General features: G+C 65.1%; 60 protein-coding genes (1 of these 60 only partly in view). 29 read left to right on the top strand and 31 right to left on the bottom strand.

The genetic code is table 11. The annotated features are described in order from the left end of the window. Both ipdA and echA20 read right to left on the bottom strand, forming a co-directional pair. Positions 1-485, bottom strand: the 5' portion of a protein-coding gene (gene ipdA, locus AC5Y36_RS20625; RefSeq protein WP_500042819.1) for a cholesterol ring-cleaving hydrolase subunit IpdA. Its footprint begins 409 nt before the window's first position; the window shows 485 of its 894 coding nt (coding positions 1-485); it begins with the start codon at positions 483-485; its stop codon lies beyond the left edge, outside the window. Further along, positions 482-1,237 carry a (7aS)-7a-methyl-1,5-dioxo-2,3,5,6,7,7a-hexahydro-1H-indene-carboxyl-CoA hydrolase gene (echA20, locus tag AC5Y36_RS20620; RefSeq protein ID WP_500042818.1) on the bottom strand — a complete coding sequence of 252 codons (756 nt, stop codon included), beginning with the start codon at positions 1,235-1,237 and terminating at the stop codon, positions 482-484. The genes ipdA and echA20 overlap by 4 nt, the downstream gene beginning before the upstream one ends. A gap of 71 nt (positions 1,238-1,308) precedes the next feature. On the opposite strand from echA20, the gene AC5Y36_RS20615 reads away from it, so the two are divergent. Together AC5Y36_RS20615 and AC5Y36_RS20610 are read left to right on the top strand one after the other, a co-directional pair. After that, complete coding sequence (locus AC5Y36_RS20615) at positions 1,309-2,073, top strand: SDR family oxidoreductase (RefSeq protein ID WP_500042817.1); 765 nt, start codon at positions 1,309-1,311, stop codon at positions 2,071-2,073. 13 nt (positions 2,074-2,086) lie between these two features. Then, the gene (locus AC5Y36_RS20610) at positions 2,087-2,992 is read left to right on the top strand and encodes an SDR family oxidoreductase (RefSeq protein WP_500042816.1); all 906 of its coding nucleotides are present in this window, start codon (positions 2,087-2,089) and stop codon (positions 2,990-2,992) included. 13 nt (positions 2,993-3,005) lie between these two features. Here the strand turns inward: AC5Y36_RS20610 and AC5Y36_RS20605 are convergent, their stop codons facing one another. Both AC5Y36_RS20605 and AC5Y36_RS20600 read right to left on the bottom strand, forming a co-directional pair. Continuing rightward, on the bottom strand, positions 3,006-4,151 hold the full coding sequence (locus tag AC5Y36_RS20605) for an acyl-CoA dehydrogenase family protein (RefSeq protein ID WP_500042815.1): 1,146 nt from the start codon (positions 4,149-4,151) through the stop codon (positions 3,006-3,008). Next, entirely contained in the window at positions 4,148-5,068 is a 921-nt protein-coding gene (locus AC5Y36_RS20600; protein WP_500042814.1) for an alpha/beta hydrolase, read from the bottom strand. Before AC5Y36_RS20600 ends, AC5Y36_RS20605 begins: the two co-directional genes overlap by 4 nt. Before the next feature lie 525 nt (positions 5,069-5,593). On the opposite strand from AC5Y36_RS20600, the gene AC5Y36_RS20595 reads away from it, so the two are divergent. The 10 genes from AC5Y36_RS20595 to AC5Y36_RS20550 all read left to right on the top strand — a co-directional run bounded on the left by AC5Y36_RS20595 (position 5,594) and on the right by AC5Y36_RS20550 (position 14,922). Beyond that, complete coding sequence (locus AC5Y36_RS20595) at positions 5,594-6,457, top strand: ABC transporter permease (protein ID WP_500042813.1); 864 nt, start codon at positions 5,594-5,596, stop codon at positions 6,455-6,457. After that, entirely contained in the window at positions 6,458-7,321 is an 864-nt protein-coding gene (locus AC5Y36_RS20590) for an MlaE family ABC transporter permease (RefSeq protein WP_500042812.1), read from the top strand. It begins immediately after the preceding gene. A 10-nt stretch (positions 7,322-7,331) separates the two neighbouring features. Next, positions 7,332-8,369: an MlaD family protein gene (locus tag AC5Y36_RS20585; protein WP_500042811.1), complete on the top strand. Its 1,038-nt coding sequence runs from the start codon at positions 7,332-7,334 to the stop codon at positions 8,367-8,369. Further along, a complete protein-coding gene (locus AC5Y36_RS20580) occupies positions 8,369-9,427 on the top strand; it encodes an MlaD family protein (protein ID WP_500042810.1) in 1,059 nt (352 codons plus the stop codon). Before AC5Y36_RS20585 ends, AC5Y36_RS20580 begins: the two co-directional genes overlap by 1 nt. After that, entirely contained in the window at positions 9,424-10,383 is a 960-nt protein-coding gene (locus AC5Y36_RS20575; RefSeq protein WP_500042809.1) for an MlaD family protein, read from the top strand. Before AC5Y36_RS20580 ends, AC5Y36_RS20575 begins: the two co-directional genes overlap by 4 nt. After that, on the top strand, positions 10,383-11,480 hold the full coding sequence (locus tag AC5Y36_RS20570; RefSeq protein WP_500042808.1) for an MlaD family protein: 1,098 nt from the start codon (positions 10,383-10,385) through the stop codon (positions 11,478-11,480). The genes AC5Y36_RS20575 and AC5Y36_RS20570 overlap by 1 nt, the downstream gene beginning before the upstream one ends. Further along, positions 11,477-12,472 (top strand): MlaD family protein, encoded by a 996-nt coding sequence (locus tag AC5Y36_RS20565; protein ID WP_500042807.1) that lies wholly within the window; start codon positions 11,477-11,479, stop codon positions 12,470-12,472. Before AC5Y36_RS20570 ends, AC5Y36_RS20565 begins: the two co-directional genes overlap by 4 nt. Beyond that, a complete protein-coding gene (locus tag AC5Y36_RS20560) occupies positions 12,469-13,422 on the top strand; it encodes an MlaD family protein (RefSeq protein WP_500042806.1) in 954 nt (317 codons plus the stop codon). The genes AC5Y36_RS20565 and AC5Y36_RS20560 overlap by 4 nt, the downstream gene beginning before the upstream one ends. A 56-nt stretch (positions 13,423-13,478) precedes the next feature. Next, positions 13,479-14,171: a hypothetical protein gene (locus tag AC5Y36_RS20555; protein WP_500042805.1), complete on the top strand. Its 693-nt coding sequence runs from the start codon at positions 13,479-13,481 to the stop codon at positions 14,169-14,171. Between the two features lie 121 nt (positions 14,172-14,292). After that, complete coding sequence (locus tag AC5Y36_RS20550) at positions 14,293-14,922, top strand: hypothetical protein (protein WP_500042804.1); 630 nt, start codon at positions 14,293-14,295, stop codon at positions 14,920-14,922. Positions 14,923-14,972: 50 nt separating this feature from the next. Here AC5Y36_RS20550 and AC5Y36_RS20545 read toward each other — a convergent pair whose 3' ends face one another. The 14 genes from AC5Y36_RS20545 to AC5Y36_RS20480 all read right to left on the bottom strand — a co-directional run bounded on the left by AC5Y36_RS20545 (position 14,973) and on the right by AC5Y36_RS20480 (position 25,917). Continuing rightward, positions 14,973-15,404, bottom strand: a complete 432-nt coding sequence (locus tag AC5Y36_RS20545) for a hypothetical protein (RefSeq protein ID WP_500042803.1) — start codon at positions 15,402-15,404, stop codon at positions 14,973-14,975. 9 nt (positions 15,405-15,413) lie between these two features. Continuing rightward, the gene (locus AC5Y36_RS20540) at positions 15,414-15,959 is read right to left on the bottom strand and encodes a hypothetical protein (protein WP_500042802.1); all 546 of its coding nucleotides are present in this window, start codon (positions 15,957-15,959) and stop codon (positions 15,414-15,416) included. Positions 15,960-15,999: 40 nt separating this feature from the next. After that, positions 16,000-16,557 (bottom strand): hypothetical protein, encoded by a 558-nt coding sequence (locus AC5Y36_RS20535; RefSeq protein WP_500042801.1) that lies wholly within the window; start codon positions 16,555-16,557, stop codon positions 16,000-16,002. Between the two features lie 141 nt (positions 16,558-16,698). Continuing rightward, positions 16,699-18,621, bottom strand: a complete 1,923-nt coding sequence (locus AC5Y36_RS20530) for a flavin-containing monooxygenase (RefSeq protein WP_500042800.1) — start codon at positions 18,619-18,621, stop codon at positions 16,699-16,701. A gap of 135 nt (positions 18,622-18,756) precedes the next feature. Continuing rightward, positions 18,757-19,143 (bottom strand): DUF732 domain-containing protein, encoded by a 387-nt coding sequence (locus AC5Y36_RS20525; RefSeq protein ID WP_500042799.1) that lies wholly within the window; start codon positions 19,141-19,143, stop codon positions 18,757-18,759. A gap of 40 nt (positions 19,144-19,183) precedes the next feature. Next, a complete protein-coding gene (locus AC5Y36_RS20520; protein WP_500042798.1) occupies positions 19,184-19,462 on the bottom strand; it encodes a DUF732 domain-containing protein in 279 nt (92 codons plus the stop codon). Between the two features lie 104 nt (positions 19,463-19,566). Continuing rightward, positions 19,567-19,914: a hypothetical protein gene (locus AC5Y36_RS20515; RefSeq protein ID WP_500042797.1), complete on the bottom strand. Its 348-nt coding sequence runs from the start codon at positions 19,912-19,914 to the stop codon at positions 19,567-19,569. Between the two features lie 59 nt (positions 19,915-19,973). Next, positions 19,974-20,402, bottom strand: a complete 429-nt coding sequence (locus tag AC5Y36_RS20510) for an MmpS family transport accessory protein (protein ID WP_500042796.1) — start codon at positions 20,400-20,402, stop codon at positions 19,974-19,976. A gap of 354 nt (positions 20,403-20,756) precedes the next feature. Further along, complete coding sequence (locus AC5Y36_RS20505; protein WP_500042795.1) at positions 20,757-21,413, bottom strand: TetR/AcrR family transcriptional regulator; 657 nt, start codon at positions 21,411-21,413, stop codon at positions 20,757-20,759. 187 nt (positions 21,414-21,600) lie between these two features. Continuing rightward, positions 21,601-22,812: a sodium-dependent bicarbonate transport family permease gene (locus AC5Y36_RS20500; RefSeq protein WP_500042794.1), complete on the bottom strand. Its 1,212-nt coding sequence runs from the start codon at positions 22,810-22,812 to the stop codon at positions 21,601-21,603. Positions 22,813-22,927: 115 nt separating this feature from the next. Beyond that, on the bottom strand, positions 22,928-23,878 hold the full coding sequence (locus tag AC5Y36_RS20495; protein WP_500042793.1) for a histidine phosphatase family protein: 951 nt from the start codon (positions 23,876-23,878) through the stop codon (positions 22,928-22,930). A 12-nt stretch (positions 23,879-23,890) separates the two neighbouring features. Continuing rightward, positions 23,891-24,343 (bottom strand): nitroreductase family deazaflavin-dependent oxidoreductase, encoded by a 453-nt coding sequence (locus AC5Y36_RS20490; RefSeq protein WP_500042792.1) that lies wholly within the window; start codon positions 24,341-24,343, stop codon positions 23,891-23,893. 25 nt (positions 24,344-24,368) lie between these two features. Continuing rightward, entirely contained in the window at positions 24,369-24,746 is a 378-nt protein-coding gene (locus tag AC5Y36_RS20485; RefSeq protein ID WP_500042791.1) for a DUF8021 domain-containing protein, read from the bottom strand. A gap of 7 nt (positions 24,747-24,753) precedes the next feature. After that, the gene (locus tag AC5Y36_RS20480; protein WP_500042790.1) at positions 24,754-25,917 is read right to left on the bottom strand and encodes a steroid 3-ketoacyl-CoA thiolase; all 1,164 of its coding nucleotides are present in this window, start codon (positions 25,915-25,917) and stop codon (positions 24,754-24,756) included. 172 nt (positions 25,918-26,089) lie between these two features. On the opposite strand from AC5Y36_RS20480, the gene AC5Y36_RS20475 reads away from it, so the two are divergent. From AC5Y36_RS20475 to ltp2, 6 genes are read left to right on the top strand one after another with little or no spacing between them, the layout of a single operon-like run. Continuing rightward, complete coding sequence (locus AC5Y36_RS20475; RefSeq protein WP_500042789.1) at positions 26,090-27,337, top strand: cytochrome P450; 1,248 nt, start codon at positions 26,090-26,092, stop codon at positions 27,335-27,337. Positions 27,338-27,364: 27 nt separating this feature from the next. Beyond that, positions 27,365-28,378, top strand: coding sequence for an acyl-CoA dehydrogenase family protein (locus AC5Y36_RS20470; protein ID WP_500042788.1), 1,014 nt, complete (start codon positions 27,365-27,367; stop codon positions 28,376-28,378). Beyond that, complete coding sequence (gene fadE29 / locus AC5Y36_RS20465) at positions 28,363-29,526, top strand: acyl-CoA dehydrogenase FadE29 (RefSeq protein WP_500042787.1); 1,164 nt, start codon at positions 28,363-28,365, stop codon at positions 29,524-29,526. Before AC5Y36_RS20470 ends, fadE29 begins: the two co-directional genes overlap by 16 nt. Beyond that, positions 29,523-30,491, top strand: a complete 969-nt coding sequence (locus AC5Y36_RS20460) for a bifunctional MaoC family dehydratase N-terminal/OB-fold nucleic acid binding domain-containing protein (RefSeq protein WP_500042786.1) — start codon at positions 29,523-29,525, stop codon at positions 30,489-30,491. Before fadE29 ends, AC5Y36_RS20460 begins: the two co-directional genes overlap by 4 nt. After that, positions 30,488-30,889: a MaoC family dehydratase gene (locus AC5Y36_RS20455; RefSeq protein ID WP_500042785.1), complete on the top strand. Its 402-nt coding sequence runs from the start codon at positions 30,488-30,490 to the stop codon at positions 30,887-30,889. Before AC5Y36_RS20460 ends, AC5Y36_RS20455 begins: the two co-directional genes overlap by 4 nt. An 18-nt stretch (positions 30,890-30,907) precedes the next feature. Beyond that, a complete protein-coding gene (ltp2, locus tag AC5Y36_RS20450; protein ID WP_500042831.1) occupies positions 30,908-32,074 on the top strand; it encodes a 17-hydroxy-3-oxo-4-pregnene-20-carboxyl-CoA lyase in 1,167 nt (388 codons plus the stop codon). A gap of 90 nt (positions 32,075-32,164) precedes the next feature. Here ltp2 and AC5Y36_RS20445 read toward each other — a convergent pair whose 3' ends face one another. The 3 genes from AC5Y36_RS20445 to kstD form a co-directional block, all read right to left on the bottom strand. Further along, on the bottom strand, positions 32,165-32,485 hold the full coding sequence (locus AC5Y36_RS20445) for a DUF732 domain-containing protein (RefSeq protein WP_500042784.1): 321 nt from the start codon (positions 32,483-32,485) through the stop codon (positions 32,165-32,167). A gap of 97 nt (positions 32,486-32,582) precedes the next feature. Then, positions 32,583-33,452 (bottom strand): enoyl-CoA hydratase ChsH3, encoded by an 870-nt coding sequence (gene chsH3 / locus AC5Y36_RS20440; protein ID WP_500042783.1) that lies wholly within the window; start codon positions 33,450-33,452, stop codon positions 32,583-32,585. Between the two features lie 2 nt (positions 33,453-33,454). After that, complete coding sequence (kstD, locus tag AC5Y36_RS20435) at positions 33,455-35,149, bottom strand: 3-oxosteroid 1-dehydrogenase (RefSeq protein WP_500042782.1); 1,695 nt, start codon at positions 35,147-35,149, stop codon at positions 33,455-33,457. A 73-nt stretch (positions 35,150-35,222) separates the two neighbouring features. On the opposite strand from kstD, the gene AC5Y36_RS20430 reads away from it, so the two are divergent. From AC5Y36_RS20430 to AC5Y36_RS20415, 4 genes are all read left to right on the top strand, one after another. Continuing rightward, positions 35,223-36,008, top strand: a complete 786-nt coding sequence (locus tag AC5Y36_RS20430) for a 2-keto-4-pentenoate hydratase (protein WP_500042781.1) — start codon at positions 35,223-35,225, stop codon at positions 36,006-36,008. A gap of 12 nt (positions 36,009-36,020) precedes the next feature. Beyond that, the gene (locus AC5Y36_RS20425) at positions 36,021-36,953 is read left to right on the top strand and encodes an acetaldehyde dehydrogenase (acetylating) (protein ID WP_500042780.1); all 933 of its coding nucleotides are present in this window, start codon (positions 36,021-36,023) and stop codon (positions 36,951-36,953) included. Next, positions 36,950-37,978 carry a 4-hydroxy-2-oxovalerate aldolase gene (dmpG, locus tag AC5Y36_RS20420; RefSeq protein WP_500042779.1) on the top strand — a complete coding sequence of 343 codons (1,029 nt, stop codon included), beginning with the start codon at positions 36,950-36,952 and terminating at the stop codon, positions 37,976-37,978. Before AC5Y36_RS20425 ends, dmpG begins: the two co-directional genes overlap by 4 nt. A gap of 117 nt (positions 37,979-38,095) precedes the next feature. After that, the gene (locus tag AC5Y36_RS20415) at positions 38,096-38,356 is read left to right on the top strand and encodes a hypothetical protein (protein ID WP_500042778.1); all 261 of its coding nucleotides are present in this window, start codon (positions 38,096-38,098) and stop codon (positions 38,354-38,356) included. Positions 38,357-38,366: 10 nt separating this feature from the next. On the opposite strand, the gene AC5Y36_RS20410 is transcribed toward AC5Y36_RS20415, so the two are convergent. The 4 genes from AC5Y36_RS20410 to AC5Y36_RS20395 form a co-directional block, all read right to left on the bottom strand. Further along, on the bottom strand, positions 38,367-38,819 hold the full coding sequence (locus AC5Y36_RS20410) for a nuclear transport factor 2 family protein (RefSeq protein WP_500042777.1): 453 nt from the start codon (positions 38,817-38,819) through the stop codon (positions 38,367-38,369). 104 nt (positions 38,820-38,923) lie between these two features. Next, positions 38,924-39,619, bottom strand: a complete 696-nt coding sequence (locus AC5Y36_RS20405; protein ID WP_500042776.1) for an EthD domain-containing protein — start codon at positions 39,617-39,619, stop codon at positions 38,924-38,926. A gap of 10 nt (positions 39,620-39,629) precedes the next feature. Further along, entirely contained in the window at positions 39,630-40,574 is a 945-nt protein-coding gene (locus tag AC5Y36_RS20400; RefSeq protein ID WP_500042775.1) for a TIGR03619 family F420-dependent LLM class oxidoreductase, read from the bottom strand. A gap of 8 nt (positions 40,575-40,582) precedes the next feature. Further along, on the bottom strand, positions 40,583-41,488 hold the full coding sequence (locus AC5Y36_RS20395; protein WP_500042774.1) for an IclR family transcriptional regulator: 906 nt from the start codon (positions 41,486-41,488) through the stop codon (positions 40,583-40,585). 151 nt (positions 41,489-41,639) lie between these two features. Here AC5Y36_RS20395 and AC5Y36_RS20390 point away from each other — a divergent pair, with 151 nt between their 5' ends. Genes AC5Y36_RS20390 through AC5Y36_RS20380 form a run of 3 tightly spaced genes read left to right on the top strand, consistent with a single transcriptional unit; the run spans position 41,640 to position 44,697 of the window. After that, complete coding sequence (locus AC5Y36_RS20390; protein ID WP_500042773.1) at positions 41,640-42,767, top strand: hypothetical protein; 1,128 nt, start codon at positions 41,640-41,642, stop codon at positions 42,765-42,767. 2 nt (positions 42,768-42,769) lie between these two features. Next, positions 42,770-43,552: an SDR family oxidoreductase gene (locus tag AC5Y36_RS20385; protein WP_500042772.1), complete on the top strand. Its 783-nt coding sequence runs from the start codon at positions 42,770-42,772 to the stop codon at positions 43,550-43,552. Beyond that, positions 43,552-44,697, top strand: coding sequence for a sulfotransferase family protein (locus AC5Y36_RS20380; protein ID WP_500042771.1), 1,146 nt, complete (start codon positions 43,552-43,554; stop codon positions 44,695-44,697). The genes AC5Y36_RS20385 and AC5Y36_RS20380 overlap by 1 nt, the downstream gene beginning before the upstream one ends. 77 nt (positions 44,698-44,774) lie before the next feature. Here the strand turns inward: AC5Y36_RS20380 and AC5Y36_RS20375 are convergent, their stop codons facing one another. Both AC5Y36_RS20375 and AC5Y36_RS20370 read right to left on the bottom strand, forming a co-directional pair. Beyond that, complete coding sequence (locus AC5Y36_RS20375; protein ID WP_500042770.1) at positions 44,775-45,233, bottom strand: hypothetical protein; 459 nt, start codon at positions 45,231-45,233, stop codon at positions 44,775-44,777. Beyond that, entirely contained in the window at positions 45,233-46,378 is a 1,146-nt protein-coding gene (locus AC5Y36_RS20370) for a 3-ketosteroid-9-alpha-monooxygenase, oxygenase component (RefSeq protein ID WP_500042769.1), read from the bottom strand. Before AC5Y36_RS20370 ends, AC5Y36_RS20375 begins: the two co-directional genes overlap by 1 nt. 117 nt (positions 46,379-46,495) lie before the next feature. On the opposite strand from AC5Y36_RS20370, the gene AC5Y36_RS20365 reads away from it, so the two are divergent. Then, entirely contained in the window at positions 46,496-47,023 is a 528-nt protein-coding gene (locus AC5Y36_RS20365; RefSeq protein ID WP_500042768.1) for a gamma carbonic anhydrase family protein, read from the top strand. A 14-nt stretch (positions 47,024-47,037) separates the two neighbouring features. Here the strand turns inward: AC5Y36_RS20365 and AC5Y36_RS20360 are convergent, their stop codons facing one another. From AC5Y36_RS20360 to AC5Y36_RS20345, 4 genes are read right to left on the bottom strand one after another with little or no spacing between them, the layout of a single operon-like run. Next, positions 47,038-47,448 carry a nuclear transport factor 2 family protein gene (locus AC5Y36_RS20360; RefSeq protein WP_500042767.1) on the bottom strand — a complete coding sequence of 137 codons (411 nt, stop codon included), beginning with the start codon at positions 47,446-47,448 and terminating at the stop codon, positions 47,038-47,040. A gap of 41 nt (positions 47,449-47,489) precedes the next feature. Next, positions 47,490-48,662: a thiolase family protein gene (locus AC5Y36_RS20355; protein ID WP_500042766.1), complete on the bottom strand. Its 1,173-nt coding sequence runs from the start codon at positions 48,660-48,662 to the stop codon at positions 47,490-47,492. Beyond that, positions 48,662-49,729, bottom strand: a complete 1,068-nt coding sequence (locus AC5Y36_RS20350; RefSeq protein ID WP_500042765.1) for a thiolase family protein — start codon at positions 49,727-49,729, stop codon at positions 48,662-48,664. The genes AC5Y36_RS20355 and AC5Y36_RS20350 overlap by 1 nt, the downstream gene beginning before the upstream one ends. Before the next feature lie 8 nt (positions 49,730-49,737). Then, positions 49,738-50,736 carry a Zn-ribbon domain-containing OB-fold protein gene (locus AC5Y36_RS20345; protein ID WP_500042764.1) on the bottom strand — a complete coding sequence of 333 codons (999 nt, stop codon included), beginning with the start codon at positions 50,734-50,736 and terminating at the stop codon, positions 49,738-49,740. 58 nt (positions 50,737-50,794) lie between these two features. Here AC5Y36_RS20345 and AC5Y36_RS20340 point away from each other — a divergent pair, with 58 nt between their 5' ends. The 3 genes from AC5Y36_RS20340 to AC5Y36_RS20330 are packed head-to-tail and all read left to right on the top strand — an operon-like array spanning position 50,795 to position 53,825. Beyond that, positions 50,795-51,826, top strand: a complete 1,032-nt coding sequence (locus tag AC5Y36_RS20340; protein WP_500042763.1) for an LLM class F420-dependent oxidoreductase — start codon at positions 50,795-50,797, stop codon at positions 51,824-51,826. Positions 51,827-51,870: 44 nt separating this feature from the next. Then, positions 51,871-52,605: an acetoacetate decarboxylase family protein gene (locus AC5Y36_RS20335; RefSeq protein WP_500042762.1), complete on the top strand. Its 735-nt coding sequence runs from the start codon at positions 51,871-51,873 to the stop codon at positions 52,603-52,605. A gap of 20 nt (positions 52,606-52,625) precedes the next feature. Beyond that, positions 52,626-53,825 carry a cytochrome P450 gene (locus AC5Y36_RS20330; protein WP_500042761.1) on the top strand — a complete coding sequence of 400 codons (1,200 nt, stop codon included), beginning with the start codon at positions 52,626-52,628 and terminating at the stop codon, positions 53,823-53,825. Positions 53,826-54,021: the final 196 nt, after the last annotated feature.

Raw genomic sequence — 54,021 nt, 5'->3', positions numbered from 1 at the left:
GCCGGCATCGCGACCAGGGTCTCGTGGCCACCCCCGTCTGCAGCCGAGACCGGATACGGGGAGGTGACGGTCTTGAGTTCACCCTCCCAGAAGTCGATCACCGAGCTGCCCAGCCCGGCACGGATCGGCAGGAACGGCAGCCGCTGGGCGGCGGCCTGCAGCCCGCAGCGCAGCATGCCCTCGTCCATCTCGCGGGCCTCGATGGCGCCGGCGGTGCGGGCCTTGGCGAACCACGGGTCGTAGAACGGCGCGGAGTCCAGCGAGACGAAGCCGTAGTAGGCCCGGCGCACCTTGCCCGCCGAGCACAGCAGGCCCAGGTCGGGTCCGCCGTAGGTGACCACGGTCAGGTCCTTGACGTCGGTGCGCAGGATGGCGCGGACGAACGCCATCGGCTTGCGCCGGGACCCCCAGCCGCCGATCCCGATCGTCATCCCGTCGCGCAGCTCGGCGACGGCGTCGTCGAGAGTCGTTACCTTGCTGGTCACTTCTTCCCCTTCTCGGTTCCGGCGAACTCGTCGCGGTGCTCGTCGGCGACACCGGAGAGGTTGAGCTCGAAGGTGAAGCCCTGCTCCATCCGGTAGCTGGAGTGCACCTTCTGCACATCGATCAAGTTCAGGGCTTCTTTCGCGGCCCGGATCACCCGGGTGTCCTTGGACGCGATGTCGCGGGCCACCCGCAGCGCGGCCTCGTCGAGCTCGGCGCGCGGCACCACCTCGTGCACCGACCCGTAGTTGGCCAGGGTGGCGGCATCCACGGTGGCGGCGGTGTAGAACAGCCGCCGCATCATGTGTTGCGGCACCAGCCGGGACAGGTGGGTGGCCGCACCCAGGGCGCCGCGCTCCACCTCGGGCAGGCCGAACTTGGCGTCCTCGGAGGCCACGATCACGTCGGCGTTGCCGACCAGGCCGATGCCGCCGCCCACGCAGAAGCCGTTGACGGCCGCGATCACCGGCACCGCGCACTCGTAGACCGCCTTGAACGCCGCGAAGCAGCCGCGGTTGGCGTCGATCAGGGCGGTGAAGCCCTCGGTGGCCTGCATCTCCTTGATGTCCACGCCGGCGTTGAAGCCGCGGCCCTCGGCGCGCAGGATCACCGCGTGGGTGGACATGTCGTTGCCGGCGGCGGTGATGACCTCGCCGAGCTCGAACCAGGCCCGCGACGGGAGGGCGTTGACCGGGGGATAGTCGACGGTGACCGCGACGATCCCCGGTTCGACGGTTTCTTTAGAGATGGGCATCTGAAAACCCTGCACTTCCCTGTACGTGTGGTGGGTTACCTGAGCAAGCACTTGCTTGGTACGCTAGCACAATGTCTGACCCCATCAACCTCGGATTGACCGGCAAAGTCGTCCTGGTGACCGGCGGCGTCCGCGGCGTCGGTGCCGGTGTCAGCGCCGTCTTCGCCGAGCAGGGCGCGACGGTCGTCACCTGCGCCCGGCGTCCGGTGGACGGCCTGCCGTATGAGTTCCATTCCTGCGATGTGCGCGACGATGACGCGGTCAAGGCCATGATCGAGGCCATCGCGGCCCGCCATGGCCGAATCGATGCGGTGGTCAACAACGCCGGTGGGTCCCCATTCGCACTGGCCGCCGACGCGTCGGCCAACTTCACTCGCAAGATCATCGACCTGAACCTGCTCAGCGCCCTGTGGGTGTCCACGCACGCCAACGCCGTCATGCAAACCCAGGACTCCGGCGGCACGATCGTCAACATCACCAGCGTCAGCGGCCGGCGGCCGTCGCCGGGCACCGCGGCCTACGGCGCGGCCAAGGCCGGGATGGACAGCCTGACCGCATCGCTGGCCGTCGAATGGGCGCCCAAGGTGCGGGTGAACTCGATCGTGGTGGGCATGGTCGAGACCGAGCAGTCCGAACTGTTCTACGGTGACGCCGAATCGGTGGCCGCCGTCGGCGCCACCGTGCCGCTGGGCCGGCTCGCCAAGCCTTCCGACATCGGTTGGGCAGCAGCATTTTTGAGTTCCGATCTGGCATCCTATGCCAGCGGCGGCAGCCTGACCCTGCATGGCGGCGGCGAGAACCCCGCCTACCTCGACGCATCCAGCGCGAACAAATAAGGAGACAAAAAACATGGGACTTCTTGACGGCCGCGTGGTCATCGTCACCGGAGCCGGGGGCGGAATCGGGCGGGCGCATGCGCTGGCCTTCGCCGACGAAGGCGCCCGGGTCGTGGTCAACGACATCGGTGTCGGGCTGGACGGATCACCGGCCGGTGGCGGCAGCGCCGCGCAGAACGTGGTCGACGAGATCGTCGACGCCGGTGGGGAAGCCGTCGCCAACGGCTCGAACGTCGCCGACTGGGGCCAGGCCGAGGCGCTGATCAAGCAGGCTGTCGACACCTACGGCACGCTCGACGTGCTGGTGAACAACGCCGGCATCGTGCGCGACCGGATGTTCGCCAACGCCACCGAAGAGGAATTCGACGCCGTCACCGCGGTGCACCTCAAGGGCCACTTCGCCACCATGAAGCACGCTGCCGCGTACTGGCGGGCCAAGTCGAAGGCCGGCGAAACCGTTGACGCCCGCATCATCAACACCAGCTCCGGCGCCGGCCTGCAGGGCAGCGTCGGGCAGGCCACCTACAGCGCCTCCAAGGCCGGCATCGCCGCGCTGACCCTGGTCGCCGCCGCCGAGATGGGCCGCTACGGCGTCACCGTCAACGCGATCGCCCCGTCGGCGCGCACCCGGATGACCGAGACCGTCTTCGCCGACATGATGGCCACCCAGGGCGAGGCCTTCGACGCGATGGCGCCAGAGAATGTGTCGCCGCTGGTGGTGTGGCTGGGCAGTGTGGAGTCCCGCGACGTGACCGGCAAGGTCTTCGAGGTCGAGGGCGGCAAGATCCGCGTCGCCGAGGGCTGGGCGCACGGCCCGCAGCTCGACAAGGGCGCCCGCTGGGACCCGGCCGAACTGGGCCCGGTCGTCGCCGACCTGCTGGCCCAGTCCCGGCCGCCGGTTCCGGTGTACGGGGCGTAGGGGACGGATCAGTTCAGGAGAATGCGCTGACGCCGGTCAGCGCGCGGCCGATGAGCAGGCGCTGAATCTGACTGGTGCCTTCGTACAGGGTGGTCACCCGGGCGTCCCGCAGGTATTTGCCGACGGGGTACTCGTCGATGTAGCCGTATCCGCCAAAGACCTGGATGGCGCTGTTGGCGGCTTTGACGGCGGCTTCGCTGGCGAACAGTTTGGCCATCGACGCCTCGGTGGCGAACGGTTCCCCGGCGTCGATCAACTCCGCGCATCGCCACACCAACAACCGTGCCGCGTCGGTGTCGACGGCCATGTCGGCCAACAGCTCTTGGATCAGTTGGAAACCCGCAATGGGCCGGCCGAACTGTTCGCGGTCGGCGGCGTGGCTGAGGCTGGCCTCCAGGCAGGCGCGCGCCAAGCCTACGCATCCGGCGGCCACCGACACACGCCCTTTGTTCAACGCGGTCATCGCGATCTTGAAACCCGCGCCCTCGTCCGCAATCCTCAGGGTGTCGGGTACCCGGACCTCATCGAGAAACAGCTCTGCGGTGGCCTGGCCGCGCAGTCCGAGCTTGCCGTGGATCTCGCGGCTGGTGAAACCGGGCAAGCCGGTGGGGACGAGGAAGGCGGTGATGCCTTTCGGTCCGGGCCCGCCGGTGCGGGCAAACACCAGGGCGACATCGGCCCAGGTGCCGTTGGTGATGAACACCTTTGAACCGGTGAGGATCCAATCGTCACCGTCGCGGACCGCCGCGGTGCGCAGCGAGGCGGCGTCGGATCCGCTGCCCGGTTCGGTCAGGGCGAAGCAGGCAAGCTTGGTCCCAGAGCACAAGTCGCGCAGATAGGTTGCCTTGATGTCCTCAGAGCCGTGCGTTGCAAGGGCGTTGGCGACCAGCCCCAGTGAGACCGACACGATGCCGCGAATCGCGGTGTCGCCGCGGCCAAGTTCTTCCATCATCAGGCAGTAGCTCAAGGTGTCCCCGCCGGAACCGCCGTAGGCCTCGTCGATACCCATGCCCAGGAACCCGACCTCGCCGAGCTTGCCGACGATGCCGCGATCCATGCGTTCGGTTCGGTCCCACTCGGTGGCATGGGGGACAACCTCACGGTCAACCCAGGATCGGGCCAGTTCCCGCAGGTCCGTCTGCTGGTCCGTCAACGTCACTTCGTGGACTCCCTCTCGGTTTGTGTCCGCGCGATCAGATCGGAGAGTTGGGCGCCGAACAGGGCCACGGCGTCGTCGGCGTCGGCGAGGAACCCCACCTGCAGGTGAAAGTCGTGCCACCGCTTGGTGAATCGGCGGTGGATCAGCAGCCCCCCGCACCGCTGGCGGGCCAGCGCGCGTTCGAGCTTGTCCGCGTCGGCGGCCAGTGGATCATCGCCGGCCGAATGCATGACGATCGGCGGCAGGGATACGAGATTCCCATAGACGGGGGAGATACCGGGTTCGCGGGCGTCGTGCGTCCCCACATACAACGTGCACCATTCCGTGATCAGCGACGGGATGATCAGCGGGTCCCTCGCGGGTGGCCGTGTCGCGGCTTGGTCTAGCGCCAGGTCCAGCCACGGACAGATCAACCCGAGCGCGGCCGGCGCCGGCAGCGACATGTCCCGAATGCGCTGGGCCAGGGCGAGGGTCAGGCCGCCGCCGGCGGAGTCGCCGGCCACCGCGATCGTCGCACCCTGGTCCAGCAGCGCGCGATAGACGTCCAGTGCGTCGTCCAATGCGGCCGGGAACGGATGCTCGGGTGCCCGGCGGTAGTCCGCGACCACAACCCGCATGCCTGTCGAGACCGCAAGTGCGCCCGCCAGGCCCCGGTAGCCGCGTGCGCTGCCCGAGGCGTAGCCGCCGCCGTGTAGGAACAGGATTACCCCATCTGACCGTGGGGAGCGCGGCACTATTCGCTCGACGGGCACCGCCCCGAGCGAATCGGTCTCGGAACCCACCCCAACCGGCAACTTCGAGGCGCCCGCAATGAAGTCAACCGCCCGCCGCTTGGTAGCCATCGACAACCGCTGCGATGTGAACACCGGGCGCAGGGCCCGGAGCCCGAGCCGAATGACCTTCGCCGGTGCTCTCACGGACCTCACTCCTCCGAAGTAGACGACAATAAGTAAGTACTTGCTACGATAGATTATCCGGGTCATGTATGGCAACGGGTCGGGCGATGAGTGATGAGCGCCGAGGCGCGCGGCGACCGTCATGCGGTCGAGGTGCTGATCCTGTTGCGCCCCGTGCGGTTCCCGCCGTGGGTTCGCCGTTCGGGTCCGATGCGGCTGACACGTGGCGGCGGCACCCGCGCTGACGCGATTACAGCATCGAAGTAAGCACTTGCTCTCAATCGGCGACTCGGCTACCTTTGCAAGCTAGGTCACAACTCAGAAGCAGCGACCGGCCAGGTCACATATTTCATCCCAACGACCCACCACGAACTGGGCCACGGCTAGGGGAAGTGACGCCAGCACAGGGAGGTATTGCATGCAACGTGCACCGCTGGGGGGTGCCGCGTTCCCTCTCACCATCCCCGTCACGGTCTTCGGTATCAGCGTTTGTCGCGACTCGCCGGCAACGCGGGCACCTGTGTTGGGACCGCCGGGGGGGCGAGCATGACCACTCGCGTCAGCGTCGGACCGCAGGAAGCTGCGGCTCGCGCCTACAACGCGGTGCGCCGGGGGGCGTTGCGGGTCGCCACAACTCCGGCGCGGAGCGCCGCCACCACCGGCCGCGCCGTAGGGCTGTTCGTGAACGTGCTGCGTTACGCCGTCACCGATGCACTCTCTTTTCGGCTTCCGGTTGGTGAGCTCCTCACGCAGGCGTGGACGCTGCTGAAAGTGACGGCGATGCCGGGCCTGCTGATGGCGATTCCGTTCGGCGCGATGGTGACGGTGGTGACCTCGGGACTGGTCAACCAGGTCGGGGCAACATCGATACTCGGTGCGGCCAGCGGCGTCGGGGTTGTTCGGCAAGGAGCGCCGATGACGGCCGGCCTGTTGATGGGCGGCGCGGCGGCCTCGGCCATCTCTTCGGACTTCGGAGCGCGCGCAATCCGCGAAGAACTCGAAGCCATGAGGGTAATGGGGGTCGATCCCATCCGGCGCCTGGTCGTTCCACGCTTTCTGGCGCTACTGCTGTTAGCGCCTATTCTGTGCATCCTCATTGTCGCCGCCGGGACGGCGGCCGCTTTTGTCTTGGCCGTGTCGGTCAGTGACATGTCACCTGGAAGTTTCTGGCAGTCGTTCGGGACCTTCGCAAAGGTCATCGACGTCTGGTACGCGATGGCCAAAACCGTGGTCTTCGCGATGATCGTCGCGATCATTTCCTCGCTGCGCGGCATGGAGGCCAAAGGTGGGCCACGCGGCGTTGCTGATGCAGTCAATTCATCCGTGGTGCTGAACGTCATCTGCATCGTCTTCGCCAACCTTGCCATCACCCAAGTGCAGAGCATGTTCTCTCCCATGGAAGTGGCGTAAATGCATTCGCCCACTGCGTCGGCGCCGGCGAAGCACTCCCTAACTTCGCGACTTCCGGTCCGATCCCTCGGCGAACCCTTCCGGCGGCTCGGGGAGTTGACGACGTTCATCGCCAAGACGTTTCTCCTGTTACCGGTAACAATTAGGCGATATCGCGGCGAAACTCTGCGGCAAATGAACAGCCTCGCTTGGGGGCGAGGCTCGCTGATCGTGGATGGTGGTGTGGTTAGCGTACTGCTTATCCTCGGTGTCGCCCTTGGAGCTTCGCTAGCGATTGAAGCCTTCTCGGTCTTGAACATCGTTGGGTTCGGTTCTCTTTCAGGAATCGTTGGTGGAGTCGGGGCCGTTCGCGTGCTCGGGCCTCTTGTGGGGGGTATCGCATTCGCCGTCCAGACCGGGTGCCGGATGACCGCCGAGATCGGGTCCATGCGCATCGCCGAGGAAATCGACGCGTTGGAATCGATGGCGTTGAGGCCGATACCATTCGTGGTCGGCACCCGGATGATCGGCGGGTTGATATCTGTGATTCCGGGATATCTCGTCACGCTGGTAACGATCTTTTTCGTCATGGATACCGTCATCTCGTTGTTTCACGGCGTGCCTGGTGGCACGTATACCCACTATTTTGTCGAGTTCGTTACTCCACGGGATCTTCTGTACTCAACGGTCAAAGTCGCGGTCTATTGTGTCGCGGTGACGCTGGTCCACTGTTATTACGGGTTCTTCGTCACCGGTGGTCCGGCCGGGGTGGGGAATGCTTCAGGCCGCGCGGTGCGAGCCAGTCTGGTGACAATCATGACCCTGGACTTTCTCACCACGGTGGCGTTGTGGGGTGTCAAGCCAGTGTTCGTATTCACGGGGTAGGTGCGGGGCGATGGCAGAAACTACGGAAGCTCACCAGAGGCGGCTGACCCTCGTCGGCCTCGCTGTCGTCGTATGTGTCGGCGTAGCAGGAATGCTCATCGCAATCAATCCGTTTGCCGGCCGCTCGCCAAGGGCGACATCGATAACGATCGACACGCCATACATCGGCCAGGGAGTTATCGAAGGTACCGACGTTGTCATGCACGGGGTTGCGGTCGGAGAAGTCACGGCCGTGTCCATTTTACGGGGCGGCGATGTGCGCCTGAAGCTCGATCTTCAGAGAGATCCCGTCGCTGAATTAACCGATGCGATGCAGGTCGATTTCCGGCCCACCAACTACTTCGGCGTCACGGGTGTGAACTTGATTCCACGCGCAGGCGGGCACGCGCTCAGCGACGGGATGGTGATAACCACTGTGCCGAAGGGGAATTTCACGATTCAAGCGTTACTGTATCGGCTTGGTGAGGTGTCCACGGGAACGCTGACGCAACGGCTTGTCGACGTGATCGACCGGGCCACCCGCTACACCGACGCGCTCGACCCGCTCATCGAAACCGTCTTGGTCTCCGCCGACGCTGTCGCCCAGGTGCAGACAGTGAGCACTGAGCGGTTGCTGGCGAACGCGACAGGATTAAGTGTCGTCTTCCCGTCGGCCGTCGACGCGTTGATGGACACCGGCTGGAGTTTCATTCACGATGACACAAATTGGGTGCATAAGGCGCACGCGGACTACACCGACGACGAATGGCAGAATCTGTTCATCGCGACCGACGACGAGGCGTCTGGCGCACTATTCGCCACCATCGGCAAACTCGAGTCCAGCGATGCCTACGATCTCCGGCCATTGATCGACGCGTTCAATTCGGTGTTCGCTGTCGTACCGCCGCTAATCCGGCCCGAAGGCTTCGCGCAGATGCTGAAGGAATTGCGAACACGTTTTGAAAAGATGTACGGCGGTAGCCCCGACCAGCGTGCGCTTCAGGTTCAACTTATCCTCGATAACCTGCCCGGTGTGGCTGCGCCGGTTAATGCGATGGGGGGTCCGTAATGAGGGCAGGGGGAGCGCTGTGGAAACTCGTACTGAGCGCGGTCGTAGCGGTTCTCTTGTACGTGTTGGTGGCCAACGCCATTGAGCAACCGGTCGCGATGGATACGCGGAAATATGCGGCCGAGTTCACCGATGCGTCGGGCCTGCACCTAGACGCCGACGTCCGCGTTCGCGGGGTTCGCGTAGGAAAGGTCGACGCCATCCATCTCGAACGCCGCCGCGGCCAAAGCGTGGCCACGGTGGGCTTCACGCTCGACAAGCGGTATGGGATTGTGTCCAGCAGTCGCCTTGCGATCAAGTTCCAATCGCTTACCGGCTTGCGTTACCTAGACGTGAATAACCCCGCCGAGGGGTTTGCGCCCGCTGATCTGGTGGCACGGGTGCCGATTGAGATGACCGAACCGTCCTTCGATATCACGGCGCTGTTCAATGGGCTGGAACCGGTGATCGCGACGCTGAGCCCCGCGGACATCAACACGTTCACAACCAATGCGATTGCATATCTGTCCGGGGATGGTGGTGGTTTATCCCCGATGTTGGAGAGTATCCATAAGCTGACGAAGTTCGTGTCGGACCGTCAGCAGGTCGTCGCAACCCTGATGCGAAACCTCTCGAACGTCGCGGAGTCTATTGGCGGGAATTCCAACGAATTCATTCAGATTCTGGACTGGGTGAACCGGCCATTGGACGGAGCCTTGAACGCGTTGGACGAGTTCCGCAAATCTCAGCTGTACGGGCTCGAATTCACGGACACGGTGACCCAGCTGCTCACTAACATAGGATTCCCCCCAATCCCCGGAGCGGCCATCCACTGGCGGCTCGGCCCCGACGCGGGACCGAAGATGCTCCCCAACGATGTTGATCTTGCTCTGGATCGCGCGTTCAGCAACCTCGACGACTATCTGGATGCATTTAAATACCTTCCGGTGTTCTACGAAAACATTCCGGAACCCCCGGATGATGGTGCGCCCCTGGCATGCTCACGCGGCCGGTTCCAACTCCCGGTCCCGATGGATGTATTGCTGAACGGGCAGAAGGTGGTGTTATGCAACCAATGAGAACCCTGCATAACCCCGCGGTGTGGGGCGGTGTGGCGTTGGTCCTCGCGGCGGTTGTGGCTTTGGTGGTGTCGCTGCTGTATGTCAATCCGCCGAACCGAATCGTGGTGACATTTTTTACCCAGGATGCGGTGTCGGTTCGTCCTGGAGACCAGGTACGCATCGCCGGCATCACCGTTGGCAAGGTGAAGGACTTGGTGCTCGAGCGCGACCAAGTACGGGTGCGAGCACTGGTTGAGGATGACGCGTTTGTCGGAGATCAGTCGCAGATCGACGTGCGAATGCTCACCGCGGTCGGCGGCTACTACGTCAATATCACGTCTCTTGGCGAGGCGCCCCTGGGCGCCAATCCCATTCCGGCTGAACGGGTAACCATGCCGTACAACTTGATGCGAGTCCTCGCGGATACGCCGAAAATCACCGAAGAGATCAACCCGGCCCCGATCAATGAGTCACTGACGCAACTACAGAATGCGCTCACGGACGGTAACCTGGATTCCCTGACCGCCATCGTTGACGCCGGCGACGCCCTCGTCTCCACGATAGAGAAACAACGTGGTCAGATCACGCAGATCCTGGATCTGTCCGATGAGTACATCCGTTCGTTTACCGGGTTCAGCGACGGACTGAGGGGGCTTGTCCGCAAGGCCGCGTTGACTGAACAGACCCTGACCCTCTACGGGCAAGAATTTGGCGACGCCATGCAGGGTATTGCCGACGTATTCGATGCTCTGGCGCCGCTTGGCGACTATTACTTCAATCACCGCGCGGATTTTCTCCAGAAGATACGACACTATCAAGAGACCTCACGATACTGGATGGAGCGGTACGGCGTGATCGTGCGGGCGATCCGCCTCCTACGCCGCAAGGTCGAACGGGTGCTGGATGCGGAGACGGCCGCACCCGAGTTACTGGCCACCGACATTTGCATGCCGGTGCCGGGGATGGCGTGCTGATGGGCACCCGGGGTCTGCGGCGCGTCCGGCGCGGTGCCACTGTCGCCGTTGTCGCGGGGTTGATTGCGGTACTTATCGGTTCGTGTTCGTCGCGTTCGGGCGGTGAGGCCGACAAGTACTGCGCGATCATGCCAGATAGCGTGGGACTGTATGTCGACAACCCGGTCACTCAGATGGGCTACCAGATCGGCAAGGTAGACACTCTCACTCCTCGCGCACGTGATGTCCGCGTCGACTTCACGGTGACCGAGCATCGCCGATTTCCCGGCGATGTCAAGGCCATCATCAGGTCGCCGTCCATCCTCGCTGACCGGTCGTTGGAACTCGTCGGGAATTACGAGTCGGGACCCCAGTTGACCGCCGAGGAATGCATTCCACTCGAGCGGTCCTCGACGCCGAAGAGTCTGTCCGAAGTGATCGGCTCGGCAACCGAATTCGTCAACCACATCAACCCGGACGGTTCGACGAATATCGGCGATGTGGTGCGCGGGATCGATGATGTGATGCAGGGCAACGGGGCCGGCATCAACGGGTTGCTCACCAGGACGTCGGCCTTACTGGACAGCCCCGACCACGCGATCAGCGACATTGCGTCGATCATCACCAACCTCGGTCAGCTGACGTCGCTGATCAAAGAGCTCAGGGGCCCGCTGAAGCAGACATTGCAGGATGCCGTCGTCACCCTCAAAGACATTCAGGCTGCCTCGATCGGAGGGCGGCGAATCGTCGAAGGTGTCCTGTGGGTGACACCGCTGGTCGAGGACTTGGAAGTGAACCTCGGGCAGGAGACCCAATTCACCCTCGACGCGACCAAAGTCTTCCTGAGAAAACTGGCCGAGCACGCCCCCCGTACGGCAAACCTGCTGAACTTCGTTCCGTGGTGGATCAACACCGCAGCCAACCACTTCAACAATCGACCCCTGAGAAACCTCCGATATCGACCACCCATGTACCGAATCCACACCCCCGACGGAGTTGCGCAGTGCAACATCATGAACGGATTCATGCCGGGTAGCTGCGCGAACGTGCAGGGCCAGCCTTACGCAGCCGACGTCGCGCTGCTGCAGTACGTCCTCAACCTGGCGGCGAGCCGATGAACCGCCGTAGCTGGCAAGTGGCCGTAGTCATCGCGGCGGCTCTCGTCGTGTCGTCGTGTGCGGCGATCAACGTCAGCGCGTTGCCGCAACCAGGGAAGTCCTACCGCGACGGGTATGACATCATTCTCGAATTCGACAGCGCGCTGAACCTGCCCCATCGGGCGAAGGTAACGCTGGACGGCGCAGCGGTCGGGGTGGTCACCGGGGTGGCGCTGGCCAATAACCGCGTCGATGTGACCTCACGTATCGCGCCGGGCGTCGCGGTGCCGTCGAACGTCCACGCCACCTTGGAACAGGCGACCGTGCTGGGCGATATCTATGTCGCGCTCAGCCGATCTGAGACCGACCACCCCGCGGCGCCGGCGCTACTCCCGGGGAGCAGAGTCCCGCTGGCGCAAACCACAGCTCCGCCGCAGGTGGAAGACACCATCGCGAGCCTGGCGAATTTCGTGTCGAGCGGGTCCATCCAACGGGTACAGAACACGATCATCGGCATCAATCGAGTGACGCCGCAAGGAGATGAGGCGCGCAGAATCGCAGCTCAAGTTGCCGCGGATCTCACCGACCTGTCGAAGGGCATCGATACCGTTGACCAGTGGCTGGACGGCGTGTCCCGTACCGGCGACGCCCTCAACTCCCGGATCCCGACATTCGAAGACTTCTTTTCGGAGTGGGGAATGAAGGGCTTCGACCGGGTGTCGATCAACGCGGGTTATGTCGGTCGCCTCCTTCCCTCGGTTGGCAGTATCTACTCCAACGGCTACTGGCTGGTGCCACTCTTGCAGACGGTGGTTGAGGCCACCGGGGCGATGCAACGTGACAAGCAAGCATTCGAAGCGGAGGTGCCCGCGTGGAAGCGGCTGTTTTACGAGAACTTCCTGCCACAGGATAGGTATCCGGCCATGAACATCACGTCTATAGTCGGTCCCGATGGCCGCGAGCTGTCCGGCGACGTGCAAGACATACTGCGAATACTCGGAGCGGCGCCATGAGAATTCGAGACATCATGTCGTTTATCGCATTCGGTGTGTTGATCGCCGTCGCGGTCGGCTACATCAGCGCACTCGGCGTCCGGGTCGGCCTGCCGCCGAATCGCACCGACCTCTCCATGCAGGTGGCTGATATCAGTGGCCTGGAAGTAGGGTCGAAAGTTCTGCTGCGGGGCGTGCAAGTCGGCAGGATCAGCGGCATCAAATCAGCGGTCGACGCCGCAACCGTCGATTTCTACATCGGCGACCGCTTCCATGTTCCCGTCGACACCGACGTCCGTCTCGAGAACCTGTCCGCGCTCGGCGAGTCATACCTAAACCTGGTGCCGCGAACCGAAAGCGGACCCATGTTGCGAAACGGTCAGCGCGTGGCAACCGAATCGGTCATTCAGCCGGCCTCGGTATCGGAGCTGGCCACGAGCGTCGTCCGGGTCCTCAACCAGCTGGATCCCGACGCGTTGGATCGCATCATCGGGGAGGCCGATGCCGCCCTGCCGCCCCCAACCTCGGTGTTACCCAACCTGGCGCGCACCAGCAGACTGCTGCGAAACACCGCGGCCGATATGCACGGTCGCGGCCGCGACCTGCTCGACAACTTTCAGACGCTGCTGGCCAACGCCGACTGGCTTGGCCCACTGATCGCAGACCTGAGCGGTCAGCTCTACGGCTACAACCCACACCTTCGAGATCTGTTCGCCACCTTCCCGCCGCTCATCGAGACAGGTCACCCCGAGCCCATGTATAAATTCGATGCGTTTCTGGGCCGAATCCAAGGACTTTTGGACACCAGCGGCGTGGACTTCAAGGTGATCGGCGACAGATTCAAGCCGCACCTCGTGGCTATCGCTGGCTCGATGCTGAACTTCGACACCGCCCAGATCTTCGCGAACATGCTCGAGACGATTCCCGAAGATGGAGCGGTGAAGCTCCACGTTGACCTTGCGGGGAATTGAATGATGACCCAACTATGGATACGGGACGACACGTGATGACTGGTGAGGATTCAGACATGCAGGAACCAGGTTCGATCGAGAACACGTCAGCCACGTCCGACGGTGGTGGGGCTGCGGACGAGAGTGCTGCGGCCAAGACGGAGGGGCCTGACGCCTCCGCGACCACGGAGGTCCAGGAGGTCGCGCCCGACAGCCGGACCTCGGAGAAGAAGGGACGGCGAGAGCTGCGCTTGGCGATATCGCTGCGCGGGTTGGTGTTTGCCGCGGTGATCGCAACGTTGGTTGCCGCAATTGGGGTTCTGGGCTGGCTATATGTCGGGGCGCGCCACGAACTGAATGATCAGGCTCGCAAATCCGAAAACCATGCTCGGGTCGAGAAAATCGCTTCGGACTACGCGGTCCGCGCAGCCGAGATGAACTTCAAAGATGTTGCCGCGTGGAAGACCAAGCTCGTCGAGGGTACCAGCGCGGAACTGAAGGAGAAGCTGTCCAACGCGGCAGATCAGATGGAGCAGATCCTCGTTCCCCTTCAGTGGACGTCCACCGCACGACCCCTGGCCGCGAAGGTTCGGTCAGAAACCGGGGAGATATACACCGTCGACAGCTTCGTCAGCGTTCAAACGCAGACCGTTCAGAGCAAAGATCAACCGCTGCAATCCACGGCGACGTACAGCATCGTGATCGACGGGAATCAAAACTGGCAGATCACCGACGTCGGCGGTATCGGAGCCGCGCTAGAGCAGAAGTAGGGCGCGGGGGCGTAAGTTCAAGGAGGTGGTGATGTCCTCGACCACATGGCTAGGGGCCTGCACGACGAGATGCCAGGTGGGTGTAAAGCATCCACGCGTGATCAGAATAATCGGTGCCGGGGTGGCGCTGGCACTGTCTGCCGTGCCGATCATGAACGGGCCCAGGTCACATGCCGATCCTCACGAGGATCAAACTATCGGTTCCTTACCGACCGACGAAGACGTCATCGTGCCGCTTCCCGTTGTGACACCGACACCGTCGAATTGGCGGCCGAAATTCAATTTTCCCTACCAGCAGACCGCCAGCGCTGTGAGCGACACCGATATCGTCGCGATGGGGGAGATGTGTCAGTGGTTCAACGCCCAGTACGACGCGTTGCGGCGCCAGATAGACAGAGTGCAGCTCAACCGAATTACCCCGAACGGTCCAGGCGTCATCACCGGGGCCGGCAGCGACTGGGACTACAGCGCGAACGGGGTACAGGAGCAGATCGATATCGTCACCGCAAACATCGATCAGACGGTGGAGTTCCTTACGCCCCGTGTCGATGCGCTGACGCGAAGCCAGGACTACGCTGGCGACGTCTATTTCCCGATCTACGAAGGGAAGAGTTTTTTCCTGATCTGGCAGGACCTGTCTAATGCGAGCGCGGGCCTCAAGGCCCATAACCCCGCGTGGTTCACTGGTGCGCCGATCCTGCAGTTTAAGCGGTACGGAAGCAGGATCGCCCGGTCACACGTCTGCGATTAGGCGGACTGCGCGATATGTGGCGTCGCGCAGCCGGATTTCCGCACCGCCACTCACGACTTGAACGATGTGCTGCCGTAACATGCCGCATTGCCAACGTCGAGCGTATTCTGGCATCTCAGGGTCTCGCCAATATAGACCCGAACGGTCACCCACTTCTCTGTCTGCCACGTCACCCGGCCGGCGATGCTGGAACGCCAGTCGGCGCGGACGTCAGCGCCGTCCATTCCCAAGCTACGCGGGTTGGCCATCGCCACGGTGGTTCGCCATGGCAACGGCACGTTCTGTAGCAGCTGCCGCACGGACCCGTCAAAGTACTCGATATCTAACGCTTCGACGTCCTCAGAGACGACCTCGTAGGTCACGCTCTCGTCTTCTGCGCCCGCGACAGGCGCCAGCACCATCGTTGCGGCGCCGGCAGAGACCACCGCTGTGCCGAGCCGGTGCCGCCAGCACCGCGCCGGGATGACCGCTGCCGTAACCACACCTACCCCCTAGTGTTTGGCCAACACGACTGCAGCGACGTAAAAACCGGTGCGCTGACTTCGACGCAAGCTCGTCCCGAATTCGGTGAACGAGCAATCCTCGATGATGTGCCATGCCTGGCCTTCGAGCAATGCGCCCTTGATCGCGCGCCCCTCAGAGTGATGGGCGCCCTGAAGTAAGGATCCCCCAGTAGCGTTGTACCCCAGCGTTTTCAGTCCGGGTACCGGGTCAACATGGTCGCCCGGGGCGGTTTCGCCTCCGGGTACTCGTAGTCCGGTGTGATCCAGATAATCCTCGGTCATCCGGTTGTAGACGTCGGCCGCATGCTCGACGACTGGGTTGGACTGCAATGGGCTGCACGTCGTTTCATTTCGAGCTGACGTAATCGCGGCGGCCAGCCCGGTGGAGGGGTCGGCCAACGCGGCCGGCGTGGACCAGAGCTGAGCGCAACAAACCAAAAAGGTCATCAGGGCAGCGGTTGGGCACTGATGGTACTTGCCGCGAATGCAGGGCGCGACGACACTCCTTAAGGTGACGGCAGACCGTCTCAGCATCCGGCTCTCCTTGTATTCGTGGACCACATCAGCGCTGGAATCATCCGGGTGGCACGCACGACCCGTAGGCGTTGCAGGTCTGAGATTGCCTGTCCTGCCATGCTTTGAACCATGTGCCCTGGGGCGTTATCAAGAACCTGTTCGCCCCGTGCTGGCAATAGGTGTTGCCTTCGACTGTCGTCGCACAGGTGGTTTCCTCGAACGTCACATAGCTCAGCGGTGGTAGTGGCCGTTCCGCTTGCCCGGGGGGGTACTGGATGGCCGCAGTCCAGTCGTGGTGCACGGCTCGATTCCCGTTGAACCATGCGATGTGTGTGTCACCGGGCGGTAAACCCGGGATGTCACCGCTGCATCCGAAGCTTCCCCAAATCCACATCCCGCAGTTGAGGCCATCGGGTGACAGGAACCAGACGCCGGGATGATCAGGAATGAAGAAATCGCCTGGATCCAACCGGGTGTACCACGTCTCGATGTCCATTTGGTCAGGGAACGGTGGCGTCTTCTCGGCGGACGGATCGGCTTGGCTCGGCACCGCAGTGCCGAAAGCCAACCCGGCTGCTGCGCCGATTGTCGCTAGCCACCGCCAACCGATGGACATGCTTGCGATCCTAATCTCGAAATCCCTGCTAGGAGTTGGAACCAGAGTCTTCCGGCTCTCCGGCGGCGGGTGCCACCGGAAGTGCTCTCCTTGGGACACCAGCCGAAGCGGATCCGGGGGCTGTGAGCGTGCGACACCGGATCATTTCCCAGCCTCGGGTGTGGTTCCTCGGGAAAACTCAACGCCGTCGTAGGCGTTCGAATCCCGCCATTCATCCATGAGCTTGAAAAAGGCCATAATGCCTTGGGGGTAACCAACTTGGAGCCGGTCTTTTCGGTCAGGCTCGCGGCCCTCGTTGTTGTAGTACCCCGGTGTGCACTCCGTCGATCCGACCGGACGGCCGTACTCAAGAAGCATGTCCACCCATGCGCCCTCCGCCGACTTGGTGGCTTCTACTTCGGCGAAGCCGCCGTCGACCGCATGGTTGATCATCTGGGCGATTGTCTTGGACACGTCGACGAAGGTGTGCGGGATGTTAGCCCCGATGAAGGCGCCCTGGAAAAGCTGCAGCAGGAACATGTTCGGGAAGCCGTGGACGTGGATGCTGTGCAAGGTGCGCATCCCGTCGGCCCAATGCTCGGAGAGCTTTACGCCGTTGCGGCCAACCGGATCGAAGCCGCAGCGGCTAGTGAAGTCGCTACCGTAGAACTCGAAGCCGGTTGCGTAGACGATCAGGTCAACCTCGTAGGTCTTGCCGCCGGCGACCACGCCGGATTCAGTGATCTGCTCGACACCCTTGCCGTCGGTGTCGATCAGGTGCGTGTTCGGGCGGTTGAAGGATTGAAGATACTCGTCGTGGAAGCACGGGCGCTTGCACAGTTGCTGGTACCACGCCTTGAGCTTGTCGGCGGTCTCGGGGTCGGTGACCACGTCGTCGGCGCGTGCCCGCACCTTGTCCATATGCACGTGGTCGGCGTCCTCGAGGGCCAGCATGATGGCCTCAAGTGTGCGTCCTTGTTCGGGCACCGCGGCTACGGCTGCCCCCATGCGCTTGGCAAGAGCGGTCCAGCCATCTTGCACCAGGTCCTCGGTGTCGTCGTCCAGGTTCCCAAGATCGCTCAAGACGCCATCCCAGATGGTGGCGAAATTGTCGATCCACCTTTGCTGCCAGCCTGGGGAGGCATTCTGGGCGAACCACTCTGGGTCGATCGGGTGATTGCCCCGCACGGCGACGGCCGAGGGCGTGCGTTGGAAGACGTAGAGTTCCTTCGCGTATTTGGCCAGTTCGGGGACGCACTGGATGGCGGTCGCGCCGGTGCCGATGACGGCCACTCGCCGGTCGGCGAGGCCATCCATCGGGGCCCCACAGTCGTCACCGCCGGTGTAGGTGTAGTCCCACTGAGTGGTGTGGAACCAACGGCCCCGGAAGGTGTCGATGCCGGGGATCCCGGGGAGCTGGGCGACGTGTAACGGCCCGGTACCCATCGTCACGAACTGGGCGGTGAACCGGTCGCCGCGGTTGGTGCAGATCAGCCAGCGTGATTGGTCCTCCTGCCACACCAACTCGGTGACCTCGGTGTGGAACAACACGTCATCGTAGAGACCGTACTGTTTGGCGATTCGTTGGCAGTGGTGGCGGATTTCCGGGCCGTGCGCGTATTTCTCGGAGGGCATGTAGCCGGTCTCTTCTAGTAGCGGCATATACACCATCGAAGCGGTGTCGCACATCGCGCCGGGGTAGCGGTTCCAATACCAGACGCCGCCGAAATCGCCGGCTTTGTCGATGATCCGCACGCCGTCGACGCCGGCCGTTCGCAGCCGTGCCCCGGTCAGGAGGCCGGCCATGCCGCCGCCGATCACCGCCACCGTGACGTGATCGGTTTTCGATGCGCGCGGGATGACCGGCATGTGGTGATCGCCCGGGTGCCCCTCGGCCAGGCGGGTGTACTGATTGACGGTGTCCGGCCGGAGTCGCTTGTTGCGTTCCTCCGCGTACTTGTGACGCAGTGTGTCCCTGTTGATCTGACTGGTTGGCACTGAAGGTTCTCCGATCGTGGTGCGGCAACAGACACCGAAATCTGGTAAGTAGTTACTTACTAGCGAGGATAGATCCGTCAGGCGCATGTGTCAACAATCACATGACTGGCCGGCGCGACCGGCTGTCAATCTCGCGGGGCTCGCCCCGTTTCCGGGCGGTCGCAGGATCGGCCACACTCCGGACCGCCGGGCCGGGGCGACAGACTGGGGTGCGAGGATCGCCTAATCGAGGGTGTCGGGGCAGAGATGTGACTGGGCTGCGGCGACCATCGGAGGCAAGGTTCCTTTTGGGAAGTATCGTTCCGCGTGTTCGCCCGGTGAGACGCTACGGCGCAGCTGAAGACAGATTAGGTGTCCGCCCTGGATCAAGGCTCCTGCCGTCGATGGCGTGGCGATGCCCTGCCCGCGCAACTCCATCAGGTAGTTGTACTCGCGTTCGGTCATATAGCCGTTGCGCACCCAACCGTCCTCATCTGCGTATGCCGGTGCTGCCGGCAGCAGAACGATGCTCGCCGCGGCAACGACGACGGCCCGACCGCACCAGCTCGTGCCCGTCATGCCCATTCCCTTCGCTGTGGCCCGGTAGGTTGCCAGCCCGCTGACGGACATCGGCATATCGTTTCGGTCGCTTCTGCGCCAGCCGCCATCACTAGTTCCCGCCGTGAACAAGGGTGTCGCGACACAAGTGGCGTTGTGCAGCCGCGACGATTGCCGGGGCGAACGGTCGATTGAACAGGCCAACTTTGCTGATGACGTCGCCCGGGTCCATGCCGTGGCGCAAGTTGTCGCACACCACGTAGCCACCACGTACGGCGGTGTACCTCTCGACACCCCGCACACCCGAGTGCTCCAACTCATCGAGATACTGCTGATCCTGATCCGCATGTGCCGCAGGGGCGAACACTACCGCCGCCGGCAGCACAACCATTGCGATTGTTCGTCTCACTAAACGCTTCTCCTCGCGCGGTAGCCGACGTCGAGCCGCCAGAAATGAGGCCGCCTTCCCCACGTTGTAGACCGATACGGTTCGGTTCACCACTGGCCTGTCGGGCCAGGCGCCGGGGGTGGCCCGGGTCTGTCACGGGCGGAAGCGTTGCCCGGGCAATACCGCGCGATGGATTTATTCATCGTGGTGGTGAGTTCGGCGTCGGACAGGAAAGGCCACCAGCGTGACATGGCGTCATGAACGTCAGCCAGACCGACCACCGTAGGGTTGACGTCGATAGCTTGGCAGATGTGTTTACCGTAGTGCTGGGTCAACATGTCGGTGTATACCGAAGGGTCGCGATAATCGGGGTCCGCATGGGCGGCAGGAGCCAAAGCCACGCTGGCGGCCACTGCACCGACGACGAGTGCGGTTTTACGGGGGAGGGCATGCATGGTCCTGTCCTGTCTCCTGCGGGCTACCGTGGCTGGCTACCCGGTTCGACGACGACTCGTCATCCGCTGTTTCTGAGCCGGGGCGGGCACGGCTCGTCGGTCTCACAGGCCACCTTCGGTGGATTGCCGGTCGCGGTGTTCTGATTGACCACGCGTCCATCGACTTTGATGACACAGGTGATCGATCCTGGCGCAGCGCCTTCAGCGCGAACGAAGTGCCGGGCGCTTATGGTGTCCGCCCAGTCGGAGAATTCGTCAGAAAACGGCAGGTCGACGTCCCACTTGTGCTGCACCTGACGGGTGGTCTGGTAGGTGACGTAGGCCGCGGCGCCGGTCCCGGAAACTTCGTAGCTGATGGGCACCATCGGTAGTAGCGGCTCAGCGTTGGCGACCTGAGCACTCCACACGGATGCGGACCCAAGGAGCGTGCCGGACAGTATCGACACCGTCGCGCGGAGTGCACGCGTAGGGGTCATCTGGCTGATCATCGCATCACGACCTTCTCGGAATTGGCTGCTCCGGTGACGGTTTCAACTCCATGAAGCCTGCTGCTGTCATGTGTGAGCTGGCCGCGTGTCTGTTCGCCGTGGTCGTTGTCATCGAAAATGTCCGATCGCGTGCAAGAACTCAATTTGATAAGTATGTGATTACTAGAAGGCTGTGTCAAGCATCACATCGCCCGCAGGTCCTTGAACACCTGCACATGAGCCCCAGTCGAGAGGCCTTGCCGTCCGCTCGAATGAGCAGTGCTCGGGGCGGATCGTTCGTTAGGTCGGCCGCGGCATTACGTGTCGCATCCGAACTGGCCTGGTCGAAAAGGTTGAGTTCGCACGGCGTCTGGTTCAGGTGCCCGGGTTGGCGCCCACGCCCACCAGGATCATCGAGGTGATCGCTCCCGCCGTTGCGGCTCGATCCCGCTTGCGCCCACACAGCCGGTCCGCGGTACCGAGAAACCACGTCATGCCAACGACCGATTGGACCAGCACGCTGACATCGAAATCCTTGTGCCGCCACGCCGGAAGGTTCGCCTCGACGACATGCTCGACTTCTCTCAGGGAGGGGTCGATACGATTGCGGAAATACTCCCCGGCGCGGTCTGCTTGACCGAATAGCATGACCCCCAGGAGCGGCCCGATGTCCTCCATGACACCCAGCAAGTCGTAGATGAACTGATAGGTGCGTTGGTGCATGACGGCACCAGTGTCATCGAACACCTCCGGGGGGTCGCCCGACAGCTCGACCAGTTTGCTGACCGCTTCTTCCAGAGGGCCCGCAACCGCCGCTTCGAACAACTCTTCCTTTGAGTCGAAATGGCGGTACAGCAAGGCCTCGTTCACGCCGGCCGCTGCGGCAAGGTCCCGGGTGCGGGCGCCGTCGAAACCTGACTGTTCAAAGACCGCGCGCGCAGAATCGATGATCTGTTCTCGACGCTCATCTGCTGAGAGGCGTGGCTGGGGATTCGAATTCGGAGCGCGGCCCCGTGGTGATTTCGGTTCCATCAGACATTCAACATGGTAAGTGAATACTTCACTTCTTGAGCATACATCCGGCACCGACGACCCTGGCCAGCAGACAACTCCCCGGATCACGGCCATCGCGTATGCGGTGGGTGACCAGCCTTCACTGTGCCGGCGAGCGCTCCGAGGTGGTCCTCCGCGCCGCCCGGACCGTGTCCGGCTCGGCGGCTCAGGTGGCCGGGAACTGCCCGGTGATGAGCCGGGCGACCTCGATGTACACCGGGATCCCGATCGTGACGTTGTAGGAGAACGTCAAGCCCAGCGACGCCGCCAACGGCAGGCTGGGGCTCGCCTCGGGGATCGCCAGCCGTTGCACCGCCGGGACGGCAATGTAGGACGCCGCGCCGCACAGCACCGCGAACAGCACGTAACTACCGGGCTGGAACTGAGTGTGGGTGAGCTGGGAGTAGGTGTGGGCGACGGTGATACCGAGCACCGCGAACACGTTCGGTGCCAGCAGACCGAAGAAGATGAAGCCGCGGCCCGCTGACTTCAGGTCCCGCAATTTACGGGAGGCGGTCATACCCATCTCGAGCAGAAACAGGCTGAGCACCCCCTGGAAAGCCGTGATGAAGAAGGTGTTGTCGTCATGCACCACCTTCTCGCCCTGCAGCCCGCTGATGAAGCCGACCGCGATGCCGCCGAACAGCAGGTACAGGCCGGGGTTGAGGAGCACCTCGCGGATCAACGCCGGGGAGGCGGTCGGCGTCGGATTCGGTGGAACCTCGCGCCAGTCGGTGTGCTCACGCTTCTCCAGCGCGATCTCGACTTCCATCTCGATGGCCTCTTCGAGGGGCGTCTCGGGGTCGTGCAACGGGGCGACCACCGCCGGCTCCAGGGTGGCGTGCGGGTCGTAGCCGGGCTCGTCGGGCATCACGCCGGTCGGTGACATCCCGCGCCGGCGCAACCGCGCCACCAGGTACAGCGCCACCAGGCAGCCCGGTGTCTCCATGATCGCCAGCATCACCGGCATATAACCGTCGAATGCCAGACCCATGGCGGTCAGCACACCCACACAGGTGGCGAATGTCCCGGCTGAATCCGAGCCGTAATAGCCGGCGACGGTCGCGGTATCGACCCGCCGCATTGACGTCATCCGCCGCAGCAGCCAGTACGCGGCGAACCCGATCACCGTGTTGGTGAAGAAGCCCAGCACCATGAAGCCGATCACTCGCCCGATGCTCGACGCGTCGATCGCGGCGAGTTCCTCACCGCCGTGCCAGCCGATGGCCAGCAGCAGATACAGCGTCAGTCCCTGATAGATCACATAGGGAAATTCGAACTCCACCTTGAGCAGCGGGATCAGGAACCCGAGGTAGAAGAACAGCAGCAACGGCTTGAAGAGGTTGTGCAGGAAGTTCTCCAAGAACTCGTGCAGCATTCAGGTCTCCCTCAGGGCGAGCGATTGAGGCCAGGCGACGCTATGCCCGACGCGTGAACAGCATGACAACGCAGGTTGAACTCCGACGATCGGGACGCTGCCAGTCAGCTTCGAATTAATACGGTGCGCCCAGCAGATCTTCGAACACCGCGAGCGGGAATTGCATCGTTGCCGCTGCGACGTTGTCGACGCCGGTCTGAACCGCGTCGATGATCGTCGTCGGATCGCCGCTGAGCAGGGCTTCGGCGATGTGATAGATCGCCATCTGCGGTGCGGTGATGAAGTCACGCAGGTCGACGAAAAGCTCGGTGAGCAGGCCGGGATCCTGCGGTACCGGCTGGCCGTCCCAGCTGACCAAGGTCCAGCCGTCCTCCGGGTTGCCCCGGATCTCGACGATGCCGGTGTAGGGCAGCAGCTCGCCGGTGGTCAGCGCCTCGTTCAAAATGAGACCGAAGTCGGGGTTGTCGACGTTCATCAACGCCCAGATCGCGATCGACCCTTCGTGGGAGAACACCGCGTCGGTGACCTCATCACCGCCGCCGGCCCCGGCGTAGATCGTTGCAATTGCGTCGCTGAAGCGGTCCTCGAACACCATCCCGTTGCTGTCGGCCGAGCCCAGCTGCGGGACGAAATACAAGCCGAGCGTCCACAACATCGGAGCCGCCGCATACAGGGCCGCCCCCAGCGGCAGGCCCGCCACGTTCAGCGGCAGCCCGGCGAAGATACCGGCGTCGATCTCGTTGAGGCTGGGGACCTCGTGCACCGGCAAGCCGAGCAGGGTCGCCAACGGGTCCGCGGTCTCCTGCGCCCGGGTCATCGCAGAGGCATAGATGCCGTCGATGCCGTAACCCTGCAGCAGGTGCGCCACGTCGTACGCCTGTCGCCAACCGTCGGCGGTGAGCGGCGGTCCCGGCACCTCGTTGTTGATCACCAGGTTGTCGCCGGCTTCCCCGTGCCGCACCAGGTCCAGGGTGATCGCCTCCGCGGCCCATGCCGCCGGGGCGGTGAACACGACGACCGCGGGCAGCGCGGCAGCGCCGCAGCGGAGTCGCCGCGGGGTGGGCATCGCAGGCCGGCCCTACGGCTCGCAGATCACCACCGGGATCACCCGGTCGGTCCAGGACTGGTAGTCGTCGAACGAGGAGTACATCGCGACCAGCTCCGGCCAGTAGCGGTCCCGCTCGGCCTGGGTGGCGTCGCGCGCGGTCAGTGTCAGCACCTCTTTTTTGATCTGCACCGACACCGCCGGGTTGGCCTTGAGATTGAGGTACCACATCGGGTTGTTGGTGCGGCCGCCCTGCGAGGCCACCAGCACCACCCGGTCACCGTCACGCAGAAACAGCAGCGGACTGACCCGCGGCTGCCCGGTCTTGCGACCGGTGGTGGTCAACAGCGCGACCGGCGCTCCCTGCAGGAAGCTACCGCCGAGCCTGCCGCCCGTCGCCTTATAGGCCCAGGCGTTGATCCGTGACATCCATTTGATGAAGACACCGGTGCCGGCGGCGTTCAGTGCGCGTGGCGCGTCGGCCATCGGGGCTCCCTACTCGTGCTGCTCGCTAGTCCTGCTTGATGAACGGACGCATGGTGGCCCGGATGTGGTGGATCCTGCCATCGGAGGCCGGAATCACAAAGGTCTCGTCGACGTGCGTGCAGACCCGGCGGCCGGCCAGCGACGGCTTGGTGATCACGTCGAACTTCGCCCGCACCTCGTCGCCGACGACGCTGAACTCCGGTGTGGACACCGCGCCGATCAGCCGGAACTGCGGCCCGCGGTTCAGGCTGCGGCGCAGGTGATCTCCGGAGAAGCCGGTTTTCAGCCCGGCCTCGATGCGGACACATTCCGGGGCGAACGGAACGTCGTCGGCCTGATGGCTGACCAGCGCGTTGATATAGGCCAGGGCGGCCGCGATGCGGTCCGCATCGGAAAACGCCATGGACGGCTCAGATCCGCTCGATGATGGTGCCGGTCGACAGCGCCCCGCCGGCGCACATGGTGATCAGCGCGGTGGACTGGTCGGTGCGCTCCAGCTCGTGCAGGGCGGTGGTGATCAGCCGGCTGCCGGTGCTGCCCACCGGGTGGCCCAGCGCGATCGCACCACCGTTGACGTTGACCCGGTCCATGTCGGCGTTGTGCACGCGCGCCCAGGACAACACCACCGAGGCGAAGGCCTCGTTGATCTCGACCAGGTCGATATCGCCCATCTTCATGCCGGCCTTTTCCAGCACCTTCGCGGTCGACTGCACCGGGCCGTCCAGGTGGTAGTAGGGCTCGGCGCCCACGTTGGCCTGCGCGATGATCCGGGCCCTGGGAACGAAGCCTTGCGCTCGTGCCACGGACTCATCCATCCACAGCACCGCGGCGGCACCATCGGAGATCTGCGACGACGTGCCGGCGGTGTGGATGCCGCCCTCCATCACCGGCTTGAGCTGGCTCAAGCCCTCCAGGGTGGTGTCCCGCAGACCCTGGTCGCGGGTCACCGGCGCCAACTCGGCGGTCGGCTGCTTGTTCTCGTCGAGCACCGGTGCGGTGATCGGGGAAATCTCGCGGTCGAACCGGCCCTCGGCCCAGGCCTGCTTGGCCTTGCGCTGGGAGTCGAAGCCGAGCTGGTCGATGTCGGCGCGGGTGATGCCCCGGCGCTGCGCGATCCGCTCGGCGGCCTCGAACTGGTTGGGCATGTCGATGTCCCACGACGCGGCCCGGATGGCGGCGCGGTCGGGGCCGGCGTTCGCGCCCAGCCCGACCCGGCTCATCGCCTCGATCCCGCAGGCGATGCCGACGTCGATGGCGCCCACCGAGATCAGCCCGGCGATCAGGTGGTTGGCCTGCTGAGCGCTGCCGCACTGGCAGTCGATGGTGGTGGCGCCCACGTGGTCGGGTAGACCCGCGGTCAGCCAGGCCACCCGGCTGATGTTGTTGGACTGCTCGGCGAACTGCGTCACGCAGCCGCCGATGACCTGTTCGACCTCGCCGGGGTTGATACCGGCCTTCTCGACCAGCGCCTTCTGGACCGCGCCCAGCAGTTCGGTGGCATGCAGACCTGAGAGCCACCCGTTCCGCTTGCCGATCGGGCTGCGGGTGGCTTCGACGATGACAGGATTACCCATGCGGCCAGGCTAGAACACGTTTCATTACTCTGACAAGCGAGGATCGTCTCGCGCCTTTTGTCTGCGGTGGAGGCATGTTTTACTGGCACTAGAACACGTCGTCCAGTGGTGCGATGAGTTCCAGTGGTTCTATGAGAGTTCCGCAGCGATACAAACGAGCAGGAGTCCCGTCATGTCCAGCCTTCCCCAAGGATTCGACTTCCTCAACCCCGACGTCATCGTTGAGGGCGTGCCGGACGAGGAGTTCGCCCTGCTCCGCAAGACGGCGCCGGTGACGTGGGTCGAGCAAGCCCCTGGCAAAGGCGGCGGATTCCACGACGGCGGCTACTGGGCGATCACCAAGCACGCCGACGTCAAGGAGGTGTCGCTGCGCAGCGACGTCTTCTCCAGCTACGAGAACGGCGTGATCCCGCGCTTCCCCGACGACATGCAGCGGGAGAACATCGAGGTTCAGCGGTTCGTGATGCTCAACATGGACGCGCCGCACCACACCCGGCTGCGCCGGATCATCTCCCGCGGGTTCACCCCGCGGGCCATCAACCGGCTGCGCGACGAGCTGCACGAGCGCGCCCAGGCGATCGTCAAGGAAGCGGCCGCCGCCGGCTCCGGCGACTTCGTCGAACAGGTGTCGTGCGAGCTGCCGCTGCAGGCGATCGCCGGGCTGCTCGGGGTGCCGCAGGAGGACCGCGACAAGCTGTTCCAGTGGTCCAACGAGATGACCAGCAGCGAGGACCCCGAATACGCCGACATCGACCCGCAGGCCTCCTCGGTCGAGCTGATCACCTACGCGATGCAGTTGGCCGCCGCCAAAGCGGAGAACCCGGGCGAGGACATCGTCACCACGCTGATCAACGCGGACATCGACGGCGAGAAGCTCTCCGACGACGAGTTCGGCTTCTTCGTGGTGATGCTGGCGGTGGCCGGCAACGAGACCACCCGCAACTCGATCACCCACGGCATGATCGCGTTCGCCGAACACCCCGAGCAGTGGGAACTGTTCAAGAAGGAGCGCCCGCAGACCGCCGCCGACGAGATCGTCCGCTGGGCTTCCCCGGTGATCTGCTTCCAGCGCACCGCGCTGGAGGACTACGAGCTGTCCGGGGCGCAGATCAAGAAGGGCCAGCGGGTGGTGATGTTCTACCGCTCGGCGAACTTCGACGACGAGGTCTTCGAGAACCCGTTCAACTTCAACATCCTGCGCGACCCCAACCCGCACGTCGGATTCGGCGGTACCGGCGCGCACTACTGCATCGGGACACACCTGGCGCGGTTGACCATCGACCTGATCTTCAATGCGGTCGCCGACCATGTTCCGGACCTGGCGCCGCTGGCCCAGCCGGAGCGGCTGCGCTCGGGCTGGCTCAACGCGATCAAGCACTGGCCGATGGACTACACCGGCAAATGCCCGGTGGCCCACTAGGTTTCTCACTACGTTAAGGAGATTTGGGTGGATTTCACTCCAGATCCGACACAGCAGGCTGTCGCCGACGTGGTCACGTCGGTGCTGGATCGGGACAACAGCTGGGACGCGCTGGTCGCCGGCGGTGTGACCGCACTGCCGGTGCCGGAACGTCTTGGCGGTGACGGCGTCGGCTTGGCCGAGGTAGCGACCGCGCTCACCGAGATCGGCCGGCACGGCACGATCAGCCCGGCGCTGGCGACTCTTGGTCTGGGTGTGCTGCCGCTGCTGGACCTGGCCTCCGACGAGCAGCAGGACCGCTACCTGGCCGGTGTGGCCAAGGGCGCGGTGCTGACCGCCGCGCTCAACGAGCAGGGCACTGCCCTGCCGGAGCGCCCGGGCGTGACGCTGGCCGGGAATCGACTGTCGGGCACCAAGGTCGGTGTTCCCTACGCCGACCAGGCCGAGTGGATTCTGGTGACCGCCGACAGCGGTGTCGCGGTGGTGTCGGCCCGCGCCGACGGCGTCGCGGTGACCAAGACGCCGACGTCCAACGGATCCGACGAGTACGTGGTGGTATTCACCGACGCCGAGGTCGACGCCGTGCTCGACGGCGCTTCCGCGCCTCGGGTCAATCAGCTGGCGCTGGCCATGATCGGTGCCTTCGCCGCCGGCCTGGTCGCGGGGGCGCTGCGGCTGACCGCCGACTATGTCGGTGGCCGTGAGCAATTCGGCAAGCCGCTGTCCACCTTCCAAACCGTCGCCGCCCAGCTCGCCGAGGTCTACATCGCCTCGCGGACGCTGACCCTGGCCGCGACGTCGGTGGTGTGGCGGCTTTCCGAGGGCCTTGACTCCGATGACGACCTGGCTGTGCTCGGTTACTGGATCACGTCGCAGGCCCCGCCGGTGATGCAGATCTGCCATCATCTGCACGGCGGCATGGGTATGGACGTCGACTACCCGATGGATCGCTACTTCTCCTCGATCAAGGACCTGACCCGCGTCCTGGGTGGGCCCTCGTATCGTCTTGATTTGGTAGGAGCGCAATGTTCGTCGATCTGACACCTGAGCAGCGCAAGCTGCAAGCCGAACTGCGGGAGTACTTCGCCAACCTGATCTCGTCCGACGAGGCCAAGGCGATGCAATCCGACCGGCACAATGCGGCCTACCGGACGGTCATCAAGCGGATGGGCTCCGACGGCAAGCTCGGTGTGGGCTGGCCCAAGGAGTTCGGTGGACTGGGCTTCGGCCCGATCGAACAGCAGATCTTCGTCAACGAAGCTCACCGGGCCGAGGTGCCGCTGCCTGCCGTCACGCTGCAGACCGTCGGACCTACCCTGCAGGTGTTCGGCAGCGAAGCGCAGAAGAAGAAGTTCCTGCCGGCGATCCTGGCCGGGGAGGTGCACTTCGCGATCGGCTACACCGAACCGGAGGCGGGCACCGACCTCGCGTCGTTGCGCAGCACCGCTGTTCGGCATGGCGACGAATACATCGTCAACGGGCAGAAGGTGTTCACCACCGGCGCCCACGATGCCGACTACATCTGGATGGCCTGCCGGACCGATCCGACCGCGGTGAAGCACAAGGGAATCTCGATCCTGATCGTCGACACCAAGGATCCCGGCTACTCGTGGACGCCGATGATCCTGTCCGACGGGGCGCATCACACCAACGCCACCTACTACAACGACGTCCGCGTCCCGGCCGATATGCTGGTCGGCGAGGAGAACGGCGGCTGGCGGCTGATCACCACTCAGCTCAACAACGAGCGGGTGATGCTCGGACCGGCCGGCCGATTCGCCGGCATCTACGACCGGGTGCGCGACTGGGCGGCACGGCCCGGCGGCGACGGCGTCACACCGATCGAGCACGACGACGTCAAGCGGGCCCTCGGCGAACTCCACGCCACCTGGCGGATCAACGAACTGCTGAACTGGCAGGTTGCCGCGGCGGGCGAAACCATCGACATCGCCGATGCCGCGGCGACGAAAGTGTTCGGTACCGAACGCATTCAGCGGGCCGGCCGGCTGGCCGAGGAGATCGTCGGCAAGTACGGCAACCCGGCGGATCCCGACACCGCCGAACTCCTCAGCTGGCTGGACAGTCAGACCAAACGCAACCTGGTGATCACATTCGGAGGGGGAGTGAACGAGGTGATGCGCGAGATGATCGCCGCTTCCGGTCTCAAGGTGCCGAGGGTGCCCCGATGAGCTCCCCAGACCTGCAGGTCGAGATCGACAAGGTCAAGGCGGCCGGAAGCAGCAAGCCACGAGTCGGCCGTGATCCGGTGAATCAGCCGATGATCCATCACTGGGTCGACGCGATCGGTGACAAGAACCCGATCTACGTCGACGAGGCGGCCGCCGTGGCCGCTGGTCACCCCGGCATCGTCGCCCCACCGGCGATGATCCAGGTGTGGACCATGATGGGTCTGGGCGGCGTGCGGCCCGACGACGACCCGCTCGGCAAGATCCTCGAATTGTTCGACAGCGCCGGCTATGTCGGGGTGGTCGCCACCAACTGTGAACAGACCTACCATCGCTACCTGCGACCCGGCGAGGAGGTCAGCGTTACCGCCGAGCTGACCGATGTCGTCGGTCCCAAGCAAACCGCTTTGGGCGAGGGCTATTTCATCACCCAGCGCATCGCTTGGCAGGTCGGTGACGAGGACGTCGCCGAAATGATGTGGCGCATGATGAAATTCGTGCCCCGCGACGCCGCCGCTAACGACACGTCCGTCGTCGCGGTGCCCGAGGATCTCGACCCCGACAAGCTGATGCGGCCGGCGACGTCCCGCGACTCCAAGTTCTTCTGGGACGGCGTCAACGCGCACGAGCTGCGCATCCAGCGCCGACCGGACGGCAGCCTGCAGCATCCCCCGGTGCCCGCCGTCTGGCTCGACAAGACCGAGCAGACCGACTACGTGGTGGCCGCCGGGACCGGCACGGTGTTCAGCTTCGTGGTGCACCACGCCCCGAAGGTGCCCGGCCGCACCCTGCCCTTCGTGATCGCCCTGGTCGAACTCGACGAGGGTGTGCGGATGCTCGGCGAGCTCCGCGACGTCGACCCCGCCACTGTGGAGATCGGAATGCCGGTTAGCGCAACCTTTATCGACTTCCCCGCCAGCGACACCGGGCCCGCCTGGACGTTGTACGCCTGGGAGCCGCGAGCATGAGCGCGCCTACTGTCGAGGTTGGCGCCAAGCTGCCCGAACTCAAGCTGTACGGCGACCCGACATTCATCGTTTCGACGGCGATCGCCACCCGCGACTACCAGGATGTGCACCACGACCGGGACAAGGCGCAGGCCAAGGGATCCAAAGACATCTTCGTCAACATCCTCACCGACACCGGCCTGGTGCAGCGCTACATCACCGATTGGGCGGGCCCGCAAGCGCGGATCCGTTCGATCGGACTGCGCCTGGGTGTGCCGTGGTACGCCTACGACACGGTGACCTTCGCCGGCGAGGTGACGGCGGTCGAGAACGGGCTGATCACTCTGAAAGTGGTGGGCAGCAACAGCCTTGGCGACCATGTCATCGCCAACGCGACCTTGACGATCGGAGATGCGTAGATGTCGGCGACGTCAGGGATGTCCCGCGAGCTGTCCGGAAAAGCCGCGATCGCCGGTATCGGTGCCACCGACTTCTCCAAGGACTCCGGGCGCAGCGAGCTGCGGTTGGCTGCCGAGGCGGTGCTGGACGCGCTCGACGACGCGGGCCTGACCCCGGCCGACGTCGACGGCATGGTCACGTTCACGATGGACTCCAACCTGGAGACCGCCGTTGCCCGCTCCACCGGGATCGGGGAGCTGACGTTCTTCTCCCAGATCGGTTACGGCGGCGGTGCGGCCGCGGCAACCGTGCAGCAGGCGGCGCTGGCGGTGGCCACCGGCGTGGCCGAAGTGGTGGTGGCTTACCGAGCTTTCAATGAGCGCTCGGAGTTCCGGTTCGGCCAGGTGATGACCGGCCTCACCGTCAACGCCGATTCCCGGGGTGTGGAGTACAGCTGGTGCTACCCGCACGGTTTGAGTACTCCGGCTGCGTCGGTGGCGATGATCGCTCAACGCTACATGCACGAATATGGCGCGACCAGCGCGGATTTCGGGGCGGTGTCGGTAGCCGATCGCAAGCACGCCGCGACCAACCCCAAGGCGCATTTCTACGGTAAGCCGATCACCATCGAGGACCACCAGAATTCCCGGTGGATCGCCGAGCCGCTGCGACTGCTGGACTGCTGTCAGGAGACCGACGGCGGGGTGGCGATCGTCGTCACCACCCCGGAACGGGCCAAGGACCTCAAGCATCGGCCGGCGGTCATCGAGGCCGCGGCCCAGGGTTCCGGCGAGGACCAGTTCACCATGTACTCCTACTACCGCGACGAACTCGGGCTGCCCGAGATGGGTCTGGTCGGTCGCCAGCTGTGGGCACAATCGGGTCTGTCGCCCGCCGACATCCAAACCGCGATCCTCTACGACCATTTCACCCCGTACACACTGCTGCAGCTCGAAGAGCTCGGCTTCTGCGGCCGCGGCGAGGCGAAGGACTTCATCGCCGGCGGCGCCATCGAACTCGGTGGCCGGTTGCCGATCAATACCCACGGCGGACAGCTCGGTGAGGCCTACATCCACGGCATGAACGGCATCGCCGAAGGGGTCCGGCAGCTGCGCGGCACCTCGGTCAACCAGGTCGACGGCGTCGAGCATGTGCTGGTCACCGCCGGCACCGGCGTCCCGACGTCGGGTTTGATCCTGGGCTGATTTCTTCGCCGATTTCTTCGCCGAGCAGACGCAAATGTGCCCTTAATAAGGCGTCTAACGGCACATTTGCGTCTGCTCGCGCGAGCGGCGTCAGTCGCCGGAATCGCTGTGCACCATTTGGTCGGGGCAGTAGGACCGCACCGCGATCCCGACGAACTTTTCCGCCAGCTCCGGCGTCAGCTCGGGGTTGCGGGCCCGCAAGATCATGACGACCTGTGGCGCCGACTGGTTGCCGGTGATCAGGCGGCACACCGTCATGGCGGTGACCACCACCTCATTGGGATCTTGGTAGGTGATACCCGCCGCCGTCAGGGACTCCCGGAACTGCGCGTCGATGTCGGGATCGGCGTGCGCGGGTCCGGCCACACCGATCAGAACGGATACGCCAACCAACGCCAGTCGCAGTTTCACCGATCCTCCCGGCCTTACAGCGTGGAAAACCCAGGATATCTGCTGTCGGTTGGTCGAGTGTGAAGTTGCGCTCACGCTCGGCGACAAGGAGAGAGAACTAGGCGTACACCAACTCCACGTCGTTGAGGACGGCGGCGTTGTCGCGCGACGGTGCAACAACATTAGCCACCAGCCGGTCATCCTGGCGCCAGATCGCCGCCCGCAAGGTCTCGCCGGGGAACACCACGCCGGCGAACCGGGCGCCGAAGGAGCGCACCGCGCCGGCGTCGCCGTCCAGCACCGTATCGACGATGGCCTTGCAGGTCATGCCGTAGGTGCACAGGCCGTGCAGGATCGGCCGGTCGAAACCGTTGGCGGCAGCGAACTTCGGGTCCGAATGCAGGGGGTTGCGGTCACCGCAGAGCCGGTACAGCAGCGCCTGCTGCGGCAGGGTCGGGATGTCGACCTCGAAGTCCGGGGCCCGGTCCGTGTGGGCGGTGGCCGCGGAATTTCCAGCCGGCCCACGCTCGCCGCCGAATCCGCCCTCGCCGCGGGCGAAGATGGACCGGTTCTGGGTCCACAATAGGGTGCCGTCGGTGCTGGTCACCGACGTTTCCAGATCAACCACCGCGGCCTTGCCCTTGTCCCAGACCCCCACGATGCGGCTGATCGCGCGGGCGCTGCCCGACGGCGGCAGCGGCGCGGGAACGGTCACCTTCTCCGAGGCGTGCAGCACTTTGCCCAGATCGATCTCGACGCCCGGCCAGCTGACCTTGGGCGGATCCACCTCGTTGAACGACGCGGCCACACAACCGAACGTCGGCAACACCTGCGGGGTGCGATCCACCACGTAGCTCAGTTCCCGGACGTCCATCGGATCGCTACCGGCGCCCAGCCCCAGGTTGTAGAGCTGCACGTTGGTGGCGGTCCAGGAAAACTCGACCGCGCCGAACTCGGCGCCGATCGCTACATCGAGATCGATAGGCATAACTAGGCCCTCTCGGATTGTGAGCCGGCGATGTGCAGCGCCGCCAGGTAACCGAATGTCATCGCCGGTCCGATCGTGCCACCCGGACCCGGGTAGGTGTGGCCCATCACCGGGGAGCTGACGTTGCCGGCGGCGTAGAGACCCGCGATGACGCTGTCGTCGTCACGCAGCGCCCGGCCGTTGATGTCGGTGCGGATGCCGCCCTTGGTGCCCAGGTCGCCGGGAACCATCTTGGCCGCGTAATACGGTCCGTGGTTGATCTCGCCGAGGTTGGGGTTCGGTTTGTTGGTCGGGTCCCCGTAGTAGCGGTCATAGGCGCTCTCGCCGCGGTGGTAGTCCTCGTCGACGCCGGAACGAGCGAAGCCGTTGAAGCGCTGAACGGTTTCAACGAAGGCTTCGGCAGGCAGCCCGGTCTTGGCGGCCAGCTCTTCGAGGGTGTCGGCCGAGACGATCACCCCGGACTCCGACCACTTCTTCGGAATCCGCTGCCCCGGCTGCAATCCGGCGAAGATGTAACGGTTGCGGTAGCGCTGGTCGAAGACCAGCCAGGCCGGGACGTTCTCGCCGGGACCGGGGCCCTGCCCGTACTGGCCGCCGTACATGTGATGGCACGCCTCGACGTACGGCATCGACTCGTTCATGAACCGCTTGCCGGCCATATTGACGATGATCGACCCCGGGGAGTTGCGCTCCGACAAGGCGAACCACGGCGCGCCCGGCAGCGGAACGGTCGGCCCCCACCAGGCGTCCTCCATGATCTCCAGTGCCGCACCGAGCTTCTCGCCGGCCAGGATGCCCTCGCCGGTGTTGGCCTTGGCACCGACGGTCCACTCGGTGGTGATCGGGGCGCGCTGGTATTTGGTCCGCATCTGCTCGTTGTGTTCGAACCCGCCGCTGGCCAGGATGACACCCCGCCGCGCCCGGATCAGCTGCGGCTCATCGGATGCCGGCGCACTGGTGTCGCGGACATACACGCCGCGCACCACACCGTCCTCGACGTACAGGTCGGTCAGTGCGGTGTTCAGCTGCACCGGGACCCCGGCCTTCTGCAGGCCGATACGCAGCGGTGCGATCAGGGCACGGCCCATGCCGACCAGGTTCTTGCCGGTCGCCTGCGCCCACATGGTGCGCGCACCCACCTTGAGGCTGCGCAGCACGCCGCGCGGGTGGCGCTTGAGTTGATTGAGCCGCACGTAGTCCTGCTGCATCACCACCACATTGAGCGGCACCTTGCCGTACGCCGGCTCCAGACCCGGCAGGTCGGCGCCGAGCTTGCGGGCATTGAACGGCTTGGGCTCGATGGAACGGCCGGTGGGCTTGCCGCCGGGGGTTTCCGGGTAGTAGTCCGCGTAACCCGGAACCCAGCACATCTTCAGCGGCGAGTTCTTGAGCACGAACGACAGCATCTCCGGCCCGCGCTGCAGATAGGTGTCGATCTTCTCGACGGGAACGACGTCGCCGATGATCGCGTGCAGGTACTGACGTGCCGCCTCGGGCGTGTCCTTGACCCCATAACGCTTGAGGACCTGGTTGTTGGGAATCCACACTCCGCCACCGGAACGGGCGGTGGAGCCGCCGTAGTGCGGCGCCTTCTCGACGACTACTGTTGAGAGTCCCTGGTGAGCGGCGGTCAGCGCAGCAACCATGCCCGCGCCACCACTGCCGACCACGACGACGTCGTACTCCTGACTTGTCATGTAGAACACGTTATAGAATTGCCTCGGTCGAGCGCTACTTGCCCGGTCACAACGATGAGAGGACTTTGCGAAAATGCTCAGCGACCAGATCCGCGACCAGCTCGCCGCCGACCTGGCGCAGGCCGAACGCAGCAGGGTCCCGATCTCGCCGCTGACCGCCGCATATCCCGACATCGACGTCGTCGACGCCTACGAGATTCAGCTGATCAACATCCGCCAGCGGGTCGCCGAGGGCGCCCGCGTGGTGGGCCACAAAGTCGGTCTGTCGTCGCTGGCCATGCAGCAGATGATGGGCGTCGACGAACCCGACTACGGGCACCTGCTCGACGAGATGCAGGTTTTCGAAAGCACCCCGGTCAAGGCGTCGAACTACCTGTATCCGCGGGTCGAGGTCGAGGTGGCGTTCATCCTGGCCGCCGACCTGCCGGGTGCCGGCTGCACCGAAGAGGACGTGCTCGCGGCCACCGCGGCCCTCGCCCCGGCGATCGAGCTGATCGACACCCGGATCACCGACTGGAAGATCAAGCTGTGCGACACCATCGCCGACAACGCGTCCTCGGCCGGCTGGGTGCTCGGCGAGCAGCGGGTGTCGCCGGGCGACCTCGACGTCAAGTCCATCGGCGCGACGCTGACCCGCAACGGTGAGCTGGTCGCCGAAGGTCGCAGCGACGCGGTGCTGGGCAACCCGGCCACCGCGGTGGCATGGCTGGCACGCAAGGTGGAGAGCTTCGGCGTGCGGTTGAAGGCGGACGACGTCGTCCTGCCCGGCACCGCCACCCGGGCTTTCGACGTCCACGCCGGCGACGATGTCGTCGCCGATTTCGCCGGACTGGGTTCGGTCCGGCTGAGTTTCGAATAGAGGAGAGCGTCCATGGCTACAAAGGCGTCGGTTGCGATTGTTGGGTCGGGGAATATCAGTACTGATCTGTTGTACAAGTTGTTGCGGTCGCAGTGGTTGGAGCCGCGGTGGATGATTGGTATTGATCCGGAGTCGGAGGGTTTGGCGCGGGCGCGCAAGTTGGGGTTGGAGACTTCGGCGCAGGGTGCGGATTGGTTGTTGGCGTTGGAGGAGAAGCCGGATTTTGTGTTTGAGGCGACTAGCGCCTATGTGCATAGGGCGTATGCGCCCAGGTATGAGGCGGCCGGGATCCGGGCCATCGACCTGACGCCGGCGGCGGTGGGTCCGGCGGTGATTCCGCCGGCGAATCTGCACGAACACGTGGATGCACCGAACGTGAACATGATCACCTGTGGGGGGCAGGCGACGATTCCGATTGTGTATGCGGTGTCGCGGGCGGTCACCGAGCAGGGCGGGGTGGTGCCGTATGCGGAGATCGTGGCCAGTGTGGCCAGTGTGTCGGCGGGGCCGGGGACGCGCGCCAACATCGATGAGTTCACCAAGACCACCTCGGCGGGTGTGCAGACCATCGGTGGTGCGCAGCGCGGTAAGGCGATCATTATTTTGAATCCGGCGGATCCGCCGATGATCATGCGCGACACCATTTTCTGCGCGATCCCCGAGGACGCCGACCGGGACGCGATCACCGCGTCGATCAAAGAGGTGGTCGCCCAGGTGCAGACGTATGTGCCGGGCTACCGGCTGCTCAACGAGCCGCAGTTCGACGAGCCGTCGGTGGTCAACGGCGGCAACCACGTCGTTACGACGTTCGTCGAGGTGGAGGGGGCGGGGGATTATCTGCCGCCGTATGCGGGGAATCTGGACATCATGACCGCGGCCGCCACCAAGGTCGGCGAAGAAATCGCCAAGGAGATGGCTTCGGCTACCACAGGAGGACGGTCATGACATCGATCTGGGATGTGCGGATCACCGACACCAGCCTGCGCGACGGGTCGCATCACAAACGTCACCAGTTCAGCACCGAGGAGGTCGCCGCGATCGTGGCGGCGATCGATGCGGCCGGGGTGCCGGTCATCGAGGTGACCCACGGTGATGGGTTGGGCGGGTCGAGCTTCAATTACGGGTTCTCCAAGACCCCCGAGCAAGAGCTGATCAAGCTGGCGGCGCAAACCGCCCGCGACGCCAGGATCGCGTTTTTGATGCTGCCCGGCGTGGGCACCAAAGAGGACATCAAAGCTGCGCAGGACAATGGCGGCTCGATCTGCCGGATCGCGACGCACTGCACCGAGGCCGACGTCTCCATCCAGCACTTCGGTCTGGCCCGGGAACTGGGTCTGGAGACGGTCGGGTTTTTGATGATGGCGCACACCGTCACCCCGGAGAAGCTCGCCGGCCAGGCGCGGATCATGGCTGATGCGGGCTGTCAGTGTGTGTATGTGGTGGATTCGGCGGGTGCGCTGGTGCTCGAAGGGGTGCGGGACCGGGTTCAGGCGTTGGTCGCCGAGCTCGGTGAGGACGCCCAAGTCGGGTTCCACGGGCACGAGAACCTCGGGCTCGGCGTCGCCAACTCGTTGGAGGCGGTGCGGGCCGGGGCCAGACAGATCGACGGGTCGGTGCGCCGGTTCGGGGCGGGTGCGGGTAACGCGCCGGTGGAGGCGTTGATCGGGGTGTTCGACAAGGTCGGTGTCAAGACCGGCATCGATTTCTTCGATATCGCCGATGCGGCCGAGGAGGTGGTGCGCCCGGCGATGCCGGCCGAATGCGTGTTGGACCGCAACGCCCTGATCATGGGCTATTCGGGGGTGTATTCCAGCTTCCTCAAACACGCCGTGCGCCAGGGCGAACGCTACGGGGTACCCGCCCACGAACTGCTACACCGGGCCGGGCAACGCAAACTCATCGGCGGCCAAGAAGACCAACTCATCGACATCGCCCTCGAAATCCAACGCGAACAAGCCGCCGCCAAGTAGCGGTTTCGGCGTCGGCCGCCCCGGGTGCTGCCATTCGCGCCGGCCAGCCACAGCTGAAAGGTCGACCGGGATCGCGGGTACCGTTGGTTGGTGATGGCCAACGGAAGGAGCTTCGCGATGAAGACCAAGGCTGTCGTCGCCGCGATGGCACTGATATTGGCTGGTGCGCCGCTGGCCAACGCCGCACCACCGCAGTGCGACCAGACCGTCGGCGATTCCGTCGACGCCTACCTGACCCGACACCCGGACATCAAGAAGGACTTGGCCGAACGGGGCCAGCAGGAGTCACCGGGTTCGCCCAACCCGGTGCTGGACTATCTCGAGCGGCACCCCGACGTGCGGCAGGCGCTGATCACGCTGTCCCAACAGTGCGTGTGACGGGCCCGGCTCAGACCCGCACCTGACGGGCGGGGCGAACCTCGATCGCGTCAATCGACAACGCGCGCCGCGCAATCCGCCACCCGGCATCGGTGCGGTGATACTCGTCGTCGTAGTGCAGGTACCAGACCAGGTCGGTGTAGCTGCCATCGCGTTGTGTCCAGTGGTGCGCGACCCCGGTGATGGCGCCGGTCGCACCCGAATTGGCCTCGGCATAGACCTCGCCGAGGATACCGTGATGAGTACGCAGCACGCCGCCCACCGCCGCCATCGCCGATCGCACCCCGACCAGTCCGACGTGGCGGATCTGGGGACCCAGATGTTCGGGTGGATCGGGCACCACCAGTTCCGCTGTGCCGGTGAACAACTGGGCCACCTCATCGAACCGTCTCGCATCGGTGCAGGCCGCGTAGCGGTGCACCAGATCCGACAATTCAAGGCGATCGGCGACCGTCAGCGTCATGGCATCGACCCTACGGCCCTTCGACGGCGAGCAGACACAAACTCGCACGTTCAAGCGGCGAATCGTGCGAGTTTGCGTCTGCTCGCCGGGGAAGGCGCGCGCCGCTAGAACGGTGAACGGAACAGGTACCGGCTGGTCGGCACCGTGTCGAGATTCCGGTCGGCCCCGAATGCCGACACACTTGCCAGCATCTGCGTCATCCGATCCTGCAGGTCGGCATCGTCGCGGGCGCCGTACCAGACATGCGGATCGGTCACCGCGGCGTCGGGGAAGAGTTCCTCGACGATTCCGTCGATGACGGGCGCATCGTGCGTCAGCGCCCGCACGACCACATTCTGGGTGTACCCGAAGGTCCCCTGGGTGGCGATCGCCACCGGAGTGTGGTTGATGTGCCAGGTGTGCAACCAGCTGCTCTGGTCCATCTCGGCCGGCCGGCGCAGCAACGCCACATTGGCCAAGCCCGGTGTGCGTTGCCCGTCGCCGGTATCCGGTGGCGGCATCGGCGCCGACTCGGTGACCAGGTAGGCGTCCGCCGCCTCGGCCTCGGCCGCCAGCAACGAAAGCGCCGACTGCGTCTGCGGACCGTAATACTGCTGGGTCCACAGGCTGATCACCGCGGCCGCAGGCGGATTCAGCGTCGTCAACACGATCAGGCTGTCCCGCACGGGTTCGTCGCGGACGTTCACTGCCAGCCCCGGCAGGCCCAGGTCGAGCAACTCCTGCGCGACGGGGCCGCGGATGCGCTGGCACCACTGCTCGTCGGACTCTGCTGTCCGCAGGATCACCACCACTTTTTCCACTGATCCGCTCCTATCGTGTTGCCGCGCGAAATGCCGCGACGAGTTCGCTCAGAAAGTCGGTTGCCGCGGTGATGTCACGGGGAATCGAGCACGTGACCCGTACGTCGGTCACGCCGGACGCGATGAGCGGCAGGGCCGACGCGACGGTTGCCGCGACGTCGACCGACCGGTCCGGCCGCTTGGCGGTGGTCGCATGGCCGAGCACCTGCAGCTCGCCCGGGTCGCCACCGAGTTCGGCGATCTTGGCCTTCATCGTCGCGATCGCCCCGGCCGGGTCGGCCACCGCCGGACCCCAGGGAATCCAGCCCCGCCCGAATCGGCTCAGCCGGCGGGCCACCGCATCGTTGACGGTGCCGCTCACCCAGATCGGAACCCCGCCGGCCTGAACCGGTTTGGGCATCTGATGGATTCCCTCGAACGACAACTCGGGAGACGCGTAAGCCCCGCGCTGCTGAGTCCACAGCACCTGGCACACCTCCAGGGTGTGGTCGAGCAACCGTCCGCGGCGTTCGAACGGCAAGCCGGCAGCCTCGTATTCCTCACGCTGCCAGCCCACCCCCACCCCCAAATCGAGTCGGCCGCCGGACAACACGTCCAAGGTCGATACCTGCTTGGCCAGTACCGCCGGGCGGCGCAGCGCGGCCAGCAGCACCGCGGTACCGAGCCGGATGCGGGTGGTTACCGCGGCCAACGCGGTAAGCACCGTCAACGGCTCCAACCATTGGCCGTCCACGCCGGTCGGCTGGCGGCCACCGGATGTCCCGCCCAGCGCGGGATTGGCGTAGGCATCCGGGTTCTCGCCGAACACGACATGATCGCTGACGACGACGCGGTCCACTCCCGCGGTGTCCATCGCCTGTCCCAGCGCCAGCATCGAACGCCAGTCGTGGTCGGGATCGTCGGTGAAGGTCCGCAGCTGCAGCGAAAGCTGCGGGGGCGCGACAGTGCGTGTCATGGTTCTCCTCACCCGAAATCGGGTTTCGTGCCGCCCAATTGGGCGGTCAGTGTATCGGCGGTTGTGGTCACCGCGCGCGCCCACTTGGTGATCTCACCGTCGGTCAGCGCCCGGCCGACCTGCAGCGACAGCACCATCACCTGGCGCCGATGATGGTCGAAGACGGGGGCGGCGATGACGCTGACATCCTGTCGGCGCCGTCCGGCCGGCTCATCGCGCAGATACACGCGTTCGCCGATGTCGGCAACGAGTTCACCCAGCAACGCCTGCAACTCGGTGGGCAGTGTCGCCGACACCCCAGCCATCAGCGCGTAAAGCCGTCGCCCGCCGGGCGTCAGACGTTCCACCAGATAGCCCGCCGACCGGCACTCGGCCACGACACGGTCAAGCCGGTCACTATCGGTCCGCAACGGAATGGTCGGTTCGCGGGCCAGCCAGCCGCGCAGCGCCTCGTCATCCCACAGTACGAACATCAACCCGACCGGAGGGGCGAACGGATAGCTCTGCCCGACGCGGACCGTCGGCTTGTCTCCCGGCGGCGCCACCAGCTCCAGCACCGTGATCCGGTCGTCCACCACCGCCGACAACGCGGCCGTCGTGGCGAAGGTGGTCGAGATCAACCGCAACTGCTCCCGCGCCGCCGGATTCACCCGCAGCGACTCCTGTGCGCTATGGCCGAGCCCGATCAACGCCGGCCCTAGGCCGTAGGTCTTGTCCCGCGCATCGCGGAGCAGGTAGCCCGCATCGGTCAACGCGGTCACGATGCCCAAACAGGTCGGCTTGCTCAGATCCAGCCGTCGGGCCAGCTCGGACAGCCCGAACCGGTCGTGCGGATGCTGCGCCAGGAAGTCCAGAATCGCCACCACCCGGGTGGTCGGCGGAGAAATCCGGCCGGACGAGTCGCCTGCGGGCATTCCAAAATCGTACCTGCAAAGTCCAGATATGTACCCGCTGGGATCGCGCTCGCCGTTGACTTGAGATTGGAACCCGTTCTAGTCTTCATTCGGAATCCCTACCGAGTCGGTTCAATAATGAACCAATACCCGAACTAGCTAAGGATGGGTCATGTACTCCCACCCGCTCACCGAGGCGATCGCCGAGGCCGAGAGGCTGGTCGCCGAGGCCCCGTTCATCGAGTCCGAGGCCGACCTGCTCGAAGGACTGCAGTACCTGGCCGGCGGAATATCCGCCTGCACGCATCTGGCCTTCGACTACGACCGCGACCACCCGTTCCTGCAATCGGGAACCGGTCCGTTCACCAAGATGGGCTTGGACAATCCCGACACGCTGTACTTCGGCACCCGGGTGTCGGCCGGGCACGAATATGTGGTGACCGGGCGGCGCGGCAGCACCACCGATCTGAGCTTCCAGCTGCTGGGCGGTGAATACACCGACGACAACGTGCCGGCCAGCCAGGCCGCCTTCGATGACCGCGAGCTCGACATCGCCGCCGACGGCAGCTTCCAGTGGCGAGTGGTTCCGACCAGCCCCGGCCAGTTGGTGATCCGCGAGGTGTACAACGACTGGGCGGCCCAGCGCGGCACGTTGGCGATCAGCCGCACCGACACCGCCGGTACCGCGCCGCCTGCGCTGACCCGTGAGCTCGTCGAAAGGCGTTATGCGGTAGCCGGAAAGCAGCTGATTCAGCGGGTGAAGACCTGGCTGGCGTTCCCGCAGTGGTTCTACCTCGACATCCCTGTCAACACGCTGGTGGCGCCGCGGCTGACTCCGGGCGGGCTAGCCACCCAGTATTCGTCGGTCGGTCACTTCGACCTCGCCCCCGAGCAGGCCCTGATCATCACGCTGCCGGTCACCGACGCGCCGTACCTTGGCTTCCAGCTGGGTAGCCTGTGGTACATCTCGCTGGACTACATCAACCACCAGACCTCGCTGAACGGCACTCAGGCGCAAGCCGATCCGGATGGCAAGATCCGTATCGTGGTCTCCGATATCAACCCGGGAGTGACCAACTGGGTCGAGACCCTGGGGCATCGTCGCGGCTTCCTGCAGTTCCGCTGGCAGCGGCTGTCGCGTGCGCTGACCGAAGCGGACGGCCCCACAGCGGAACTGGTCGACGTCGCGGCGGTGCCGGACAAGCTGCCGTACTACGCACACAACACGATTTCCGACGAAGACTGGCGGGCCCGGATCGCCGAGCGGCAGATCCACGTTGCGAACAGGATGCTGGGGTAGACATGGCTGGAATGCTTGACGGCAAGGTTGTGGTGATCAGCGGGGTCGGACCGGCCCTGGGCACCACGCTGGCGCTCCGATGCGCGGGGGAGGGCGCCGATCTGGTGCTGGCCGCCCGCACCGCCGAACGCCTCGACGAGGTGGCCAAACAGATCGCCGACACCGGCCGGCGCGCGGTGGCGGTCGGGACGGACATCACCGATGACGCCCAAGTCGCGAACCTGGTCGAGTCGTCCCTGGCGGCCTACGGCAAGATCGATGTGCTGATCAACAACGCGTTCCGGGTGCCGTCGATGAAGCCGTTCGCGGGCACCACATTCCAGCATATTCGCGATGCGATCGAACTCAGCGTGCTGGGTTCGCTGCGTCTCACCCAGGGTTTCACGCCGGCGCTGGCCGATGCCAAAGGCGCCGTCGTCAATGTGAACTCCATGGTGATCCGGCATTCCCAGCCGAAGTACGGCGCCTACAAGTTGACCAAGTCCGCGCTGCTGGCCATGTCGCAGACCCTGGCGTCCGAACTCGGCGAGCAAGGCATCCGGGTGAACTCCGTTGCCCCCGGCTACATCTGGGGTGACACCCTGAAGGGCTACTTCAACCATCAGGCCGGCAAGTACGGCACCACCGTCGAGCAGATCTACGCCGCCACCGCAGCCAACTCGGATCTCAAGCGGCTGCCGACCGAGGACGAAGTCGCCTCGGCGATCCTGTTCCTGGCCAGCGACTACGCCAGCGGCATCACCGGCCAGACCCTCGATGTCAACTGTGGGGAGTACAAGGCCTGATGAGCCAACGCACCAATGTCGCCACCGTCGAGGAGTTGCACGCCTCGGCTGCCAAGATGGTCGGCCTCGACGACTTCGGCGTCGACGACGACAACTACCGCGAAGCGCTGGGGATCCTGTTGGAGTCCTACCAGCGTGAGGCCAACCTGACCGAACTCGGCAGCAAGATGAACCGGTTCTTTCTGCGTGGCGCGCTGGTGGCCCGGTTGCTGTCGGAGGCGGGCTGGAAGCAGCACCCCGAGCATGCCGGCATCGCCATTGAGCGACCCATCTTCGTCACCGGGTTGCCGCGTACCGGAACTACCGCGTTGCACCGGTTACTCGGGGCGGACCCCGCGCATCAGGGTCTGCAGATGTGGCTGTCCGAGGTACCGCAGCCGCGCCCGCCGCGCGAAACCTGGGACTCCAACCCCGTCTACGAACAGATCCAGGCCCGGTTCGCCCGCCACCACGACGAGAATCCCGACTACACCGGCCTGCACTTCATGACCGCCGACGAACTTGAGGAGTGCTGGCAGCTGCTGCGACAGTCGCTGCACTCGGTGTCCTATGAGACGCTGGCGCATCTGCCGAGCTACGCGCACTGGCTGTCTCAGCAGGACTGGGGGCCGGCGTACCGGCGACACCGCCGCAACCTGCAGCTGATCGGCCTGAACGACGCAGACAAGCGGTGGGTGCTGAAGAACCCGAGCCACCTGTTCGCGTTGGACGCGATCATGGAGGTCTATCCCGACGCGCTGATCGTGCAGTGTCACCGCCCCGCCGAGACGATCATGGCGTCGATGTGTTCGCTGGCCCAGCACACCACCGCCGGCTGGTCGACGAGCTTTTCCGGCGCCCAGATCGGTGCCGACCAGATGGAAACCTGGTCGCGCGGCCTGGCGCTGTTCAACGCTCAACGAAGCCAACACGATTCGGCACAGTTCTGCGACGTGGACTACGGCGACTTCGTGGCCGATCCGGTGGGCGCCGTCGAGGGGATCTACCGTCACTTCGGTCTGTCGTTCAGCGACGACGCCCGCGCAGCGGTGCAGGCCAGCCACGCCGCCAGCAAGGAAGGCCCACGGGCGCCCAAACACACCTACTCGCTCAGCGACTACGGGCTGACCGCCGACGAGGTCAAGGAGCGGTTCGCCGGCCTGTAAGTACCTGGCGCGAGCAGACGCAAATGTGCCCATTTCGTGCCGAAATTGGGCACATTTGCGTCTGCTCGCCCAGAAAATTAGCCGTCGCCGGGGGCGGGTGCGCTGGAGAACTCCTCCAGGCAGCCCTCGGCGACCGCGTGCCGGATGCTGTCGGACAGCTTCGGGCAGGTCCGGGCGCAGCCGCTGTTTCCGCCGTCGGCCCGCAGCTCGGCAAACACCGCGCAGCGCTGCGTCGCCTCGGAATTCCACTGCACGGCGGTGTGTCCCGGCCCGAGTTTCTTCACCGTGACCGTGGCGTGGCAGAACCGGCAGTCCACCGGAACCAGACCCGAGGTCAGGTAGCGCTCACGGTCCTGCCGGGTGGCTTCGGCCACCGCGGCAGCGCGGGCAGGATCGTTGGCGAAATCCGGTGCCTTGCCCCAGGATCCGGTGTGCGGCTGGTTCGGAGTCGGCGGGTGGTCGTCATGCGCGCCGTGCACCATCAGCATCGACGCAGCGAGCTGCTCGACGTCGGGCACCTCCGGCCGGTCAGCCATCAGGACGTCTGTTCCGCTTTCTCCGCCGCCAGGCGCGCCAGGTTCTGCTCGACCTCCACGTTCCACTTCTCGTTGGCGACGGTGGTGTCCACCTCGATTTCGAAGCGGTCGGTCATCTCGGCGGTCACGTCGGCCGCGTCCACATAGAACTGCTGGTACCAGCGGCGCATCTGGTAGACCGCGCCGTCCTCCTCGACCAGCAGTGGGTTGTCGATCCGGGTCTTGTGCTTCCAGATCTCCACGTCCTGCAGGAAGCCCTTGGACACACCGGTGGTCATGGCATCAGCGAGCTTGTCGGTGGTGGCTTCGTCCATGCCCTTGGGCTTTTCGACGATGACACCCCACTGCAGCAAGAACGAGTCCTGGGTTACCGGGTAGTGGCAGTTGATCAGGATCGACTCGGCCTTGTAACCGCTGTAGTTGTTGTGCAGCCAGTTGATCATGAACGACGGGCCGAAGTAGGACGCCTCGGAATCCAGATGCGCCTCACCGTAAGTGGTGCCCATATCGGTGATGTCGGGGCGACCGACGTTGTGCAGGTACTGCGAGGCGATGTGGCCTTCGAACACGTTCTTGAAGTACGTCGGCAGGCCGTAGTGGATGTAGAAGAAGTGCGCCATATCGGTGACGTTGTCGATGATGTCGCGGCAGTTGGAGTTGATCAGCATGCTGTTCCACCGCCAGTCGGTCCACTCGCCGCCGGACCACTCCGGGATCTCCGGGATCCGCACCTCCGGCGGTGGCGGGTTGCCCTCGTGGTCATGCCAGACGAACAGCAGGCCACCGCGCACGTCGGTGGTCCAGGCGCGGGTGCGGGCCAGCCGCGGGGTGCGCTTGGCGTAGGGCACCAGCTTGCACTTGCCGTCGCCGCCCCAGCGCCAGTCGTGGAACGGGCAGGCGATCTCGTCGCCCTTGACGGTGCCCTGGGCCAGGTTGCCGCCCATGTGCCGGCAGTAGCCGTCCAGGATCTTCACCTCACCCTGGGAGTCGGCGAAGACGACGAGGTGGGTGCCGAAAATCTCGATGCCGTGCGCCTGACCGTCCAGGTAGTCCTTCACCGGGCCCAGGCAGTGCCATCCCCGCGCGTACCGATCGGGCAGGGCGCCGGTGTCGATCTCACGAATCCCGGCAGTCTCGCTAGCCATCACACGCCTCCAACGTTGTCCGCTTCTAACTAGAACACGTTACAGTTTTAAGGACGGATTGCGCAATAATGGCAGGCCAGGAATGGTCGATCCGGCCGTGTGCGGTATACCTGGGCGATGCCGCTGTTTTCCTTCGAAGACCGATCGCCGCGGATCGATCCCACCGCGTTCGTCGCACCCACCGCCACGCTGATCGGCGACGTCACCGTCGAGGCCGGTGCCTCGGTGTGGTTCAACACCGTACTGCGCGGTGACTATGCGCCCATCGTGATCCGCGAAGGCGCCAATGTGCAGGACGGATCGGTGCTGCACGCGCCACCAGGTATCCCGGTCGACGTCGGGCCGGGTGCGACGGTAGCGCACATGTGCGTCATCCATGGTGCGCACATCGGCGCTGAGGCGCTGATCGCCAACCACGCCACCGTCCTCGACGGTGCGGTCATCGGGGCACGCAGCATGATCGCCGCGGGGGCGCTGGTGGTCGGCGGGACCAAGATTCCCGACGGGGTGCTGGCGGTCGGATCGCCCGCGAAAATCAAGGGACCGATCGCCGGTACCAGCGCCGAGATGTGGGTGAACGTCAACCCGAAGGCGTATCAGGATCTGGCCGAACGGTACCGATCCGGACTGGAACCGATCGAATAGTCGGAGTACCGCGGTTAAACGGGCTTGGCGCTCGCGGCGGCGCGGTCCAGCTCCCAGTAGGCGCGCAGCGCGACGAGCTGCCCCTGCTCGTTGGCCCGGTAGGTGAAGACACCGTCGGTGGTCACCTGGTGGCCGGCCATCGTGATCACGATGTTGCCGACATTGGCCTCCTCATCGCCGCACTGGAAGGTATCGGCGAAGTTGAACTCGATGCGGTCGGTGGGCGCGATCGCCTTGTCCCAGAACGCTGAAATCTCATCGCGGCCGCGGTGGCCCTTGCCTTCGGGATCGAAGTGCGACGGGCCGATCGGGTCCTGCACGATCGCGTCGTCGGCGAAGTTCGCCAGCCAGGCCTCCTTGTCGCGGGCGGCGACGGCCTCGCGCGAGCGGCGACCCGCAACGTGGGCGGGGTGATCTGCATTCATCGGTGCTGCTCCTGCCGGTCGGAGTGAAGGGGCGCTGATGGTCAGGGCTTTTCGGCCCCGACCACCCACATCGAGTAGTACTGTGAGCCACCGCCGTAGGCGTGGCCGAGCGCTTTGCGTGCGCCCGCAACCTGGTGGTCGCCGCCTTTGCCCATCACCTGGATCGCCGACTCGGCGAAACGGATCATGCCGGAGGCGCCGATCGGGTTACTCGACAGCACCCCGCCCGAGGCGTTGACCGGCAGCCGTCCGCCGATCGCGGTTTCGCCGGCCTCGGTGAGCTTCCAGCCCTCTCCTTCGGCGGCGAACCCGAGGTTCTCCATCCACATCGGCTCGAACCACGAGAACGGCACGTAGATCTCGGCGGCGTCGATCTCGTCAAGCGGGTTGGTGATACCGGCCGCCTTCCACAGCGCGGCGGCGGCGTCGCGACCGGCCTGCGGGTTGACCTGGTCGCGGCCGGAATAGGCCAGCGGTTCGGTGCGCAGCGACGTGGCGTGCACCCAGGCCACCGGGTGACCGTCGGCCGCCCGGGCGTCCGCGATCTGCTCAGAGCCGATCACCATCGCGCACGCGCCGTCCGAGGACGGACACGTCTCATCGAATCGGATGGGATCCCACAACATTTGGGATGCCATCACCTTCTCGACCGTGATGTCGGGCTGGTGCAGATGGGCCAGCGGGTTCTTGGCGCCGTTGAGCCGGTCCTTGACCGCCACCATCGCACCGATATGGTTCGGCGCGCCGGAACGGCGGATGTAGGCCCGTACGTGCGGGGCGAAGTAACCGCCGGCGCCGGCACCGACCGGCTTGGTGAACGGCACCGGGATGGACAGCGCCCACATGGCGTTGGACTCGGACTGCTTCTCCCAGGCCATCGCCAGCACCCGCCGGTACTTGCCGGACTGCACCAGGCTGGCGGCCACGATCGCGGTCGAGCCGCCCACCGACCCGGCGGTGTGCACCCGGATCAACGGTTTACCGGTGGCGCCCATGGCGTCGGCCATGAACAACTCCGGCATCATGACGCCCTCGAAGAAGTCCGGAGCCTTGCCGACCACCACCGCGTCGATGTCGTCGAACGTCGACCCCGAGTCGGTCAGCGCCCGGTCGATGGCCTCACGCACCAGGCCGTTCATCGACACGTCATGGCGCTTGGCGACGTACTTGGTCTGTCCGGTGCCCAGAACCGCGGCCAGTTGCTTCGCAGCCATTACTTGTCCCGACCTTCCATGACAGCCACCAGATTCTGTTGCAGCGCAGGCCCGCTGGTGGCGTGCGCCAGCACCCGCGACGCGGTGCCGTTGAAGATGTGCTGTGCGGCGAAGCCGATACGTTCCATGCCCGCGACGAACATCGGGTTGGCCGCCAGGGCGCCACCGGACGGGTTGACCTTCGCCTTCGACGGCAACCGCATGGCTTCGGTCAGGATCAGGTGCTGGTGGGTGAACGGGGCGTGGATCTCGGCGACGTCCACCGACGGCATCGCCTCGCCGCTGGCCGCCTGCGCCGACACCGTCGTCGACGGTGATCGGGTCAGGTCCCGCGCGCCCAACACCCCGGACTCGATGCGATGCTCGAAGCCGGTGATCCACGCCGGGTTTTCGCACAGCTCACGGGCCTTGTCGCCGGCTGCCAGCACGATCGCCGCCGCCCCGTCGGTGATCGGCGCGATGTCGTGACGGCGCAGCGGGTCGGCGAAGTACGGCCGCTCGAGCAGCTCATCGATGGTGGTGGCCGCCGGCTCCGAATCCACCCGCTGGGCGCGGGCGAAGGAGTCCACGGCAACCTGTGCCATCTGTTCGGGCGTCCACTTGTCGGCGTCCAGGCCGAGGCGGGCCTGCAGTCCGGCGATCGACACCGAGTCCGGCCACAGCGGGGCGACGGTGTACGGGTCGGTCTGCAGCGCCAGCACCCGGCGCAGGGTGCCGGCCGACGACTTCCCGAAGCCGTAGGCCAGCGCGGTGTCGACCTCACCGGTCAGCACCTTGATGTAGGCCTCATAGAGCGCCCACGCGCCGTCCATCTCGACGTGCGACTCGTTGATCGGGGGAACCGCGCCGATCGAGTCGATCGCGGAGATGAACGAAAAGGCGCGTCCGGCGAGGTAATCCGAGGAACCCGAGCACCAGAAGCCGATGTCGGCACGGGTGATACCCAGCTCGGAGTACAACTGGGCGAAGCACGGCATCAACATCTCGACGCCGTTGGTGGTGCCGTCGGTGCGGCGAACGTGCGGGGCGTGGGCGAAGCCCACCACCGCGACATCGCGTTGCGTCATGCTGCCCCTCACAGGTGGTGTTTGTAGCTGTCGTAGTCGGCGTCCGGTTCGCCGCTGGGCCGGAAGTATTCGATGTTGTCGATGCCCAGACCCCACTCCTCGCGGGGTTTCCATACCGCCTGGACCCGCATCCCCATCCGCACGTCGTGTGCGTCGATGTCGGAAACCAGGTGCAAAAACGGGATGTCGGCACCGTCAAGCAGCACGTACGCGGCCACGTACGGCGGTTTGATCCGCTGACCGGGGAACGGGATGTTGATGATGGCGAACGTCGTCACCGTCCCGGTGTCCGGCAACTCGACGAAGTTGTCCAGTTCCAAGCCGGTGGCCGGGTCGGCTTCCTTGGCCGGGAAGTACAGCTTGCCGTCGGTGCCGCTGCGCGCGCCCAGCAGTTTGCCCTCCTGAAGCGCGCGCAGATAGGCGCTCTCCGGCCGTGAGGCCGTGTGCTGGATCTCCAGGCTGGAGGGGCTCAGCAGCATGGTCACCGGGTCGCGTTCGTCGGTGACGTCCGGGACCGGCTCAGCCTCGTCGCCCAGCGCGAAGTAGGCGATGTCGGTGATCGCGCCGACCGGCTCATCGACCCAATGCACATGCACTCGGGCGCCGGTGCGGATCGCCGACGGACCGTGCTCGCCCACATCAACGGCGTGCAGGATCGGGGTATCGGCGCCGTCGAGGGCGATCAGCGCCCAGGCGAACGGACGGTCCAGCGGCTGGCCCTCCAGCGGCGCCGGCTGCCAGGTCCATGACTGCACCGTGCCGACGCTGCTCACCGGTACGATCTCGGTCAGCTGTTCATAGGTGACCGGGTCGTATTCGGCGGGCGGCACGTGGACCCGACCATCGGATCCACGCACCCCGACGACGCGACGCCCACGTAGCGCGGTGAAGAACGCACCGAGGGTGGGGCCGACTGAACGGGTGTAGTCGAAGGACAACTTCAACGGCGCGGAGAGGGGCGGCTCATGCTCATCCATCTGCGCGGGGTGGCTTTGGCTGGCAGTCACAGCATCGAGTAGAACAGGTTCTAACAATGGTGGCAAGCAGGTGGGCGAGGAGCCGAGGATGAAGCTGGGATTGCAGCTGGGATATTGGGGTGCACAGCCCCCGCAGAATGCCGCCGAGTTGGTTGCGGCGGCCGAAGCGGCCGGTTTTGACGCGGTGTTCACCGCCGAGGCATGGGGTTCGGATGCCTATACGCCGTTGGCCTGGTGGGGGTCGGCGACCAGCCGGGTGCGGTTGGGCACCTCGGTGGTGCAGCTGTCGGCGCGTACCCCGACCGCGGCGGCGATGGCCGCGCTGACCCTGGATCACCTGTCTGGTGGGCGGCACATCCTGGGGCTCGGCGTGTCCGGTCCGCAGGTGGTGGAGGGCTGGTACGGGCAGCGCTTCGGCAAGCCGCTGGCCCGCACCCGGGAGTACATCGACATCCTGCGTCAGGTGTGGGCCCGCGAGGCGCCGGTGACCAGCGCGGGACCGCACTACCCGCTGCCGCTGTCCGGGGAGGGCACCACCGGTTTGGGCAAGGCGCTCAAGCCGATCACCCATCCGCTGCGCGCGGACATCCCGGTGATGTTGGGGGCCGAGGGTCCCAAGAACGTCGCGCTGGCCGCCGAGATCTGCGACGGCTGGTTGCCGATCTTCTACACGCCGCGGCTGGCCGGTATGTACAACGAGTGGCTCGATGAGGGATTCGCCCGGCCCGGGGCGCGGCGCAGCCGCGAGAACTTCGAGATCTGCGCGACCGCTCAGGTCGTGATCACCGATGACCGGCCGGCGGCGTTCGCCGGGATCAAGCCGTTCCTGGCGCTCTACATGGGCGGCATGGGGGCCGAGGACACCAACTTCCACGCCGACGTCTATCGCCGGATGGGGTATTCGGAGGTGGTCGACGAGGTGACCACGCTGTTCCGTACCAACCGCAAAGACGAAGCCGCCAAGGTCATTCCCGACGAACTCGTCGACGATGCGGTGATCGTCGGGGACATCGACTACGTGCGCAAGCAGATCACCGTCTGGGAGGCCGCCGGCGTGACGATGATGGTGGTCAGCGCCCGCAGCGTCGAGCAGATCCAAGAGCTGGCCACCCTGATCTGAGCAAAGCCCTTTCGGCGGATTAGAACACGTTCTAGATTGGCGTAATGACAACCGGACAGTCTTCCCAGCACACGATTGCCGGCACCGTGTTGACCATGCCGGTACGTATCCGCAAGGCCGACACCCACGTCGCGATGTTCTCGGTGCCCGTCGACGCCGCACAGCGGCTCATCGACTACAGCGGTCTGCGAGTGTGCGAGTACCGGCCCGGCCGCGCCATGACGATGCTGATGCTGGTCCGCTACATCGACGGCGACCTGGGCCGCTACCACGAGTTCGGCACCGCCGTCATGGTCAATCCGCCGGGATCCACCGCCACGGGCCCACGCGCGCTGGGTTCGGCGGCCGCCTTCATTCACCACCTGCCGGTCAACCAGGAGTTCACCCTGGAAGCCGGCCGGCGTATCTGGGGATTCCCCAAGGTGATGGCGGACTTCACCGTGCGCGAGACCTCCAAGTTCGACTTCGAGGTCAGCGTGGACTCGAAGCTGATCGCCGGCATCGAGTTCAGCCCGGGCCTGCCGATACCGTCGGCGCTCACCTCGCGGCCCCAGGTGTTGACCACCTACAGTCACACCGAGGGCGTTACTCGTGAGATTCCCTGGGAGATGCGTAATTTCGGCATGCGGCTGCGCCTCGGTGGAGCGCGGCTGCGGCTCGGTGATCATCCCTACGCCCAGGAGCTCGCGTCGCTGGGGCTGCCCAAACGGGCGCTGGCCACCCAGTCATCGGCCAACGTCGAGATGACGTTCGGCGACGCGCACGACCTTTCGCTCTGAGACAGGAGAATCCGGACGCAATGACCACCCCAGATGTCGACCTCACCGACGGCACCTTCTACGCCGACGGCGGCGCTCGCGCCGCCTACAGCTGGATGCGGGCCAATCAGCCGGTGTTCCGAGACCGCAACGGACTGGCCGCCGCGTCGACCTACCAGGCGGTGATCGACGCCGAGCGCACCCCGGAGGTGTTCTCCAACGCCGGCGGCATCCGACCCGACCAACCGGGCTTTCCGTACATGATCGACATGGACGACCCGGCCCACCTGTTGCGCCGCAAGCTGGTCAACGCCGGCTTCACCCGCAAGCGGGTGCACTCCCAGCTGCCGTCGATCGAGACGCTGTGCGACACCCTGATCGACGCGGTCTGCGAGCGCGGCGAATGCGACTTCGTCCGCGATATCGCCGCCCCGCTGCCGATGGCGGTGATCGGCGACATGCTCGGCGTGCTGCCCGAAGAGCGCGGCATGCTGCTCAAGTGGTCCGACGACCTGGTGTGCGGGCTGAGTTCGCACCTGGACCCGGAATCTCCGCTGATCGCGGCGGTGATGGAGGCGTTCACCGCCTACACCGCGTTCACCATGGAGATCATCGCCAAGCGCCGCGCACAACCCACCGACGACCTGTTCTCGGTGCTGGTCAATGCCGAGGTGGACGGGCAGCGGATGACCGACGACGAGATCGTCATGGAGACCCTGCTGATCCTGATCGGCGGCGACGAAACCACCCGGCACACCCTGTCGGGCGGGACCGCGCAGCTGCTGCGCCACCGCGACCAGTGGGAGATGCTGCAGCAAGACCCCGACCTGCTGCCCGGCGCGATCGAGGAGATGCTGCGCTGGACCTCGCCGGTCAAGAACATGTGCCGCACCCTGACCCAAGACACCGAGTTCTACGGCACGCAGCTCGTCCAGGGCGAGAAGATGCTGCTGCTGTTCGAGTCGGCCAACTTCGACGAGTCGGTATTCGACGAGCCGGAGCGATTCGACATCAAGCGGGATCCCAACAGCCACCTGGCGTTCGGTTTCGGCACCCACTTCTGCCTGGGCAATCAGCTGGCCCGCCTGGAGCTGCGGCTGATGACGCAGCGGGTGTTGCAGCGGCTGCCCGATCTGCGGCTGGCCTCCGGTGAGCCGCTGCCGCTGCGACCGGCCAACTTCGTGTCCGGCCTGGAGTCGATGCCGGTGGTGTTCACCCCGACCGCCCCGGTGCTGGGTTAGCCGGGCCTTCTCGCCGAACGTGTACTCAGGCCGATAATTTCCCCTCAAAGTCAAGTGGCTAGTGCAATGGCGGCTTAGGCAGCTTGGTTGAGGAGGGCGGCTAAGCGTTGGGCTGGGGTGTCGTAGTCCAGGGTGGGTCGGGGCCGGGTGTTGAGTTTGTCTTGGACCCGTTTGAGGTCGGCCTTGGTGTAGCCGG

The sequence above is a fragment of the Mycobacterium sp. NGS50 genome, assembly GCF_059812545.1.
The sequence above is the reverse complement of the archived record's forward strand: the minus strand, read 5'-3'. Positions and strand labels throughout refer to the sequence as shown.

What these genes read in the sequence shown, in the direction of transcription:
- AC5Y36_RS20495 (WP_500042793.1), bottom strand. Translation starts at nt 23,878, where the DNA reads ATGCCCACCCCGCGGCGACTCCGCTGCGGCGCTGCCGCGCTGCCCGCG.
- AC5Y36_RS20505 (WP_500042795.1), bottom strand. Translation starts at nt 21,413, where the DNA reads ATGGAACCGAAATCACCACGGGGCCGCGCTCCGAATTCGAATCCCCAG.
- AC5Y36_RS20565 (WP_500042807.1), top strand. Translation starts at nt 11,477, where the DNA reads ATGAACCGCCGTAGCTGGCAAGTGGCCGTAGTCATCGCGGCGGCTCTC.
- AC5Y36_RS20485 (WP_500042791.1), bottom strand. Translation starts at nt 24,746, where the DNA reads ATGGCGTTTTCCGATGCGGACCGCATCGCGGCCGCCCTGGCCTATATC.
- AC5Y36_RS20430 (WP_500042781.1), top strand. Translation starts at nt 35,223, where the DNA reads ATGCTCAGCGACCAGATCCGCGACCAGCTCGCCGCCGACCTGGCGCAG.
- AC5Y36_RS20410 (WP_500042777.1), bottom strand. Translation starts at nt 38,819, where the DNA reads ATGACGCTGACGGTCGCCGATCGCCTTGAATTGTCGGATCTGGTGCAC.
- AC5Y36_RS20560 (WP_500042806.1), top strand. Translation starts at nt 12,469, where the DNA reads ATGAGAATTCGAGACATCATGTCGTTTATCGCATTCGGTGTGTTGATC.
- AC5Y36_RS20490 (WP_500042792.1), bottom strand. Translation starts at nt 24,343, where the DNA reads ATGGCCGACGCGCCACGCGCACTGAACGCCGCCGGCACCGGTGTCTTC.
- AC5Y36_RS20330 (WP_500042761.1), top strand. Translation starts at nt 52,626, where the DNA reads ATGACCACCCCAGATGTCGACCTCACCGACGGCACCTTCTACGCCGAC.
- echA20 (WP_500042818.1), bottom strand. Translation starts at nt 1,237, where the DNA reads ATGCCCATCTCTAAAGAAACCGTCGAACCGGGGATCGTCGCGGTCACC.
- AC5Y36_RS20540 (WP_500042802.1), bottom strand. Translation starts at nt 15,959, where the DNA reads ATGCTGAGACGGTCTGCCGTCACCTTAAGGAGTGTCGTCGCGCCCTGC.
- AC5Y36_RS20575 (WP_500042809.1), top strand. Translation starts at nt 9,424, where the DNA reads ATGAGAACCCTGCATAACCCCGCGGTGTGGGGCGGTGTGGCGTTGGTC.
- AC5Y36_RS20515 (WP_500042797.1), bottom strand. Translation starts at nt 19,914, where the DNA reads ATGCATGCCCTCCCCCGTAAAACCGCACTCGTCGTCGGTGCAGTGGCC.
- AC5Y36_RS20570 (WP_500042808.1), top strand. Translation starts at nt 10,383, where the DNA reads ATGGGCACCCGGGGTCTGCGGCGCGTCCGGCGCGGTGCCACTGTCGCC.
- AC5Y36_RS20415 (WP_500042778.1), top strand. Translation starts at nt 38,096, where the DNA reads ATGAAGACCAAGGCTGTCGTCGCCGCGATGGCACTGATATTGGCTGGT.
- AC5Y36_RS20370 (WP_500042769.1), bottom strand. Translation starts at nt 46,378, where the DNA reads ATGGCTAGCGAGACTGCCGGGATTCGTGAGATCGACACCGGCGCCCTG.
- AC5Y36_RS20380 (WP_500042771.1), top strand. Translation starts at nt 43,552, where the DNA reads ATGAGCCAACGCACCAATGTCGCCACCGTCGAGGAGTTGCACGCCTCG.
- AC5Y36_RS20355 (WP_500042766.1), bottom strand. Translation starts at nt 48,662, where the DNA reads ATGGCTGCGAAGCAACTGGCCGCGGTTCTGGGCACCGGACAGACCAAG.
- AC5Y36_RS20585 (WP_500042811.1), top strand. Translation starts at nt 7,332, where the DNA reads ATGGCAGAAACTACGGAAGCTCACCAGAGGCGGCTGACCCTCGTCGGC.
- AC5Y36_RS20590 (WP_500042812.1), top strand. Translation starts at nt 6,458, where the DNA reads ATGCATTCGCCCACTGCGTCGGCGCCGGCGAAGCACTCCCTAACTTCG.
- AC5Y36_RS20555 (WP_500042805.1), top strand. Translation starts at nt 13,479, where the DNA reads ATGCAGGAACCAGGTTCGATCGAGAACACGTCAGCCACGTCCGACGGT.
- AC5Y36_RS20520 (WP_500042798.1), bottom strand. Translation starts at nt 19,462, where the DNA reads ATGGTTGTGCTGCCGGCGGCGGTAGTGTTCGCCCCTGCGGCACATGCG.
- AC5Y36_RS20580 (WP_500042810.1), top strand. Translation starts at nt 8,369, where the DNA reads ATGAGGGCAGGGGGAGCGCTGTGGAAACTCGTACTGAGCGCGGTCGTA.
- AC5Y36_RS20615 (WP_500042817.1), top strand. Translation starts at nt 1,309, where the DNA reads ATGTCTGACCCCATCAACCTCGGATTGACCGGCAAAGTCGTCCTGGTG.
- AC5Y36_RS20480 (WP_500042790.1), bottom strand. Translation starts at nt 25,917, where the DNA reads ATGGGTAATCCTGTCATCGTCGAAGCCACCCGCAGCCCGATCGGCAAG.
- AC5Y36_RS20610 (WP_500042816.1), top strand. Translation starts at nt 2,087, where the DNA reads ATGGGACTTCTTGACGGCCGCGTGGTCATCGTCACCGGAGCCGGGGGC.
- AC5Y36_RS20425 (WP_500042780.1), top strand. Translation starts at nt 36,021, where the DNA reads ATGGCTACAAAGGCGTCGGTTGCGATTGTTGGGTCGGGGAATATCAGT.
- chsH3 (WP_500042783.1), bottom strand. Translation starts at nt 33,452, where the DNA reads ATGCCTATCGATCTCGATGTAGCGATCGGCGCCGAGTTCGGCGCGGTC.
- kstD (WP_500042782.1), bottom strand. Translation starts at nt 35,149, where the DNA reads ATGACAAGTCAGGAGTACGACGTCGTCGTGGTCGGCAGTGGTGGCGCG.
- AC5Y36_RS20335 (WP_500042762.1), top strand. Translation starts at nt 51,871, where the DNA reads ATGACAACCGGACAGTCTTCCCAGCACACGATTGCCGGCACCGTGTTG.
- AC5Y36_RS20400 (WP_500042775.1), bottom strand. Translation starts at nt 40,574, where the DNA reads ATGACACGCACTGTCGCGCCCCCGCAGCTTTCGCTGCAGCTGCGGACC.
- AC5Y36_RS20475 (WP_500042789.1), top strand. Translation starts at nt 26,090, where the DNA reads ATGTCCAGCCTTCCCCAAGGATTCGACTTCCTCAACCCCGACGTCATC.
- AC5Y36_RS20340 (WP_500042763.1), top strand. Translation starts at nt 50,795, where the DNA reads ATGAAGCTGGGATTGCAGCTGGGATATTGGGGTGCACAGCCCCCGCAG.
- AC5Y36_RS20460 (WP_500042786.1), top strand. Translation starts at nt 29,523, where the DNA reads ATGAGCTCCCCAGACCTGCAGGTCGAGATCGACAAGGTCAAGGCGGCC.
- AC5Y36_RS20525 (WP_500042799.1), bottom strand. Translation starts at nt 19,143, where the DNA reads ATGTCCGTCAGCGGGCTGGCAACCTACCGGGCCACAGCGAAGGGAATG.
- AC5Y36_RS20390 (WP_500042773.1), top strand. Translation starts at nt 41,640, where the DNA reads ATGTACTCCCACCCGCTCACCGAGGCGATCGCCGAGGCCGAGAGGCTG.
- AC5Y36_RS20595 (WP_500042813.1), top strand. Translation starts at nt 5,594, where the DNA reads ATGACCACTCGCGTCAGCGTCGGACCGCAGGAAGCTGCGGCTCGCGCC.
- AC5Y36_RS20365 (WP_500042768.1), top strand. Translation starts at nt 46,496, where the DNA reads ATGCCGCTGTTTTCCTTCGAAGACCGATCGCCGCGGATCGATCCCACC.
- AC5Y36_RS20530 (WP_500042800.1), bottom strand. Translation starts at nt 18,621, where the DNA reads ATGCGCCTGACGGATCTATCCTCGCTAGTAAGTAACTACTTACCAGAT.
- AC5Y36_RS20375 (WP_500042770.1), bottom strand. Translation starts at nt 45,233, where the DNA reads ATGGCTGACCGGCCGGAGGTGCCCGACGTCGAGCAGCTCGCTGCGTCG.
- AC5Y36_RS20395 (WP_500042774.1), bottom strand. Translation starts at nt 41,488, where the DNA reads ATGCCCGCAGGCGACTCGTCCGGCCGGATTTCTCCGCCGACCACCCGG.
- AC5Y36_RS20500 (WP_500042794.1), bottom strand. Translation starts at nt 22,812, where the DNA reads ATGCTGCACGAGTTCTTGGAGAACTTCCTGCACAACCTCTTCAAGCCG.
- AC5Y36_RS20455 (WP_500042785.1), top strand. Translation starts at nt 30,488, where the DNA reads ATGAGCGCGCCTACTGTCGAGGTTGGCGCCAAGCTGCCCGAACTCAAG.
- AC5Y36_RS20510 (WP_500042796.1), bottom strand. Translation starts at nt 20,402, where the DNA reads ATGATCAGCCAGATGACCCCTACGCGTGCACTCCGCGCGACGGTGTCG.
- AC5Y36_RS20350 (WP_500042765.1), bottom strand. Translation starts at nt 49,729, where the DNA reads ATGACGCAACGCGATGTCGCGGTGGTGGGCTTCGCCCACGCCCCGCAC.
- fadE29 (WP_500042787.1), top strand. Translation starts at nt 28,363, where the DNA reads ATGTTCGTCGATCTGACACCTGAGCAGCGCAAGCTGCAAGCCGAACTG.
- dmpG (WP_500042779.1), top strand. Translation starts at nt 36,950, where the DNA reads ATGACATCGATCTGGGATGTGCGGATCACCGACACCAGCCTGCGCGAC.
- AC5Y36_RS20385 (WP_500042772.1), top strand. Translation starts at nt 42,770, where the DNA reads ATGGCTGGAATGCTTGACGGCAAGGTTGTGGTGATCAGCGGGGTCGGA.
- AC5Y36_RS20535 (WP_500042801.1), bottom strand. Translation starts at nt 16,557, where the DNA reads ATGTCCATCGGTTGGCGGTGGCTAGCGACAATCGGCGCAGCAGCCGGG.
- ltp2 (WP_500042831.1), top strand. Translation starts at nt 30,908, where the DNA reads ATGTCCCGCGAGCTGTCCGGAAAAGCCGCGATCGCCGGTATCGGTGCC.
- AC5Y36_RS20360 (WP_500042767.1), bottom strand. Translation starts at nt 47,448, where the DNA reads ATGAATGCAGATCACCCCGCCCACGTTGCGGGTCGCCGCTCGCGCGAG.